This is a genomic window from Kitasatospora sp. NPDC088548 (assembly GCF_044753005.1).
In the GTDB taxonomy this organism is placed as follows: domain Bacteria; phylum Actinomycetota; class Actinomycetes; order Streptomycetales; family Streptomycetaceae; genus Kitasatospora.
This window is the reverse complement of record NZ_JBIVMI010000028.1, coordinates 1-56,636: the sequence shown is the minus strand read 5'-3', so window position 1 is coordinate 56,636 and position 56,636 is coordinate 1. Positions and strand designations below refer to the sequence as shown.

General features: G+C 71.0%; 59 protein-coding genes (1 of these 59 running past the window's edge). 44 read left to right on the top strand and 15 right to left on the bottom strand.

The features are described 5' to 3' along the window. Window positions 1–208 carry the final stretch of a hypothetical protein gene (locus tag ACIP82_RS29545; RefSeq protein WP_400657759.1) on the top strand. 392 nt of this gene lie to the left of the window's left edge, so the window shows 208 of its 600 coding nt (coding positions 393–600); its start codon lies off the left edge, out of view; the stop codon is at window positions 206–208. A gap of 209 nt (window positions 209–417) precedes the next feature. Here ACIP82_RS29545 and ACIP82_RS29540 read toward each other — a convergent pair whose 3' ends face one another. Then, entirely contained in the window at window positions 418–819 is a 402-nt protein-coding gene (locus ACIP82_RS29540; RefSeq protein ID WP_400657756.1) for a DUF3307 domain-containing protein, read from the bottom strand. Between the two features lie 226 nt (window positions 820–1,045). Here ACIP82_RS29540 and ACIP82_RS29535 point away from each other — a divergent pair, with 226 nt between their 5' ends. From ACIP82_RS29535 to ACIP82_RS29470, 14 genes are all read left to right on the top strand, one after another. After that, complete coding sequence (locus ACIP82_RS29535; protein WP_400657754.1) at window positions 1,046–2,839, top strand: hypothetical protein; 1,794 nt, start codon at window positions 1,046–1,048, stop codon at window positions 2,837–2,839. A 174-nt stretch (window positions 2,840–3,013) separates the two neighbouring features. Continuing rightward, window positions 3,014–4,195: a helix-turn-helix domain-containing protein gene (locus ACIP82_RS29530; protein WP_400657752.1), complete on the top strand. Its 1,182-nt coding sequence runs from the start codon at window positions 3,014–3,016 to the stop codon at window positions 4,193–4,195. Window positions 4,196–4,311: 116 nt separating this feature from the next. Further along, on the top strand, window positions 4,312–4,476 hold the full coding sequence (locus ACIP82_RS29525; RefSeq protein WP_400657750.1) for a hypothetical protein: 165 nt from the start codon (window positions 4,312–4,314) through the stop codon (window positions 4,474–4,476). 69 nt (window positions 4,477–4,545) lie between these two features. Beyond that, window positions 4,546–5,178 carry an ATP-binding protein gene (locus ACIP82_RS29520; RefSeq protein WP_400657747.1) on the top strand — a complete coding sequence of 211 codons (633 nt, stop codon included), beginning with the start codon at window positions 4,546–4,548 and terminating at the stop codon, window positions 5,176–5,178. A 233-nt stretch (window positions 5,179–5,411) separates the two neighbouring features. Further along, the gene (locus ACIP82_RS29515; protein WP_400657745.1) at window positions 5,412–6,401 is read left to right on the top strand and encodes a phosphotransferase; all 990 of its coding nucleotides are present in this window, start codon (window positions 5,412–5,414) and stop codon (window positions 6,399–6,401) included. Continuing rightward, window positions 6,398–6,844: a hypothetical protein gene (locus ACIP82_RS29510; RefSeq protein WP_400657743.1), complete on the top strand. Its 447-nt coding sequence runs from the start codon at window positions 6,398–6,400 to the stop codon at window positions 6,842–6,844. Before ACIP82_RS29515 ends, ACIP82_RS29510 begins: the two co-directional genes overlap by 4 nt. Next, entirely contained in the window at window positions 6,841–7,491 is a 651-nt protein-coding gene (locus tag ACIP82_RS29505) for a hypothetical protein (protein WP_400657741.1), read from the top strand. The genes ACIP82_RS29510 and ACIP82_RS29505 overlap by 4 nt, the downstream gene beginning before the upstream one ends. An 18-nt stretch (window positions 7,492–7,509) precedes the next feature. Then, window positions 7,510–8,073 carry a hypothetical protein gene (locus ACIP82_RS29500; RefSeq protein WP_400657739.1) on the top strand — a complete coding sequence of 188 codons (564 nt, stop codon included), beginning with the start codon at window positions 7,510–7,512 and terminating at the stop codon, window positions 8,071–8,073. A 35-nt stretch (window positions 8,074–8,108) separates the two neighbouring features. Next, entirely contained in the window at window positions 8,109–8,735 is a 627-nt protein-coding gene (locus ACIP82_RS29495) for a hypothetical protein (protein ID WP_400657736.1), read from the top strand. 135 nt (window positions 8,736–8,870) lie between these two features. After that, window positions 8,871–9,710 (top strand): hypothetical protein, encoded by an 840-nt coding sequence (locus tag ACIP82_RS29490; RefSeq protein WP_400657734.1) that lies wholly within the window; start codon window positions 8,871–8,873, stop codon window positions 9,708–9,710. Then, a complete protein-coding gene (locus ACIP82_RS29485) occupies window positions 9,667–11,160 on the top strand; it encodes a B12-binding domain-containing radical SAM protein (RefSeq protein ID WP_400657732.1) in 1,494 nt (497 codons plus the stop codon). The genes ACIP82_RS29490 and ACIP82_RS29485 overlap by 44 nt, the downstream gene beginning before the upstream one ends. After that, a complete protein-coding gene (locus ACIP82_RS29480; protein WP_400657730.1) occupies window positions 11,157–11,798 on the top strand; it encodes a dTMP kinase in 642 nt (213 codons plus the stop codon). The genes ACIP82_RS29485 and ACIP82_RS29480 overlap by 4 nt, the downstream gene beginning before the upstream one ends. Window positions 11,799–11,806: 8 nt before the next feature. Further along, complete coding sequence (locus tag ACIP82_RS29475) at window positions 11,807–12,268, top strand: NUDIX domain-containing protein (protein ID WP_400657727.1); 462 nt, start codon at window positions 11,807–11,809, stop codon at window positions 12,266–12,268. 43 nt (window positions 12,269–12,311) lie between these two features. After that, complete coding sequence (locus ACIP82_RS29470) at window positions 12,312–13,292, top strand: endonuclease/exonuclease/phosphatase family protein (RefSeq protein ID WP_400657724.1); 981 nt, start codon at window positions 12,312–12,314, stop codon at window positions 13,290–13,292. A 46-nt stretch (window positions 13,293–13,338) separates the two neighbouring features. Here the strand turns inward: ACIP82_RS29470 and ACIP82_RS29465 are convergent, their stop codons facing one another. Then, window positions 13,339–14,106 carry a hypothetical protein gene (locus tag ACIP82_RS29465; protein WP_400657722.1) on the bottom strand — a complete coding sequence of 256 codons (768 nt, stop codon included), beginning with the start codon at window positions 14,104–14,106 and terminating at the stop codon, window positions 13,339–13,341. A 233-nt stretch (window positions 14,107–14,339) separates the two neighbouring features. Between ACIP82_RS29465 and ACIP82_RS29460 the strand changes: the two genes are divergently transcribed. Further along, a complete protein-coding gene (locus tag ACIP82_RS29460; protein WP_400657721.1) occupies window positions 14,340–14,951 on the top strand; it encodes a hypothetical protein in 612 nt (203 codons plus the stop codon). A gap of 485 nt (window positions 14,952–15,436) precedes the next feature. Here ACIP82_RS29460 and ACIP82_RS29455 read toward each other — a convergent pair whose 3' ends face one another. From ACIP82_RS29455 to ACIP82_RS29435, 5 genes are all read right to left on the bottom strand, one after another. Beyond that, window positions 15,437–15,946: a hypothetical protein gene (locus ACIP82_RS29455; protein WP_400657719.1), complete on the bottom strand. Its 510-nt coding sequence runs from the start codon at window positions 15,944–15,946 to the stop codon at window positions 15,437–15,439. Further along, window positions 15,943–16,551, bottom strand: a complete 609-nt coding sequence (locus ACIP82_RS29450) for a hypothetical protein (RefSeq protein WP_400657718.1) — start codon at window positions 16,549–16,551, stop codon at window positions 15,943–15,945. The genes ACIP82_RS29455 and ACIP82_RS29450 overlap by 4 nt, the downstream gene beginning before the upstream one ends. Before the next feature lie 57 nt (window positions 16,552–16,608). Further along, window positions 16,609–17,385, bottom strand: a complete 777-nt coding sequence (locus tag ACIP82_RS29445) for a hypothetical protein (protein ID WP_400657716.1) — start codon at window positions 17,383–17,385, stop codon at window positions 16,609–16,611. A 324-nt stretch (window positions 17,386–17,709) separates the two neighbouring features. Then, window positions 17,710–18,060, bottom strand: a complete 351-nt coding sequence (locus tag ACIP82_RS29440; protein ID WP_400657715.1) for a hypothetical protein — start codon at window positions 18,058–18,060, stop codon at window positions 17,710–17,712. Window positions 18,061–18,107: 47 nt separating this feature from the next. Continuing rightward, window positions 18,108–18,350, bottom strand: coding sequence for a hypothetical protein (locus ACIP82_RS29435; RefSeq protein WP_400657714.1), 243 nt, complete (start codon window positions 18,348–18,350; stop codon window positions 18,108–18,110). A gap of 210 nt (window positions 18,351–18,560) precedes the next feature. On the opposite strand from ACIP82_RS29435, the gene ACIP82_RS29430 reads away from it, so the two are divergent. From ACIP82_RS29430 to ACIP82_RS29410, 5 genes are all read left to right on the top strand, one after another. Further along, window positions 18,561–19,634, top strand: a complete 1,074-nt coding sequence (locus tag ACIP82_RS29430; protein WP_400657712.1) for a hypothetical protein — start codon at window positions 18,561–18,563, stop codon at window positions 19,632–19,634. After that, on the top strand, window positions 19,631–19,804 hold the full coding sequence (locus ACIP82_RS29425; protein ID WP_400657711.1) for a hypothetical protein: 174 nt from the start codon (window positions 19,631–19,633) through the stop codon (window positions 19,802–19,804). The genes ACIP82_RS29430 and ACIP82_RS29425 overlap by 4 nt, the downstream gene beginning before the upstream one ends. 511 nt (window positions 19,805–20,315) lie before the next feature. Beyond that, window positions 20,316–21,008 (top strand): hypothetical protein, encoded by a 693-nt coding sequence (locus ACIP82_RS29420; RefSeq protein WP_400657710.1) that lies wholly within the window; start codon window positions 20,316–20,318, stop codon window positions 21,006–21,008. A 1-nt stretch (window position 21,009) separates the two neighbouring features. Beyond that, window positions 21,010–22,029: a hypothetical protein gene (locus ACIP82_RS29415; protein WP_400657709.1), complete on the top strand. Its 1,020-nt coding sequence runs from the start codon at window positions 21,010–21,012 to the stop codon at window positions 22,027–22,029. A 195-nt stretch (window positions 22,030–22,224) separates the two neighbouring features. Beyond that, the gene (locus ACIP82_RS29410; RefSeq protein WP_400657707.1) at window positions 22,225–22,464 is read left to right on the top strand and encodes a hypothetical protein; all 240 of its coding nucleotides are present in this window, start codon (window positions 22,225–22,227) and stop codon (window positions 22,462–22,464) included. A gap of 40 nt (window positions 22,465–22,504) precedes the next feature. On the opposite strand, the gene ACIP82_RS29405 is transcribed toward ACIP82_RS29410, so the two are convergent. Together ACIP82_RS29405 and ACIP82_RS29400 are read right to left on the bottom strand one after the other, a co-directional pair. After that, a complete protein-coding gene (locus ACIP82_RS29405; protein ID WP_400657706.1) occupies window positions 22,505–23,029 on the bottom strand; it encodes a hypothetical protein in 525 nt (174 codons plus the stop codon). Between the two features lie 251 nt (window positions 23,030–23,280). Then, entirely contained in the window at window positions 23,281–23,757 is a 477-nt protein-coding gene (locus ACIP82_RS29400) for a hypothetical protein (RefSeq protein WP_400657705.1), read from the bottom strand. 243 nt (window positions 23,758–24,000) lie between these two features. On the opposite strand from ACIP82_RS29400, the gene ACIP82_RS29395 reads away from it, so the two are divergent. The 7 genes from ACIP82_RS29395 (at window position 24,001) to ACIP82_RS29365 (ending at window position 30,854) form a co-directional block, all read left to right on the top strand. Next, on the top strand, window positions 24,001–24,828 hold the full coding sequence (locus ACIP82_RS29395) for a hypothetical protein (RefSeq protein WP_400657704.1): 828 nt from the start codon (window positions 24,001–24,003) through the stop codon (window positions 24,826–24,828). Window positions 24,829–25,205: 377 nt separating this feature from the next. Further along, a complete protein-coding gene (locus ACIP82_RS29390; RefSeq protein ID WP_400657703.1) occupies window positions 25,206–26,291 on the top strand; it encodes a hypothetical protein in 1,086 nt (361 codons plus the stop codon). Beyond that, entirely contained in the window at window positions 26,281–27,030 is a 750-nt protein-coding gene (locus ACIP82_RS29385; RefSeq protein WP_400657701.1) for a hypothetical protein, read from the top strand. Before ACIP82_RS29390 ends, ACIP82_RS29385 begins: the two co-directional genes overlap by 11 nt. Continuing rightward, window positions 27,023–27,553 carry a hypothetical protein gene (locus ACIP82_RS29380; RefSeq protein ID WP_400657698.1) on the top strand — a complete coding sequence of 177 codons (531 nt, stop codon included), beginning with the start codon at window positions 27,023–27,025 and terminating at the stop codon, window positions 27,551–27,553. The genes ACIP82_RS29385 and ACIP82_RS29380 overlap by 8 nt, the downstream gene beginning before the upstream one ends. Window positions 27,554–27,852: 299 nt before the next feature. Next, a complete protein-coding gene (locus ACIP82_RS29375) occupies window positions 27,853–28,632 on the top strand; it encodes a hypothetical protein (RefSeq protein ID WP_400657695.1) in 780 nt (259 codons plus the stop codon). 258 nt (window positions 28,633–28,890) lie between these two features. After that, window positions 28,891–30,270, top strand: a complete 1,380-nt coding sequence (locus ACIP82_RS29370) for a hypothetical protein (protein ID WP_400657693.1) — start codon at window positions 28,891–28,893, stop codon at window positions 30,268–30,270. Between the two features lie 32 nt (window positions 30,271–30,302). After that, window positions 30,303–30,854, top strand: a complete 552-nt coding sequence (locus tag ACIP82_RS29365; protein ID WP_400657691.1) for a hypothetical protein — start codon at window positions 30,303–30,305, stop codon at window positions 30,852–30,854. A gap of 18 nt (window positions 30,855–30,872) precedes the next feature. Here the strand turns inward: ACIP82_RS29365 and ACIP82_RS29360 are convergent, their stop codons facing one another. Further along, window positions 30,873–32,180 (bottom strand): helix-turn-helix domain-containing protein, encoded by a 1,308-nt coding sequence (locus ACIP82_RS29360; RefSeq protein WP_400657689.1) that lies wholly within the window; start codon window positions 32,178–32,180, stop codon window positions 30,873–30,875. A 176-nt stretch (window positions 32,181–32,356) separates the two neighbouring features. Here ACIP82_RS29360 and ACIP82_RS29355 point away from each other — a divergent pair, with 176 nt between their 5' ends. From ACIP82_RS29355 to ACIP82_RS29345, 3 genes are all read left to right on the top strand, one after another. After that, window positions 32,357–32,554 carry a hypothetical protein gene (locus ACIP82_RS29355; protein WP_400657686.1) on the top strand — a complete coding sequence of 66 codons (198 nt, stop codon included), beginning with the start codon at window positions 32,357–32,359 and terminating at the stop codon, window positions 32,552–32,554. A gap of 169 nt (window positions 32,555–32,723) precedes the next feature. Then, window positions 32,724–33,650 (top strand): hypothetical protein, encoded by a 927-nt coding sequence (locus ACIP82_RS29350; RefSeq protein ID WP_400657684.1) that lies wholly within the window; start codon window positions 32,724–32,726, stop codon window positions 33,648–33,650. 9 nt (window positions 33,651–33,659) lie between these two features. Then, on the top strand, window positions 33,660–34,910 hold the full coding sequence (locus tag ACIP82_RS29345) for a tetratricopeptide repeat protein (RefSeq protein WP_400657682.1): 1,251 nt from the start codon (window positions 33,660–33,662) through the stop codon (window positions 34,908–34,910). Window positions 34,911–34,940: 30 nt separating this feature from the next. On the opposite strand, the gene ACIP82_RS29340 is transcribed toward ACIP82_RS29345, so the two are convergent. The 4 genes from ACIP82_RS29340 to ACIP82_RS29325 form a co-directional block, all read right to left on the bottom strand. Continuing rightward, on the bottom strand, window positions 34,941–35,522 hold the full coding sequence (locus ACIP82_RS29340) for a hypothetical protein (protein WP_400657680.1): 582 nt from the start codon (window positions 35,520–35,522) through the stop codon (window positions 34,941–34,943). A 185-nt stretch (window positions 35,523–35,707) separates the two neighbouring features. After that, window positions 35,708–36,079, bottom strand: a complete 372-nt coding sequence (locus tag ACIP82_RS29335) for a hypothetical protein (protein ID WP_400657677.1) — start codon at window positions 36,077–36,079, stop codon at window positions 35,708–35,710. Window positions 36,080–36,136: 57 nt separating this feature from the next. Next, complete coding sequence (locus tag ACIP82_RS29330) at window positions 36,137–36,610, bottom strand: XF1762 family protein (RefSeq protein WP_400657675.1); 474 nt, start codon at window positions 36,608–36,610, stop codon at window positions 36,137–36,139. A 131-nt stretch (window positions 36,611–36,741) separates the two neighbouring features. Then, entirely contained in the window at window positions 36,742–37,368 is a 627-nt protein-coding gene (locus ACIP82_RS29325) for a hypothetical protein (protein WP_400657673.1), read from the bottom strand. Between the two features lie 330 nt (window positions 37,369–37,698). On the opposite strand from ACIP82_RS29325, the gene ACIP82_RS29320 reads away from it, so the two are divergent. After that, entirely contained in the window at window positions 37,699–37,830 is a 132-nt protein-coding gene (locus ACIP82_RS29320; RefSeq protein WP_400657671.1) for a hypothetical protein, read from the top strand. A gap of 429 nt (window positions 37,831–38,259) precedes the next feature. Here ACIP82_RS29320 and ACIP82_RS29315 read toward each other — a convergent pair whose 3' ends face one another. Further along, window positions 38,260–38,718, bottom strand: coding sequence for a hypothetical protein (locus tag ACIP82_RS29315; RefSeq protein ID WP_400657668.1), 459 nt, complete (start codon window positions 38,716–38,718; stop codon window positions 38,260–38,262). Window positions 38,719–39,074: 356 nt separating this feature from the next. Here ACIP82_RS29315 and ACIP82_RS29310 point away from each other — a divergent pair, with 356 nt between their 5' ends. The 12 genes from ACIP82_RS29310 to ACIP82_RS29255 all read left to right on the top strand — a co-directional run. After that, window positions 39,075–39,431 carry a hypothetical protein gene (locus ACIP82_RS29310; protein ID WP_400657666.1) on the top strand — a complete coding sequence of 119 codons (357 nt, stop codon included), beginning with the start codon at window positions 39,075–39,077 and terminating at the stop codon, window positions 39,429–39,431. Window positions 39,432–39,485: 54 nt separating this feature from the next. Further along, window positions 39,486–40,379, top strand: coding sequence for a hypothetical protein (locus ACIP82_RS29305; protein ID WP_400657663.1), 894 nt, complete (start codon window positions 39,486–39,488; stop codon window positions 40,377–40,379). A 38-nt stretch (window positions 40,380–40,417) separates the two neighbouring features. Beyond that, window positions 40,418–40,774 carry a hypothetical protein gene (locus ACIP82_RS29300; RefSeq protein ID WP_400657660.1) on the top strand — a complete coding sequence of 119 codons (357 nt, stop codon included), beginning with the start codon at window positions 40,418–40,420 and terminating at the stop codon, window positions 40,772–40,774. Continuing rightward, window positions 40,771–41,403, top strand: coding sequence for a hypothetical protein (locus ACIP82_RS29295; RefSeq protein WP_400657658.1), 633 nt, complete (start codon window positions 40,771–40,773; stop codon window positions 41,401–41,403). The genes ACIP82_RS29300 and ACIP82_RS29295 overlap by 4 nt, the downstream gene beginning before the upstream one ends. Then, complete coding sequence (locus ACIP82_RS29290; protein ID WP_400657655.1) at window positions 41,396–42,745, top strand: hypothetical protein; 1,350 nt, start codon at window positions 41,396–41,398, stop codon at window positions 42,743–42,745. Before ACIP82_RS29295 ends, ACIP82_RS29290 begins: the two co-directional genes overlap by 8 nt. Before the next feature lie 123 nt (window positions 42,746–42,868). Beyond that, entirely contained in the window at window positions 42,869–43,348 is a 480-nt protein-coding gene (locus ACIP82_RS29285) for a hypothetical protein (protein ID WP_400657653.1), read from the top strand. Beyond that, window positions 43,348–43,881: a hypothetical protein gene (locus ACIP82_RS29280; protein ID WP_400657651.1), complete on the top strand. Its 534-nt coding sequence runs from the start codon at window positions 43,348–43,350 to the stop codon at window positions 43,879–43,881. Before ACIP82_RS29285 ends, ACIP82_RS29280 begins: the two co-directional genes overlap by 1 nt. A gap of 116 nt (window positions 43,882–43,997) precedes the next feature. Next, on the top strand, window positions 43,998–44,384 hold the full coding sequence (locus tag ACIP82_RS29275) for a hypothetical protein (RefSeq protein ID WP_400657649.1): 387 nt from the start codon (window positions 43,998–44,000) through the stop codon (window positions 44,382–44,384). 44 nt (window positions 44,385–44,428) lie between these two features. Further along, complete coding sequence (locus ACIP82_RS29270; RefSeq protein WP_400657647.1) at window positions 44,429–44,635, top strand: hypothetical protein; 207 nt, start codon at window positions 44,429–44,431, stop codon at window positions 44,633–44,635. Next, a complete protein-coding gene (locus tag ACIP82_RS29265) occupies window positions 44,635–47,106 on the top strand; it encodes a phage portal protein (protein WP_400657645.1) in 2,472 nt (823 codons plus the stop codon). Before ACIP82_RS29270 ends, ACIP82_RS29265 begins: the two co-directional genes overlap by 1 nt. Beyond that, entirely contained in the window at window positions 47,106–47,318 is a 213-nt protein-coding gene (locus ACIP82_RS29260) for a hypothetical protein (protein WP_400657642.1), read from the top strand. The genes ACIP82_RS29265 and ACIP82_RS29260 overlap by 1 nt, the downstream gene beginning before the upstream one ends. Before the next feature lie 62 nt (window positions 47,319–47,380). After that, the coding region (locus ACIP82_RS29255) for an AAA family ATPase (protein ID WP_400657640.1) at window positions 47,381–56,636 on the top strand (9,256 nt) is incomplete at its 3' end.

Here is a 56,636-nt window from a genome sequence, read left to right as displayed (position 1 = left end):
GCAGCACGGCATGCAGGTTGAGCAGGCCCGCGCTCGCCGGGCCGTCGCCGTGGACTTCCGCAACACCGCGATCATGGCGCTGATCGAGGAGCCGTACAGCATGGACTACCCCGACATCGCCGCCCTGGCCAGCATCGACAGTGTCATCACGGTCGGCACCATCGTGAAGCGGATCCGCGACGCCGCCGCCAAGCAGCAGCAGGTGTAACGCTTCCGCCGCCCTCGGAGTACAAGGGGGTGTGAGCAGCCTCCACAGCCGCTCACACCCCCTCCGCTGCTCCCGGGCACCCCCACCCGCCCGGGAGCAGCACCCGGCCACCCCAGGGCCGGACTCCACCAGCGGGGCCGGGGCGACGTAGGTGCCGCCCGGCCCCGCTCCCACGTCCGGAGCGCACCGCGCCGTGGCTCGCTCCATGCCTACAGGCACGAGATCAGGACCGCCGCCGGCAGCAGCCCGAGCAGGACGTGCACAGCCTGATCGACGTGCGCCGCGCCGCCCGCCTGGAGGAAGTCGCGCTGCCCGGTGTGCTCCATCCACCACCGGATCATCCACCTGCGGTCGATCAGGCTGTGGCTGGCGCCCACCCACGCCAGGCCGAACGCGGCGGCCGCCGGCGCCGGGTGCACCTCGGGCAACACCTGCCCGACGATCAGCAGCACCGAGGCGGTGATCACCACGTGGGTGAAGGCGTGGGTCAGGTTGGCGATCCAGCCGCGCACCGTCCGGTCAGCCTTGTGCAGGGCCTGATGGTCGGTCTGGCCGGGGTAGTCCGCTGCCCAATGACAGGTCAGCAGGATGACGAAGATGTCCGCGAACATGCGGTTGCTCCTTGGTGATCAAGACGAACCGGCCGTTGCCCGGCCAGGCCGGGCGGGCGCCCAGGGCATGAAGAAGGCCGCCCCCGGGACGGGGACGGCCTAGTGATGCAGTACGAGGTGCTCGGAGAGCACGCGATGGTGAAGGAGTGCACAACCCGGTGCTGACGTGCACCGGAGCGGCCGGACCGCGCGACGCAAGGCGGCCGCGCCGGTCACAGTGCCCGGCATGTCGACCACCGCCGCGCCGCTGCGCACCGCCACCGCCGATGTCCTGGCGGAAGCAGGGCGCAGCACCGGCCAGGGCGTGAGGTCGAAGGACGCCGCCAACGTCGCCGACCTGCTGCTGCGCGCACCTGTGGCGGCCCGCCGGGCCACGGTGAAGACCCTGGGGGCCAGGGAGCTCGGCTACGTCGTCCGGGAAGTTCGCCGCGAGCAGGGCACCCTCTACGGCCTGTGGGCCGACACCCCGTCAGGGTTCACCGAGGACGTCCTCGGAGAGACGATCTGGTCGAAGCAGCGGGACGTCCTGGACGCGGTGGTCAACCACAAGCGGGTTGCCGTCCCGGCCGGGTTCGGCGTCGGCAAGACGTGGTTGGCCGGCCGCCTGGTCGCGTGGATGGGCTGCGTCAACCCGCCCGGCACCGCGGTCATCGTGACCACGGCGACGCGGTTTCGGCAGGTCCGCAACCAGTTGTGGCCGCACATCAGGAAGGTGATCGCCCGCGGCAACCTTCCCGGCTGGTGCGACACCGTGCAGTGGAAGATCCCGGACGTCTGGGGCAACGCCGTGGTGGTCGCCTACGGCTTCACGGCGCCCGAGACCGACGAAGCCGCGATGCAGGGCATCCACGGCACGCCGAAATTGCTCATCGTGGTGGACGAGGCCGGCGGTATCGCTCGCACCATCGGCAACGGCACCAACAACCTGCTGACGGGCGACGCCCGGATGTTGGCCATCGGCAACCCGCCGGCTGACGACCCCCGCTCGTGGTTCGAGCTGCTGTGCAACGAGGGCGACGACCCCGAGGAGCCGACCACCACAACGATACCGATCCGGGTCCTCGACTCGCCGGCGATCACCCTGGAGCGCGTCCCGTACTGCCGGGACTGCCCGCCCGGCGGCGTCAAGCACTCCCTTGCTGAGCACCTGCCGAACATGGACTGGGTGAACCGCACCGTCCGCGAGTACGGCGAGGATCACCCGTACGTCCAGGCCAAGGTCCACGCCCGCTTCCCGAAGGGCGGCAGCTCCAAGGCGATCCCGCTGGCCTGGATCGAAGCCGCCCAGGACTCCGATGATCCGGAAGGACGGGAGTGGGTCCGGCTCGATCAGCTCGGCCTGGTCGGCGAGACCGCGACCCACACGGTGCGCCGCGGCTCCTGGGTCCGCCTCGGAATCGACGTCGCGGCCGACGGCGGCGACGAGGTCACCATCTACCGGGTCGTCGGCGACGCCCTGGAGCAGCGTCACGCCTCCAGCGGCCAGATCAACATCAACCAGGTCGACGTCGCCGAACGGGCCCTGGAGGAGATCCTTCGGGCGCAGCGCCTGGCGGCCGCGCTCGGCAGTCGTGCCCCGGTCCGGGTCAAGGTCGACCGCAACGGCCTGGGCCACGGCGTCACCAGCATGCTGGAACGGTGGGGCGAGGAAGGCCGGCACGACGCCGAGATCGTCGGCGTGATGGTCAGCGAGAATATTGACGCGGACCGCGAGGACCCGGCGCAGCTGATGCGTCCGTACCGCAAGCGCGACGAGATGTGGCTGGCCGGCCGTGCGCTGCTCCAGCCCGACCCGGCCACCGGCCAGGGCAAGCTACGCCTTCGGGTCGACCACAACTGCGCTGTGCAGCTCTCCTCCCCGAACATGTCCACCAACAGCACCGGCGCCTCGGTGGTCGAGTCGAAGAAGTCGATGAGGGCTCGCGGCGTCTCCAGCCCGGACCGGGCCGACGGTGCGCTGATGGCGCTGTACGAGCCCGAAGACCTCTTCGGTCACCGCCGGGTGGGTCTGCTCAACTAGAGAGCCGCTGGTCGCAGGTCTCTGTTTGCCGGGTTCGAGCAGTGGAGAGCCGTCTAGGACAGCGTTGCGAGATGGTGACGGCCGCCGGGGCGAGCTCGGCAGGTCGTTGGTTGCCGGAGTGACCGGACGTCAACTGCGGTACCTTCGCAACGTATGCGAGAAACGGAGTCCAGCATGCCCCAACACGTGGAGCAGACGGGCGAGCGGATCGCCCGATTCCGCAAACTGCGCCAGATCACACAGCAAGGTCTCGCCACCGAAGCGGCCATCTCCTACAGCACCCTGACCAAGGTCGAACAGGGCGTGATTCCTGCGAGCCCCACGGTCCTCGGCGCCGTGGCGCGAGCGCTGCGGGTCCAGGTCGTGGAGCTGACCGGCCAGCCATATCTGACGGAGCTCCAGCAAGACGAGCTCGACGTTCTGATCCAGCCCATCCGGGAGGCCATGGACGTCTACGACCTCGGGGCGGATCCCGACGTGCGCCCCCGCTCGATCGCTGAACTGCACGCAGAAGCAGAGGAGTTGTGCGAGAGAGTCCGTGCCACCGATCTCAAGTGGGCCGCTGCGGGGCTCCCGGCCCTGATGCTGGAGGCCACTGCCGCGGCCTACCTGGACCCGAGCGACGCCGCCTGGCGGGTTCTGGCGTCGACGTACCGGACCGCCTACGACGTCACCAGCAAGCTCGGCTACCCCGACCTGTGCATGATCGCTCTCGATCGGCTGGAGTGGGCGGCGCAGCGCGCCAGCGACCCGATCCTGGCCGGAGCGAGGCAGTACTTCCGCACGCTCGCCTACACCAGGACAGGTCAGGTCGCGACAGGCCGGCGGCTCATCGCCAGCGGCCTGGACTACCTGATGCAGGCGCCGGCCGGCCGAGTGCGCGACGCTGTCACCGGGCAGCTTCACCTGGGGGCCGCGGTGATCGCCGCGAGGTCTGGTGACGGCAGCGCTGCGGGCCAGCACATCGCGGAGGCTCGCCGCTTCGCTGCCCTCACCGGCCCGGCGGAGACGGTGCACTGGCTGTCCTTCGGGCCGACGAACGTCGAGGTGCACAACGTCGGGATCCTCGCGGACCAGGAACGGCACGACGAAGCCGTCGAAGCTGCTCGAGCAGTCGTAGTCCCGGACGGCTGGGCACGGTCACGAGCATCCGCGCACCTTGCGGAGGTCGCCAGGTCCCAGCTCCTTACCGGCAAGGCCGACAAGGCGTTGCAGGGGTTGATGCGCGCCCGGGAGATGGCACCGCAGCAGATGCGCTACCACCCGATGGTGCGTGACACGATCGCTGGCCTGCTCTCCGCGCGGCGCTCCTCTCCGCGCAGCCTCAACAACCTGGCTGCGTGGGCCGGAATCTAACGACTAATCAGTGATCTGGATACGGTCGGGACTATCAAGAATGATTGATAGTTCCGACCGTTTCCGTTGGACACACTCGTAACTGTCCGCAGTTCGGCAATTACGAGGGGATGATCATGAAGTCCAGCGCCAACGCGCCGCAGCCAGCTCGACCGCCGCTCCGGCGAACCGCTGGCGACATCCAGCGCCGCCGCCACCTGCACGACGCCGCCGCCGGCCTTCTCGGGTGGACCCTCCCCGTCACCGGCCCCGCCGTGGAGCGTCGAGCGCAGCAGCGCTGACGTCCTCCTAGCCCTGCTCGTCCTCAATGAGGCCCGCACGGGCCGATGTCATGCCCATGTGGAGGGCTCATGAGTGCACTGAACGCCCCTGAGCAGCCGCCCGCGGACGGTGACTACCGACTCACGCCGGTACCGCTGGCCACCTGGGAGGTGAAGCTCGGCGACCAGGCCGTGCCGGCCACCCGCCGGCAGCTGACCGAACTGATCGCGAATCGCGCCCTGCCGCTCGACCGGACCGCGTGCTACGACGCCAAGGTCTGCCTCAGCGAGTTGCTGACCAACGCCAACCGGCACGCCGGCGGTGCGCTCGAGGTCAGGGTCCACTGGACCGGGACCGGCGGGCTGCTGGTAGAGGTCGTGGACGGCAGCCTGGTGCTCCCCGAGGTCAGCAAGGCCAGCCAGACCAGCACCACCGGCCGCGGCCTGTTCCTGGTCGAGGAGCTGGCCACGGCCTGGGGCTGGGAACCGACCGGGGCGGGCAAGAAGGTGTGGTTCGAGATCGGGTCGAAGCCGACCATCTCCGAGGACCGCCGATTCGGTGTGCTGGTCGCACGGAACCGGCAGCTGGTCCACGCCGCACCGGCGACCGCGCCGAGCAGCGGAGGCAGTGCGGAGGCGCCAATACACGCCCCCGTACGGGCACTGCCCCGGCGCGTGCCCGGCCAGTCCCTGAACAGCTGGCCCGAGCTCGCCAGCGCCTGAACCAGGAGCTGCCCACCCGAACGCTGGGCAGCTCCCCACCAACCCCCGGCGGCCGGCCGCGGCTCGGCCCGGCCGCCGGGCCCTGCACCGCCGCTCGCACGGGCGGGCCGACAGCGGCGGTGCACCCCTCGGTGAGCAGCAGATGCGGCTCCCGAGGCGTGTCGGTCTCCCGCATCCCCCGGTGGGAGACCGACACCCATCAACAGCACGGTGACAACGGAGAGTTGGAGAAGGTGAACGTCACAGCGACCAGCCCGGCCGCGGACCTGACCGTGGTCGAACAGGCACTTCGTAAGGCGGCCAGCGCCGAAGGGTTCGACCCTGCCGGCGCGGTGCTGCTCTCGGCCGGCCGCACACACGTCTTCCGCCTTCCTCGAGCCGTCTGGAAGGGCAGCACCGGGGTGGTGGTCAAGGTCCACCGCAAGGGGAGCAGCCGGGCAGCTGCGCAGCACTGTGCCATCGCCTACTGGGCCCGCTCCGAAGGCGTGCTGACGCCCAGGCCGCTGCGCCGGCAGCCGGTCCCAGCTCACGGCCACCCCGTGTCGTTCTGGGAAGACCTCGGCGACGGCCAACCGGCATCGCCCGAGCAGCTCGCTGACGTGCTGAACGACCTGCACTCCCTCCCGGTGCCACCGCCCTTCCTGGGCGTCCCCGTCTACCAGCCGCTCACCGATCTGCACGTCCGGGTCCGGACCCTCCCGCGAACCCTGGTGAAGCCCGCCATCCAGTCCCACCTGCTTCACGAGCTCGGCATCCTCGGGCACTGGTGGAACGAGGTGCGCTGGCCGACCAGGCCGGGCGTCATCCACGCGGGCCTGAGCCCCCGAGAGATCCGGGCTGGCACGAGCGGGCCCGCCGTTCTGGACCTGGCCGACCTGGCCGTCGGTCAGCCGATGGTGGACCTGACCGCCGTGGCTGTGCAGCACGAGCTCTACACGGAGGACGACCCGTTCTCGGATGTCCAGGACGAGGCGGAGGCCGCCTACCAGGCGTTCTGTCGGGCCTACGGAGTCGACGTCACCTCTTATGCCGGAGGCCGGCCCCACCGGATGCTCCGCTGGCTACACGTACTCGACGGCTGCATCGCCGCCTTCGAACGAGCCGCTACCGCCGAGACGTGGAAGGTCGAGGCCGACTACCGGCTGAGCTGCGTTCAGGGCCAGGAAGGCAGCTTCCCGTGGCATTGGAGGACTCTGACGGAGATGGTGGGGGCCGCACGGTGACCACCACCGTTCACCACGGCGTGAGCTGGCTCGCCTCCGCCTGCGCCCGGCCCAGCGTGGCGCTGTCAGGGTGGGCCAGCGGCGGACTCGCTGAGGTCCCCATCGGCCCCCTGTTCGATGTCGTGCGCGTCATCGAGAGCGTCGCTCAACCCGTGTTGGAACGCTTGCGGGCGGCTGGCGCGCCGGTTGGCCCGGTACTGATGTGCGAACCGCGCAGCACCTGGGAGTTCTTGGTCGAACCCCAGTCACTGGACCAGGTCGGGCCCCTGCTCGGCGCCATCGCCGTCACTGCCGGACCGCGGGCCCTGCTGCGTTGTCCCCGCCCCGGCGCCGTCCGCCCGATCAACGGCCGGTCCTGGCTGGTCTGGCCCGCTGCTACCGGCGCTTTGACCCACGGCGCCGACTTGGTGGCCGAACTGCGCCCCCAGGGGGACCGCCCGTGACCACCCTGAGCAAGCCCACCGTCGTCCCCTACGTCAGCTCGTGGCGCACCGAGCGTGAACACAACCCGACGCTGGTGTTCACCGCCGCCGGCATCCGGTACGAGGATGAGGGCCCCGGCGACCGGGACAACCGCGGCGTGCTGTGGGTCCGGCAGGAGCAGCGGCGAGGACAGGGCACTCCGGACTACGGCGGGATCAACGCGGCCCGTCAGCGCCGCTGCATGAGCCGCTTCCTCTGCCAGGTCTGCGCCGGTTCGCCGTCCATCACCGCCGACGGCATGCTCTTCGTGATCTTCAACCAGCGCGAACCGGGCTGGGATGACTGGCCGGAACGAATGGGCACCACTCACCCGCCGCTGTGCACGGGCTGCGCGCGTAAGGCCGCCCAGCAGTGCCACGCCTTCGCGAAGGGGTTCACCGCCGTCCGGTCGCGGAGCCCGGCCGTCGCCGGGGTGATGGGCGTGGTCTTCGACCCCGCCCGGCTGGTCTCGTCCCCGGAGCGCGTCGTCCAGTACGACCAGCCGGACGTCCTGCGGTGGACGGTGGCGAACCAGCTTGTGGCGATCCTCCTTGACTGCACCGCCATCGAGGACCTGGACGCCGACTTGGACAAGGCCGACCGGAACGCTGCCCCGATCCGCGACTGACGAAAGGTCTGGACCCTCGTGAGCTTTCCCCTCCCGCAGCTGGCCTCCGCGCTCCTTGGGCAGAGCAACGACGTACGCGACATCCCAGACGTTCCCGACTTCGCCGTGAGCGGGTGGCTGGCGACAGTCACCGAGCAGGTGCTCGCCCTGCTCGCTACCGCCAGCCCCGTCACAGGCGCGCCCGGCTCGTTCACCACCCAGGGCTACACCCACCTGTTGCTGCACGACGCCTTGCCCGGCGGCGCCACGGCCTACCTACGGCTGCCGGCCGGGAACCTCACCACCCCCCGGCCTCTCACCGACACCACCGTCGTCGTCACCCTCGCCGGCAACGTGATCCTCGAGTCCTACCGCCACCAGCAGGACGTGGACGACAACGCCCCGCAGTACCGCCACCACTTCGGCCCGGAGAACGTCTTCGCCTGCCACGCCGGAGGGATCTGCACCACCGAGAGCACCGGGGACTCCGTGCAACTGCTCCTGGCCCGCAGCAGGCTGACGCCGGCCGGGATGGCGCTGACCCCCGGCCAGTACGCCGACGCGGTTGCCGATGCCCGCGCCCTGCTCGGCGGTGCGGCGTGAGGTTCCCCGCGAACTGGCTCGACCAGGTTCCCGCCATGAACGCCAGCGCCGGCCTACGCGACTTCGGCCAGGCCGCCGCCGCAGTCCTGGACCGGCTCGCCAGCGACCGCCGACTGCTCGGCCGGCTCGTCGCCGAGATCGAGCACGACCCCGAGCGGCTCGAGGCCAGCCGGGTCACCCTGCTGCTCAACCGCCTCTCGCTCTACCGGGCCAACGAACGAGGGTTCGAGATCCGGGTGAACATGAACCCGCGGCACGCCAACCAGCTCGTCCCGCACGACCACGCCTACAACTTCGCCGTCCACGTCCTGGCCGGCGGTTACGTCCACGTGATGCGTCGCCGGACCGATTCCTGGACCGGCGAGTTCACCAGCGCGGACCTGGTGCCCAGCGTCGTCACCGTAGAACGGCCCGGCTCCACCTACACGCTCGGGCACCCGATGGTGCACCAGGCCGTGATGCTGCCCGGCACCGTCAGCCTCTTCCTTCGCGGCCCGCGCCTCAAGACCCGCTCGCACGCCGCCACCGACCTTCTCCCCGGTCGCGACACCTGGCCGGCCCCGGCCGAGTCGGGCGCCGTCCCCGTGCACTCCCGCCCGGCGAGCCGGGACGAGTACATGGCGATGCGCAGCCAGCTCGTCCGCCAGGGTCTCATCGGCTGACCAGGAAGGACACCGCCGTGCCCAGAGCACCGCCGCTACCCGGCCGGGGCACCATCAGCCGATCCGGTCACCCAGCACGCCCGCGACCCGGCAAGCTAGGGGCCAACCAGAGCCCCGAAGCAAGGAGCGCGCACCATGAGCACCGTTCTGACGGTCGATCACCCCGCCTGGCAAGCAGCCAGCCCCGAAGCGCCGCCGGCGCGCCTGGTGCGCAGCGGCGACGGCTTGTGGCTGACCGGCTGGGGGCTGGACGGGCTCACGCTGGCGTGCGTCGAGGGGGCGGAGGACAGCAAGCCGAACGTGGTCGCCACCCACGCCAGCGGCTGGGCAGAGACGGTTCCGGCCGACCTCGCCGCGGGCCTGTCCGGTCTCGGGACGACGCTGCGTCTGGCGAATCCGTGGCTGTGGGACGCGGTGACCACCGCGATCCTGCGGCAGGTGATCCATGCCAGCGCTGCCCGGGAGCGCTACCGCACCTGGTGCCGGACCTACGGCACCGGCGTGGACACCGAGCACGGGCCCCGGTTCGTCGCCCCGGACCCGCGCCGGGTGCTCGAACTGACCGACGGCGACTTCGCGGCCGTCAAGGCGACGTTCAACCAGACCGCGTTGCGGGCGGCCGCCACCGCCTACCTCCAGCACGGCGACGCCTGGAGCAGCCTGTCGGCCGGACCGTTGGCGCAGGAGCTGATGAGCGTGCCGAAGATCGGCCCGTGGACTGCGGCGGCCGCCGCCGCGGACTTCACCGGCGACTTCGCGTTCTACCCGCACAACGACCTCGCGGTCCGCACCTGGGCCGTCCGGATCGCCCCGGGCCACGACTGGCCGCCGCTCAAGAAGGGCGCGTTCGAGTCGTACTGGCGGAGCCTGGCCGGCTGCGCCGACGGGGCGCTGCACACCCTGACCCTGACCACACTCACCTGGGGGGCACATGCCCGTACAGACCAGCACGGAGGCACCACGGCACGACCTTGACCTGATCGCGGGGGCCGATCGGGGCCGCATCCTGGACGCGCTGTTCGTCAACGCGCCGCTGCGCGACTACGACAAGCGTCCTCGGGTCAACGACTACACGCTGCCGGTCCTGGGGATGGCGTACATCGCCACCTACGCCAAGCAGCAGGGCTTCAACGTCGGCGTGCTGGACGCCGAGGCGCACGGGCTCGGCATCCAGCGCACCGCGGAGATCATCAACACGCTCCGGCCCCGGTGGGCCGCGTTCAACCTGCTCGCCCCGACCTACAGCATCTCCGCCCGGATCGCCGACCTTCTCGACCCGCACATCATGCTGATGGCCGGCGGCCACCACGCCAAGGCCGCCCCCGTCGATGTCCTCAACGACCCGCGGTTCCGCAACCTCGCGGCCCTGGTCATCGGCGAGGGCGAGACCCGGGTCGCGCAGTTACTGGCCGACCACCGCCGCCGCGCCGACCTGCCGAAGGTGATGTGGCGGGACCGGATGCTCGACCGGATCGTCACCGGTATCCACCGCGGCAACCCCGACCAGTGGCTGTCGCCGGACATCGATGCGCTGCCGTTCGTCGGGCGTGAGTTCCTGCCCCAGGACCCCTACTTGGCCGGCGATGGCCGCAGGGAAGCCAATCTGGTGTGCTCGCGGGGGTGCCCGTACGAGTGCACGTTCTGTGGCGCCGCCGCCAGCAAGAACCCCGAGGTGCGGATCCGGGCCCGCGATCCGTTCAACATCATCGCCGAGATGGAGCAGCTGCGCGCCGACCACGGGGTGACCGCGTTCCGGGCCGTCGATGACCTCTTCCTCGGGGCCCGCAGGGTGATCCACCCGATGACGAAGGCGTTCACCAGCGCGGGGATCGGGGACTGGGCGGTGTGGGACGCCACCGGTCGGATCAACGTCCTCGATCGGGAAGACGAGGCCATGCTGGGCACCCTGGTGAGCTGCGGCCTGCGGGAGGTTGCGCTCGGCATCGAGTCCGGTTCCGACCGGATCCTGGAGGCGATGGACAAGCGGATCACCGCCGCCATGACCGAGCGGGTGACCCGCCGGCTCCTGGCTCAGGGCGTCAACGTGAAGGGCTACTTCATCCTCGGGTTCCCGGGTGAGTCCCGGGCCGACGCCGAGGCGACGATCCGGCACATCCGTGACCTGTGGGACCTGTCCGACCGCCACCCGGGTACCTTCCGCGCCTCGGTGTTCACCTTCCGTCCCTACCCGGGCTCCCCGGTGTGGGACCAGCTGGTGAAGGACGGCTTCGACCCGGTCCGGATGCAGACCTACAGCGACGTAGACCTCACCGACCAGGGCGCGGACGAGGCGATGCGCGGCCGCGACGAGTTCAACTTCACCACGGGCCTCCAGTTCGGCGAACTGTCGCAGGACGAGCTGAACCAGCACCTGGCCGACCTGTCCCGGCAGCAGTTCGAGCGCAGCCAGGCGGTGGCAGCATGACGGCGAAGCCCGGCGTGTTCATCACGGTCGACGGGCCCGGCGGTTCCGGCAAGTCCACCGCCATCCCCCACATCGTCACGGCGCTGGAGGCGGCCGGCCACACCGTCCACGCCGCCACCCAGCCCTCCAGGAACACCTTCGGCACGGTCGTGCGCCAGGTGGCCAACGAGATGACGGGGACGGCGCTCGCCCTGGCGGTGGCCGCCGACCGCCACCATGCCTTGGCCACCGAGATCCGGCCCAAGCGCGAGGTCGGCCACACCGTGCTCCTCGACCGCTACCTGCCCTCCACCCTGGTCCTCCAGCGCGTCGACGGCGTCGCTCTCGACCTCCTGCTGGCCATCAACCAGGGCATCGACGTCCCGGACCTGTCGGTCATCCTCACCGCCACCGAGGACACCATCCTGCGCCGCCTGGCCCACCGCGGCACCCGGCACCGCTTCGAGCTGGACGCGGCCAGCACCCGCCGAGAGCTCGAGCTGTACCGGGAGGCGATCCCGGTCCTGGAGCAGCTCGGCTTCCCCGTGCTGCTGATCGACACCACCGACCTCACCCCGGAGGGTGTAGCCGAGCGGATCGCCAGCGCCGCCCCCGAACCCGCCCCTACCTTCAACAGCACTGTTGTCCAGCCGAGTTAGAGAGAACCATGAACCAGACCACCGACACCCCTGCCCGCCCGATCGTGGACGTGCACGTCCTCGTCCGCGACGGCGAGAAGCTCCTCCTGACCCAGCGCGCCGTGTACGGGCGCGGCCAATGGCACGCACCGTCCGGCAAGGCCGACAAGCCCGGCGAAACCCTGGCCGAGGCCGCCGCCCGCGAGCTCCAGGAGGAGGTCGGCCTCAGCGTCGACCCGGCCGACCTGGTGCTCCTGCACACGGTGATCCACCACCAGGGCGACGGCACCCCCGACCGCTACGGGCTCTTCTACGAGGCCCACGGTTGGACCGGCGAGCCGGAGAACCGCGAGCCCGAGAAGTGCATGGACGTGCGCTGGTTCGCCGAGCACGAACTCCCCGAGGACCTGATCCCGTACCCGGGCGCCGGCATCCACGGCGCCCTGACCAACCCGGGCGGCCACACCTTCCACGGCTGGCCCGAGCAGTAGCACCTAGCACCGTGGGCGGGCCCGGCCGGGCCCGCCCACACCCATGCAACCGGAGGCGATCATCAGCACCATCACCCTGGCCGTCATGAACGGTGAGCACGACTTCGGCGGTCACGGCACCCCGGCGTGGAACCGCGTCTACACCTGGCTGAACGACGAGATCCGCCCGGACATCCTGCTGCTCCAGGAAGCCACCCACGCCCGCAAGGACGGGCGCCGCGGCTTCTACGCCGCGAAGAACAAGCTCGGGATGAACGGCTTCCTCGCCGAGGCATCCACCCTGGAGAGCCCGAACCCACCGGCCGTCCTGGTCCGGCCGTCCAAGCTCACGATCGTGGCCGAGTACCCGCAGCTCACCAACTGGTGGCACCCCGCCGCCCAAGGCCGAGTGACCCGCGCCGGCCACAGCGGCGGCCCGGAACTGTCGTTGGCCTCGGTCCACCTCTGCTGCCACTCGCCGACCTACCGGCTCGGCGAAGCCGAACTGGCGATCCGCTGGGGCAAGACGGGCCAGCAGCTCGAGGACCCCAACGACCCGAACAGCCGGCGACTGCTGACGACGGACCCGTGCATCATCGGAGGCGACTTCAACAGCTACAGCTCCTCGCCCCACGAACTCGCTCCGCTCCCCGACCTGGTGAACATCGCGGACAAGCACCACACCGTTCACCGGACGCTCCCGGACCGGACCACCCCCGACACGCGACCGTGGGACACCCTCACCACCGCCGGCTACACCGACCTCGCCCTCCACGCCTACCTCGCACTCAAGCAGGCCGGCGCCATGAGCGGCACCTCCCACCGGCGAACCGACCAGGGAGCCGACCCCGCGCTCGGGCAGCAGTCGTCCCGCATCGACTTCGGCTTCGCCAACGGCGCCATCCCGAAGTCGCTCATCTCTGCCGACGTGATCACGGACCCCATGCGCGACACCGACCACAAGCTGCTGCTGTACGTCTTCGATGAGGAGAGTTTCTGGGACTCGGTCGAGGAGACCGTCCGGCCCCGTCCTGCGGCCGCCTGACTCCGGGCCGGGTGGCCGGGCACAATCAGCCGCCCGGCCACCCGGGTCACCGCCCGGAAAGCAGCTCCGACAACGTAGGGCGAGTCAGACCGAGCCTCTTCGCCGCCCGGCTGTGCGCCCCCCGGTCCGGCCCTTCGTGCTCCACCACTCGCTGCGCCGCGATGCCCCGCTGGGTCCTGACGTCGGTGGACACGGCGCCGTGGAGCAGCTTGATGACGGTCTTGCCCGTCTCCACGAGCGCGGCCGCCGACTCCACCGAGGCGTCCGCGGGGAGGCCGAGGGCTGCGACCAGCGCGCGGGCGTGGCGGGCGGCCAGCAGGGCAGGGGGAAGCCGGTCATCGAAGGTGGCTCGGGCACGGTAGGCGGCCTGAGCGGCTTCCAACTCGGTCAACTCGGTCAGCGCTCCCTGCGGGTCGCTCCAGAGGTACCGACCCATCTGGGTGAGGAGCAGCGAGCCGTCTGTGCTCAAGACGGTGGCCAGGGCGAGATCGACGGCCCAGGCCTCCGCCCACTCGTACGCTGGCCCGGTGACCACCCGTACGGTGCTCCGGCTTCCGGTGGCTCCGGGGACCTGCCAGTCCGCAGGTGCGCCCGGCTGCGGCGGGGTGAGGAGGCTGGACAGGGGGTCACCGGCGGCCAGCCGGTCGTGCACAGCTTCCGCGTCGAACGCGACCAGACCGTCGCGGGACCTGTCCGTCGGCCGGGGCTGGATCCTCCAGCCGTCCGGGCCCAACAGCAGACAGGTGGTGGCCGCGCGCTCGGCCGGCGCGGCAGCGAGTTCGCGGATCAGGTTCTCCGTGAGAGCTAGGTGCACAACCATCTCCATAATGTTCGGGGCGCCCCGAACATTAGCAAACAGGCCCCAGAACCCCAACCACCCGGTATCGTCCAAGGCGGGGTAGCACGCGGCTGCCTGTCATCCATGCCGGACTCGTGCCCACGCCTCCGGCCAGCGATCAAGGCCAACGCCGACCGCGGATTGCTCACCGCCGTCCCGCTCACCCGGCCGGCGCGGGCGTGGGACGCGCGGCCAGGAAGACGCCGACGATGACTGACCCCCGCAAGCCCCAGATCAAGGCCCGAATGAAGGCGCGGCCCGGCGAGACCTACATGCAGGCCCGCCGCCGCCTCACCGCCGCCGCAGACTCGAGCACCTGGACCGTGCAGACCGCCGGGTTCCACTTCTCCACCAGCCTGCCGACCGAACCGGACCCCGCCTTCTCGGCGGCACCGGAGCTGCTCCTCGCCGCAGTCGTCGCCAACAGCGCCCAGGTCCTCACCCGGGAAGCCACCGGCGAGGAGTACCCGGCCTGGGCCGACGTCGTCGTGCTGCGCCCGCAGCGCCCGGCCCGCCCCGACGAGGCCCCGCCCGGCTGGTACCCAGCGGAAGCGTTCGTCGCGGTCCGCGCCCGCCGGCCCTGGGACGAGCTGGACGAGGACGAGCAGGTCATCACGGACGCCTACCGGGCTGCTCGTGAGGCGGTCGCTCGACTGTGGCCGGATCTCCCCGACGAGTGGACGCCGGCAGCGATGAACCTCACCACCGTGGCTGGCCTCCGCGGGTGGACGGATGCCGACCTCCAGCGCCTCGCCCTGAACCCGCTCGGTCGGTCCTCCACCGTGGGCGCCGAACCGTCCCTGCTTCCGGAAGTGGCCTGACCGTTGGGGCGGATCGGGGGTGCTCCCCCGATCCGCCCCCGCCGTTGAGGAGCATCCGACCGGAAACCGGCGGCTGTACTCTCCGTAACCAGGTGCTACAGGTTGTCGGTCCGCAGGACTACCGTCCTGACCATGGAGACCTCGTTGCCAACCGTCCCGGCGGTACGGGTCTGTCCCGACACCGCCGGCCACCCCGGACTCAACGGCGCTGCGGTCCAGTGGGTGACCACCGGCCTGTGGGACGCCCTGACCGCCCTCGCCATCGGACTTGACCCGAACCTGACCCGTGACGAGGACCAGGCCGTCGCCACAGCCCTGCGCCTGGTCCTCTCGCCCGCCTACGACACTGCGGAGGCGGGCGAGCCGTCCGGCCTGCTCTACGTCACCCCGCCGGTGGCTGAGCTTCGGCACCGGCCTGTCTGGGTGGTGCGCGATCAGTTCGGCGGTCCGCTCACCGCCCGGTTCCCCACCGACCCCTGGCCGATTCAGGTGCGCGCCGACCAACCGGCCGAGTCGAGTCGAACGTCGGCCGACTCCAGGCCCGGCCCCCGAACGAGCAGCCGGCCCCCCTCCGGCAGCGCCGGCGGACGGTCACGGGGCACGCTGCGCACGGGAACGCCGAGCGCGATGGACCAGACCGACCAGGCGTAGACCGCGGCCGCCGCCGGGCCGACCGCGCCCGAGGTGGTGAAGTTGAGCTCCAACCGGGGCTTGCCGTCGACCTGGTGAGGGATGAGCAGTCCCGATCCTGGCCCGGTCGTCACCGCGTGCCATTGGTGCGGGTCCTGATCGTGGCCGGGGCCTGGGTGCACGACCAGGTCGGCGATCCGCCGCTGGACCTCATCCACGTCGGCGTCGGCGATCTGTACGTCGATGGTCCCGGCCGAGAGGACATCGCTCTCCAGGGCCTCGGGCCCGGCCACCTGGTCGAGGAGAACGGTCGGCGGCAGCTCGGAGCCGGCGTCGACCACGATGGCGGTGAGGTAGCTGGTCACGATGACTCCGTGGGCTGGTCGGGGGCCGTCCACCGGCCCAGGTCGTTCGAACCGTCAGTTCGGTATACCCGCACGCTGCGGTGCGTCAGTTCGAGGATCGACGGTTCCGGTGCGACGGTCAGGGCCCGGCGGCGGCTGGAGCTGCTCTTGCGCGGCGGCGGAGCTGGCTGGCGTGGCTGGAGCGCTGGCAGGCGTTCGACCAGGACGGTCAGGTAGCCGAGCGACTCCAGGAACTCGGCGAGCTCCCGAGCGCCGGCCATCCAGGCCACCGCGGGATCCTGCTGCGGCTCGACGTCGTCCTCGCCAGCCCACCGGTGCCGGCGTGGTGGGTTGGGGTAGAACCGCAGGTCGACGCAGAGCGTCGCCCCCGGCGGCCACTCGTCGGGGTGAACAGAGTCGACGCACGAGAACGGGGATTCGTGCGGGCGCTGCCAGGGCGGGGACGGCGGATGCAGCCGGTGGTCTTTCAGGTCCCCGGCGACGGTGGCCACGCAGGCGTACAGGTTGTAGCCGCGCGGGTAGGGCGTGCGGGGTGGGTCCGGTAATCCGGTGTAGTGCTGGCGGTCGATCGTGTGGGGCCAGACGCTGGCCAGGTGCCGCTTCACGGGCTCAGTGTGGCGCAGCGGGACCTGTTCGGGGGCGGGTTCTGGTGGGTTGTCGGCCTAGGTGACGAAGGGGCTGGGGGAGGCGGCCAACCCGTCGGTGGTGAGGGTGGTGGCGAGGTGGTCGAGGAGGGGGTCGGTGGCGGCGACGGCTCGCAGGATGTCCCGGGGGGTGTTGTGGCTGTCGAGCCGGCGGCCGCGGCCGCTGGTGATCAGCGGCCCGGCCTCCTCGGTGCTGTACGGGGGCGCGTAGATCCGGTGCGGCAGGTACTCCCGGATCGCGCGGGCGACCGGTGGCGGGACCTCGCGCAGCTCGGTGCCGCCACCTTTCAGGCTGACCTTGGCGGTGACGCGGTGCTGCTCGCGGATCAGCTCGGGAAGGTCGAGGTCGACGGCCTGGTGGGCGCGCAGCTTCATCCCGAGGACCAGGTACCCAAGGGCGCGGGCCCGTTCCGGCAAGATGCCGTCGTAGCGGTCCAGTGCGGAGATGTAGATGGTGACCTCTGCCGGCGTGAGCGGGGCCCGGCCGGGGGGCAGGCCGTCCACAGCAGGGCGCAGTCCGACCGGCACCGGGTTGACGAGGGTGGGGTCGAACTCGTCCCGGGCGTGGCCATAGAAGCCGCGCAGCACGGAGATTCGCCAGGCTTCGGTCCGGAGGGCATCGGGGGCGGACGCCCAGGCGCGGGCCTTCGCGGTGGTCGGCTTCCAGACTGCGGGGCCGATGTGGCTGATCCAGTCGAGGATGGCGCGCTCGTAGTCCCCGCGGGTTCGCTCGCCGTAGGGCTTGTTGTCGAGCCAGTGGGCGAGGACTTCGTGGGGGTCGAGGGCGATGGCCATGGGCCACAGGGTGCCACAGTCCGAGACGAGAGATCAGGGTCCTGCGAATCGGGGTGAGAACACCAGAAATCCACTTGGGATAACAGCCCTACCCCGCTCTCAACCTTCCTGGCGCCTTCCGTATCACCGTTCGGAAGGTGACGCGAGGGGCGCGCGCCCGGCCGCCCGGAGAATGGCTGATGTCAGCGGCTGTTATCCCAAGTGATCAGAGGGCCCGGAGCCGGAGCCCACACCGCGCCGGGCCCTCTACATCGAGTACTCCGAAGCGCCTTCCGGTGTTACACCCACTGCATCGGCACCCGAGGCGGCCGGGATGAGCGCGGGCTACTCCTCCTCGGCGAGAGCTCGGACGAACAGTTGGCGGCAGCCCGGCCGCCGGCAGCGCGCGTTGGAGTGGACCTCGGCGGCGGCCTCGTTGAGCGAAGTGTCGATCGCGATCCGGCGCGGGTCGCACGCGGCCGCAGCCAGGCGCTCGCCGCCGGCGACGTTGTACTCGTGGGACATGACGACGATGTGCCGGGCCTTGATCGAGTACACGTCCGGGCATGAGACGAACGTGGCATCGCGGTAGCCGCCCACGAGCTTGCCGCCACTGAGCAGCGGGGCACCATGCGGAATCGTGGCCGGCGGGTCATCGAAGTCTTCGCACTCGACCGGGTCGGGGCGCTTCCCCATGATCGAACTCCTTGGGCAGGAAATAGTGAGCCGGGGCGGAAGGCGCCTTAGCCAGGACTGCCGGCGGCGGGCTTGGCCGGGCCGCGGCCGCGGCGCTTGGTCCGGTTGGTGAAGTACTCGAGCACCAGCTCGTAGGGGACCGTTCGCGCGTTGCCCACCGCCCCGTAGTCCTGCTCCGTGAGCGTCCACTCCGGATCGGTCCGGGCCAGTTTGCGAAGGCCTTCGGCCGTCATGCTGCGCACCACTCCTTCCTTCGCGAGGCGTTCGGCGGCTTGGGCGAATGAGAGCATCGTCCGCTCTCCCCCCTCCGTCGACCTGCCTGTAGGCATGCCTCCATCCTCTCTGAATAGTTGCGTGTCTCGCAACTATTCCTTACGCTCGTGCCGGAAACGGAACAACCCCGGTCGGTGGTAGCGACACCACCGACCGGGGACCTTGCCCAACGGGGCCGGACCGCGAGGCAACGCGGGTCGGCCCCCACCACCGGAGAGCGACCTCCCATGGCCATGAGCCCCGGCCGGCGACGCCGGACCGAGACCCACACCCGCATCATCCCGCACACCATCAGCGGCAAGACCCACCACGTCCCGGACGAGTACGAGGTCGAGGTACTTCCCGTGCCCCGGGACTGGGACCAGATCGTCCTAACGATCGCTACCGCCACGGCGGTGGCGGTCGGGATCGGCTGCATCCTCTGGTCCACCAACTCGATCGGCACGCTGCTGAGCGCAGCCGCGAGCGCGGCGGTCGCCTACCCCGTCGCGGGCAGCTTCGACCTGCTGTGGATCACCTGCCACGCAGTGGAGTGGCTGGCCCGGTTCGAGCCGGAGAAGGCCCGCAGGGCCCGCCGCGGCGGGCGGCTCAGCCTGCTCGTGGCGATGAGTGCGCTCGTGGCCGAGGGCGTCGTCAACGGGCACCCGGTTGCCGGCATCGTCGGCGCGTTCATCTCCGCCAGCGTCAAGGGTGTCTGGTCCCTCGTGCTGTCCCTGCACGCCTACCCGCTGGACAACCTCACCTTGGGCTGGGTCCGCCGCGAGAAATCGGAGGTCGGCGGCCTGCTCGCGCTGGCGGCAGCCCGACGCCGACTCGCCCGCTCGCATGCGCAGCTCGCCGCGTACGACAACGTCCTCTCCGTCGGCCAGGACAACGGCGGGCCCGGTCCGGACCAGCCGTCCGGACAACCGTCTCCCCTGTCCGGACCGGCGGACATGCTGTCCGCTGACGTCCGTTCCGCAGTGGAGAAGGCCCTGGCGCTCCTGCCCGGGTCCACCGCGGAGGAGGTCGTTCAGCAACTCGCCCTGGCAGGCCTGCCGGTCTCGGCGGACAGTGTCCGCGCGGTCGCCGAGCAGCTGGAGGACGAGCAGGACAACGTCCTGTCCTTCCCGCGCGAGCGGCCGACGGTGACCGCAGCCGTCCGCGGCTTCGTGAAGGAGTCCGGACAGACCGACCTCGACGTCGTGTTCGCGGCCGTGCGCCTGGTCCACCCCAGCGCGAAGCGGGACACGGTCCGCAAGGCGCTGGAGCGCGCGCCGGGCGCCTCCAGCGCCCCGGCGACTACCGGGGCCACCCCGTGAAGGCCGTTGCCCTGTCGGGCGCGGTTATCGCCTTCGCGGGCCCGAGCGTGCTCGCCTTCGCTGGCCTGTACCGGCTGAGCGACCCGGCCCGCCGGTCCACCCTCCGGTGGGCCGGCGGAAGCGTCCTGGCCTTCTACTTCCTGTCCCTCGTCTTCCTCGCCTGGAGGTGACCCTGTGACCGATCTGATAGCCAAGCGAACCGACCAGCGGGTCATCACCCCGACGCAGGTCATCCCGGGGCCCCGCAGTGAGCCGGACATCCCGATCGCCGTCGACCGGACGCCCGAGCCGGAACCGGAGGTTGAGCAGCCGGACCTTTTCCGGACGGTTCGCCGGAGCATGCTCTTCTTCTGGTCGGAGGACGGGCCGCAGCCGCGGACCGACACCCCGCCTGCCACGGAGCAGCCGGAGCCGGAAGAGCAGCAGACCGAGCCCGCCCCGGGCCCCGCCGACTCGGAGCCGGAAGAGACCGTCCCCGCTGAGTCCGAGGAGCCATCGCTCCGGGGCCCTGCTCCCGACCGCCAGAAGCCGGCGTCCCCGGGCGCGAACCCTGCGCCGGAGCAGCCGGCCGAGCCGACGCTCACGGGTCTTCCCGAGGCCCTGCGGCCGACACCGCCGGGGACGCCGCGCGGGTGGCACCCGGCCCGGGTCCGCTGGGCCGCGAAGTGGGTGCTGCCGGGCATGGTCGGCGCCTACGCCGGCTGGACCGGCCACACCCGGGCCGCGCTCGACTGGTTCGCCGGAGACGGCATCCACTCGGCGATCGACCTGGTGCCGGTCGGCGTCGCGGCCCTGATCGCCTGGAAGACCCGCAAGTGGCGCCCGGCCGTCGCCTGGATCCTGCGGATCCCGCTCGGCACTGCGGTGTTCGCCGCCCTCCTCCCCTCAACGCCCCTCTCACCGGAGACCCAGATGATCACCCTCGCTGACCCGCCCACCACCGATCTCGGCGGGACCGGATGGGGTGCCATCACCGTTGGTGGCCTCGCCGCACTGGCCACCTGGATCATGTGGCTGCTGCTTAAGGGCAAGAAGGGCAAAGGCGGCGGCCTGAACCCGGAGGTGGACAAGAAGCTGTCGTGGGAGTTCCTGGCCGCCGGCGGCTTCATCACCGGGAACCTGTACGCCGCGGCGGGGTGGAATGCGGTGGCGCTGCTGATCAACGGCCTGACCAAGCAGGCGGCCGCCGCTTGGGGCTCCGGGATCGTGGCTTTGGGCATTACGGCCTGGATCATCCTGCGGCAGCACAGCCGGTGGGGAGCGGCGATCCTCGGGTTGAGCGCGGCGGTCCTCTACAACACGGCCGGCGACTGGTTCTCGTTCGGCTCGATCGGTGTCGTGTGGCTGGTCGAGGCGATCCAGGGGATGGCCTGAGATGGCGGTGTCGACCGGCGCGGTGTCGCGCGGTCGTGCGGGAGAGCGAGCGGCCAGGATCGGGCGCTCGCTCTCCCGGGCGTTCCGGGCGGCGCGGCCGTACGTAATCGGCCTTCACGGCATCAGGTCCCTGCTCGCCGGCTCGTGGGTCCTGATGTGTCGGATCGCGCGGTGGGTCCGGGTCGGGGGCTTCATCGAGGTCTTCGCCCCGGCCCGCGCGAAGCGGAGGAAGGAGGCGCAGCAGCTGGAGAAGAAGCAGGCGGCGGCCCCGGCCCCCGGCGCGCGCCGGGGCAAGAAGGCGAGGAGGGACGCTGAGCGGCCGGCCGCTGCCCGGCGGCAGGATCAGGCTCAGGAAGGCGACGACTGGGAGCCGCCCGGGTGGCTGCTGAGGTCTGGCGGCCTCCTCTTCATGGCCTACCTGGTGGTGTACCTGACCTGGTCCGTGCTGGTCTGGTCGATGTCGGCGGTCGGGGTGTGCTGGTGCGTTCTGGCGTGGATGTGCAGCCCGCCGATGGCCGTCTCGCCCAGGGGAGCGCCCTCCAACACTGTCCCGCCGGAAGCGGAATCGGTCGTCAACGAATCATCGGGGGAGCAGCTCCCGCTGACGGCCGAGCAGATCGCGGACCGGTTCCGGCTCTGCGTTGAGCACGCCGTCGCTGCCCGCTGGGCGGAGAACATCCGGGGGAGGCGCCAAGGTGTCCACGTCGAGGACCTGTTGGCGGAGCTCCGGGCGAGCGGGCAGATCAGCAGCCCCCGCTGGGACACCGAGGCCCTGGCCGGGTACCTGCGCGCGCTCGGCATCCCCGTCCGCGACCCGCTGTCACTGACAGTGAACGGCAAGAAGTTCAACCGCGTGGGTATCCACCATGACGACCTGGCCAAGCACCTGGGCCGCTTCCCTCGCCTTCCCCCGCACTCGGTCCCCGACCTCACCCCGACCGATGAAGAGTTCGAGCGTCCCGCCGGCCCACCCCCAGCCCCTGGCCCGCACGACCGGGAAGAGGTGCTCCAGACCACCTGACAGGCCACCTCCAGGAGCGGCAGAATCACGGGCAGAGAGGCCTTCACCAGGAGGCCTCTCCCCCACTCTCCTTGGGCCGGTCAACCAGCCTGCCCAACTGCCCTACCGTTCCCCTGACCTGCACTTTTGGAGGGCTCCCTACCGCGCCCTACCGCCCTGGTAGGGGTGGCCTACCGAGACGGAGAGGACTGTTCCGTGCGATACGTCTACCGCTGCGACACCTGCCGCGAGTCCTCCACGCCGACCTCCGGCCGGCTCATCGAGGCTGTTCGCGACCAGCACCGGAGCGTCGCGCACCCCGGCATGGTGCCCGACGGGGAGTCCATCACCCCTGTCTCGGGCGGAACGGTACCCGTCACCCGCGGGCAGGTGCTCGCCGTCGGCCTGGTGCTCGCCCTGCTGCTGTTCTCGGCGTGCGAGCGGATCGGATTCTGATCGCCAGCCGCTACCCTCTGTAACGTCGCACGGGGGCCGGTCAGCCGAGCGAGGCCGCGAACAGGCCCGCCTCCGCCTCCGCCTTCGTCAGGTTGATCTTCCCGCGGTGGCTGATCTCGACCTGGTAGAACTCCGGCCCCTTCGGCACGCCAGAGACACTCACCGGGAAGTCGCACCCGTCCAGGCCCTTGGGGGCGCCGGCGCCCAGGTTGCCGGTGGCCAAGACCTTGCCGGCCGCGTCGTACACGGTCACCGAGGCACCCTTGGCGATGTCGCTGTACCCGCTTCCGCCGGCGCAGCCGCCGCTCGCGCTCCCAGGCACGGAGCCGTTCTTGAGGGACAGGGAGCCAGTGAGCGAGAAGGCCTCGGGGGTGGCCGGGCTGGTGCTCGACAGGCTCCATGCCAAGCCGACCACTCCCGCACCGGCCAGGAAGCCGAGTCCGCTGGCGGCGAGCCAGATCGGTATCCGTACGGCAGGCACACGCTTGGGTGCCCGGTCCGTGGTGTCGGTCGGCGGGTCGGTTGGAGCAGCGGGCGGTGGGGTGGTGTCGGTCTGTTCAGCCATGATCACGAGGATTTCAGCCTGCGCGCCCCGGCGGGGCCGAAGGCGTCGAATCGTGATCTTGTCCGGCTTCGGCCCTCCTGTCCGGACAACCATGTGCTGGCGTCCTGGGGCCTTGGCCCGGCTGTCCCCATCACCGCTGTGGCGGTTCGGACAGGTGTCCAGCGGGGCCCGGACCGCGTGCGGACAGCCTCGGACAGGCGGACCGCCTGTCCGGACCAGTGCGGCAGTGTCCGAGGGCTAGAACAGCTGGTTCAGTCCTCGACAGGGACACCGTTGATTCGGGCCCACCTGACAGCCTCGATCCGGTGCACCAGGATTCGGCCGCCGTTGGGTCCGGTCCGGACCGGGTTCGGTCCGGTCGGGGTGCCCACCGCGGCGTACACGCGGGACGTGGACATCTCGGAGAGCTCGGCGAGCTGCTGGACGTTGAACCACTCCTTGCCGTCGGCCTGGGGGTCGATCATCTGCTGCGGCGCCGGCCGGCCGGTACGAATCTGCTCGATGGCTTCGGCTATGACCGCGCTGGCGGTGGTCCCGCGCTCGAGCGCGGTGCGCAGCAGCCACTCCGCCTTCGCGGTGGGCAGCTCCACGGTGAGCTCCATCTTGGCGTCGGTCCGGTCCTTGGCGGCGAGCAGTCCGAGGAGCTGCTGGACCTGGCCCTGGAGCTGGTCCAGCTGCGCGTCGGTGATGTTGCTGGCGTTGAGGCGGGCAGCGGTACCGAGAGTCATGATCGTGATCCTGTCGCCGTCGTGGTGCTGTACCCAGGTGTACGGCGGGTGATCCAGGAGCGTTACACCTGTCCAGGGTTGTCCTGTCAGCGGCGGCAGGTAGGGTGCGTGGCGGTCCCGAGAAAGACCAGGTCGGCGGTCCCGGTGTGAGCAGTACGCCGGGGCCGTCGGTGTTCCCGGTCCGTGCTGGCCGGCCTGCGGAGCCGGTTCACCTGCGGGCCCGGCAGGCCTACGCTGGAGAGCGTGACCACCACCACGGCCGGTACCGGCTCCACCGTCGCGCGCAAGGCCTGCCTGGCCGCGCTCACGGAGCGCGCCGCCGGGGCCGAGTTCGACGCCGAGCAGCGGTGCGACCTGGTGGCCGCCGCCTGGTGGTCCGGCGAACACGACCTTGGGGTCCTCGCGGCCGCCGCCGGCCTGGGCACCGACCACGCGCGGGTGCGCGCCGACCTGGCCGCCCGGGGAATCGGCCCCGAGGGCGCCACCTACGGGCCGCCGCCGCGCCCCCGCTACGCGCCGCTGAACGCGGACGAGGTCCGCGCCCTGGGCGACGTCGCCGACCGGGTGGTGGGGCCAGCGATGCTCACCGCCGAGCCGGAGCCGCTCGCCGAGGTGGCGTGGCACCTGCGCATCGCCCTCGCTCGGCTGGCCACCGGGATCGATCCGGCCGAACCGACCGAGCGGATCACCGAGATGACCCGCGACCTGGTCGACCACCTGCGCGAGGCTCTTGAGCGCGCGCAGACCGCACGGGCCGATCTGCACGGCCGGGCGCAGCTCGCCGCCGAGGCGGACCGGGAGGATGTCGCTCTGGGCGGGGAGCGGGCGGTGGCCACCGGGGCGACGGTGACGTTGACCCTGCCGGTCGGGCACTCGGTGACCGTCACCGTCGCCCAGGTCCCGTACGGGCGGCCGGACGCCGGGTACAGCACCCTGGCCTCCTTCAGCACGCTCGTGAACACCACCGCAGTGCTGGACGGCGTCGAGCACCTGCAACTGCGCGCCGCACTCGACACGATCGCCCAGGTGGTCACCGGCCGGCTCGATCCGCGGGCCGTCGAGGTCCGCTGACGGCCGCATCCCCTGACCGGGTGCGGGCGTGGGACCTGGTATGCAGATGTGAGAAGGTCAGGGCGCCGCCTTCCGGCGAGGGGAGGCGGCACCACGTCTCGTATGCACGCGTGGACTTGAGTGGTAATCCGTGTTAGCCAGTTGCGTGGAGTGACGCTATGCTGTCATCCGTACCTGTAGAGGTATGGGCTAGCGCGCCGAGCCCGAGTCCCGCCGATCCTGCCCGCGACGGGCGGCACAGCGGTCAAGGTGGTAGGAGCCGTCAGTGCTCCCGCACCGCGCGATATTGAACGTCCGTCAGGTCCACCCACCGCCTTGCGCTGATGCTGCGCGCGGGCCCGGGTCGCGGGACCGAGCACCGCGCCGAGAGGCATCACGTGCCCAAGAACAACCGCTCCAAGAAGAAGACCGCCCGCGCGAAGCAGCGGGCCACCGGAGCCCCGTACACCGCCGCCGCCGGCGGATCCGGACACCAGCACCCTGCGCCGGACTTCGGCGTGCTCGACTCCCGCCTGTACGGGGTCACCCGGCAGGTGAGCCTGGCGCCGTCGGCCGCGCTGGTCGGTGCCGCCCGTGCCGGGTGCCGGCCGTGCCAGGACTCCGCGATCCCGGCGCTGGTGGCCGGCGACCGGCTCGTGGTGGCGAACCTGGCCGGGCTGCCGTTCAGCCTGCTGCCCACCCCCGGCCTGATGTCTCCCGCTTCGGTGCAGGTGTGGACGGTCGCTCGCCGAATGCTGGAGGAGGGCCTGGAGGGCCCGGCTCCGGCCGCACCGATGCTCGCCGTGCTGGAGGAGCTGAGCCTGACCGAGGTGCGCGACGTGGTGGAGGACGCTCTCGACCTGTGGGCCGCGCTCGGCGCCACCCCCGGAGAGTTCGCCGCCGCGGCCGCCCCGCCCCCCGAGGACGACCCGCAGCAGGGCCCGCAGGATCCGGAGGACGACCTGCCGGAGGCCACCGATCCCCCCGAGAACCCGTTCACCGGCGAGGGCCTGGTGTTCCTGACCGGCGAGCAGCTGGCCGCGGGGATCCCGCTGCCGATGCTGGTGCAGTCCGCGCTGGGCGGCACCGTGGACGACGAGAGCACCGAGCACGCCCACGACCTTTTCCAGGTCCTGGTCGAGCGCGGGCCAGCCGCCGGCCGGGAGGCCGCTCTCCTCCTGGCCCAGTACGTGCTCTCCACCGGCTACTACGGCACCGGCATGGAGGCGGCCGTGCGCTACTACCGCCAGCAGCCGCCCCCGATGATGACTCAGGCCCCGGCGCTGACGACCCTGCACCTGCTGCTGTCCGCGTTCATCGCCACCGGCCGGCCCGGCGCCGAGAGGATCCTGAGCGACGACCTGACCGGCGCGGAGTTGGACGGCCTGGTGCGCTACCTGTTCTGCATCGCCGCCGGCATGTCCGGCTTCCCCCGCGCCCGCCAGGCCGAGCTGACCGAGGAGCTGTGCGCCGATGCCCGCTGATCCCACCACCGCCGCCGCAGCACAGACCAGCACCGACCCGGCGGACACCGCCCACCTGCGTGCCGGCCGCCGCGTCACCCTGGAGGAGATCGCCGGACACATGTCGAGCGCCGCCGTCCTGCTGCGCCAGCTCGGCCGCGCCGCCGAGACCCCGGCCGTCCCCGTCGAACTCGCCGACCTCATCGACACCCTCAACCGGAGCGCCGACGAGATCGCCCGGGAAGCCGGGACCGTCCAGCGGCTGGCGGCCGCCGCCGACGGCGACCTCCCGCTGGCCGCCGCCTTCGACGACGGCCGGCGCTGGGGAGCCGCCGCCCGCGAAGAGGTCCGCGACACCACCGGCCGCCAGGCCTACCCGCCCGCGGTCGTGCCCACCTACAAGCAGCTGATCATGCTGGCTCAACGCGGGCGCACCGTCCCCGCCGACCACCCCATGCACCGATGGTCGCAGGTCGAGACGACCACGTTCCCCGAGGCCATGGATGGCGTGCACTTCGTAGAGTCCAAGGTCGCCGCCACCCGACGCGCCGCCGAGCGGGAGAAGGCGATCCGCGTCGAGGTGCTGGCGATCGAGTGTGGCAACGACACGTGCGGCCAGGACGCGGGCTCGCCATGTCGCACCAGCACCGGCCGGCTCACCGAGCAGCCTCACAAGGCCCGCCTGGCCGAGGCGACCCGGCGGGTGGACGAGCGCCTGGATACCCTGGGCCCCACCATCACGGTGACCCGCCATGTCTGAACCGCTGCTCCTCGCCCAGATCGCCCGCCGCGCCCACGTCGGCCGGGCCGCCGTCGTCAACTGGCGCCAGCTGCACCACGACTTCCCCGCACCGGTCGGCGGCGACGACGTGCACCCGACGTTCGACGCCGACGCCGTCGACCACTGGCTGCGCGCACACGGCATGGCCGACACCTTCACCCTGCGACCGCCAGGGCCGCCGGCGCTCCTCACGCTGCCCGACGGCACGACCGTGACCCTCCACGCCCCCTGGTTCCGCCGCGACCCCGACCACGGGTTGGCGGAACTCGGCGGAGGAACCCACCGCGACGCCTGGATCCCCCTGGAGAACGCCATCCTCACCCAGGTCCAGGTCGAGGGCGAACCCCCCTTCGCGGTGCGCCGGGCCGGCGCCGACATCACCGACTACCCCGCCCGCTACATCCGCCTGCTCTGGCGGGTCGAGGACGAACACCCGTCGTTCGAACCGCCGTCGTTCTGGCACGCCTCCCGCTGCCGCCCGGTCCCCACCGACGACGTGTGAACGCCTGCTGCCCGGCCGGGCACGCCGGCCGGGCAGCACGTGAACGTTCCCCGGCCCCGGGCGCGCACCGTTGGTCGGGTGGCCCTCGGCCGAAGACCTCCCAAGCAGCGGCGCCGGCGTTGTAGTCTGCCCCTTGGCTGGACACGCACTGCCGCTCGTCGCTGCCCGATCCCCGCCCACGCCGGGGGTGTCCGGGCGTCGTTCGACCAAGGGACTCCAGGGTTCCCGTGCCGCAGGACTCTTCACACCGTGCCGACCGGCGGAAGAGCGTGGGCACCCCGCCGAGGAACCCGAGCACCGTGCCGAAGAAGAACCTGAGCACCTCCGCCAAGCGCGTCCGAGCGGCGCAGCAGGCCCACCCCGACAAGTCGTTCACCGAGCTGCTGCGCGCCGATCTCGCCGCGGCCGCCGGCCACGCCGTTGAGCCCGCCGAGGCTCCGGCCATCCCCGCCACCACCGGAGGTACCCGCATGCCCCTCACCTGGTCCCCCACCACCCTCGTCCGGATCGACTACGACTACGACCGTGCGAACGCCGACCACGCCGGGGACTCCCGGTACGCCGCCTACGTCCGGATGAAGGGCGAGGCCTTCAACTACTGGGGCGACGAGAGCGACCTTGACCCGGCGCGGTTCGCCGGGGAGGCCTGGCGCATCGCCACCGGCCCGGTGATGTCCCCCGGGTTCGTCCGGATCCGCCCCGACCTGACCTCCGTGCGGGTGTACCGGGACGACTACGAGGGTGCCTTGGCGGTCGCGGTGTCGATGCCGCTGTCGCACGGGCATCTCGTGGGTGCGGACCGGTGGCCGTACGACTGGCAGGACTGGGAGCGGGAGCGCTTCTCCTCTGACGACGAGTTCCGGGGCCGGGAAACGCCCGACCTCGTCCAGGACAAGGTGGCGGTGCTGACCAACACCACGGTGCGGCTCACCCTCCCGAAGGCCCATCTCCACGTCCCGACGACGCTGTCCGGACCCGGACTGGTGATGGACGCCACCACCGCGGTGGAGACGTTGGTGGAGCTGGTCAACCAGCACGCCGGCTCGGCGGTCGCCCGCGTCCTGGGCCAGACGGGCTGACCGGCCCCCGTCGGCGGGGCCAGGTGTTCGCCCAGCCCCGCCGACGGCAGTTGAACCAGGTGGATCGGGCCCCGGGCCGGAGCCCGATCCACTACGCTGACCCAGCGGCTGGACACGCACTGCCGCTCGTCGCTGCCCACCCCGCCCACGCCGGGAAGGGCGCCGTACGACCAAGGGGTCCACACCGACGCCCGTGTCGCTTCGCCGTGCCCATCGGGCGGGGAGCGCGTGGGCAGGCCCGCCAGATGCGAGAGCACCGTGACGAAGAAGAACACCTCCCGGGCCGCAGCCCGCGCCCGCCAGGCGCAGCAGGCCGGCTCCACCGCCCCGTACACCGCGCTGCTGCGCGGCACCGCCCAGTCCGGCGGCGGCACGCCGTCGCTTCGGACCCTGCCCGTCGCACTCGGGGTGAGCGCGCCCTGCCGGACCGCAGCGGAACGCCGCGAGTGCGCCCAGGTCGTCGCGGACGCGCTGACGGAGCTCACCGACTTGAACGGGGCCCAGTACCCGGCCACCGCACACGTTCTCGTGCTCACCACCCAGGACGTGCCGGACTTCGTCGTCCTGATGGCCTCGGTGAACGCCCTGCGGGACTGGAGCGGTCCGCACGCCACCGACGAAGCCGTGGACGACATGAAGCGGGCGCTGCTCACCGCGCTGGCTGAGCGCTGGCCGGATGAGGAGCAGTACGCCGTCGGCATCGAGGCGATCGGCAACCACCGGTTCAACGCCGCCAAGCTGACCTTGACGGAGGACCAGGTGCACAGCACCGCCCCTGGGTTCGTGCTCGACCAAGCCGCCGCGCAGCCCACCCGCTCGGCCGTGCAGCTGGCGCCGGTCGTTCGCGGAGGTGAGGGCAAGACCATCGCCATCTCCGACCAGAGCGCGGCCGCGGACGGGCACGGGCGCCACCCGGTCGTAGTCGACGTGGACTCGCAGCCCGACCTGACCGCCTGGTCCGACGCCCAGGAGGAGCCGCCCGGGGGCTGGCCGTATCGGCTGGTCGATGCGCAGTGGCAGGGCTGGCTCACCGCCGGGAACGGCCTCTACCGGGCCTCGTACAGCTTCAAGCGGGAGGGGCTGGAGCAGCCGTGGCCGTATGCGCGGATCGTGGCCGAGCGCGGCCCGGTGCGCCCGGTCAACCACGAGATCGAGGGTGACGACTCCGCCGAGCGTCTGGCCGCGCTGTGGGAGCAGGCCGGCCGCAAGGCGGTCGCGTCCACCCTGGTCGCCCTGTACCGGGCCGAGCAGCGCCTGCCCCGGCTCGTGTTCGGCGGGCCGCACCCGCTGACGTCCGGCCGCGAAGGCAGTTGGGAGTCCGAACGGCTGCTCTCCCTGGCGTGGGAGATCGGCGAGGAGCTGAGCGAGAAGCCCCGGCGCTACGACGAGGCGGTGGCCGAGGGCATCGCCGACATCGTGGAGGGCTGGGTGCGACACCCCGAGTCGTACACCGAAGTCGCCGACCACCTCTCCGTCCTGTTCGGCCGGCACGCCGACCGCGCAGGCGGCTGGAAGGCGGTCGCGGACCAGCAGTTCCAGCCCGGTGCCCGCGTCGGCCAGGGCTCGGACACCGTCTTCGCCGTCGCCACCTGGCTGATGAAGAGCAGCACCGGCTTCGACGCCGACCAGTACCGCTGACCGCGCAGACGATGACCAAGGAGCACGAGAGCATGAGCACCGTCCCCTCGCCGGCGTCCACCGGCGCCGTCGCCCGCGCCTACGAGCGGTTGACCGGGCTGTACGGGCCCAGCGTCCACCGTGAGGCCGCGGCGCTGCTGGACGACCTCTACGAGGCGGCCGCCAAGCACGGCCACGAGCGCACCAGCGCGGACCTGGGCTGGCTGGTCACGGCCGCCACCGAGGCCACCAGCAACAAGTACCGCCACCGCGGGCCCGACCGGTCGCTGGCCGAGCTCCAGCAGCTCACGAAGGCACTCACCGCGGCGTTCACCGACGTCGGTCTGACCCTGGCGCCGTCGGCCGGCCGTACCGGCGCGGCGGTAGAGCCGCTGCCAGGCGGGCCAGTCTGGGGCTGGGACGGGCGCACCGGCCTGGCGGTGGGCATCTACCTCAACGGCGGATGGGACGTGATGGTCAACCAGCCACAGAGCAGGGTGTTCTCCATGTACGCCCCGGCCACCGAGGCTGGCGCACGGGAGGTCGCGGAGATCGTCCGCGGCATCCTCAGCGGGGATCGTCCGGATCCGTTCCGCGGCCGTTGACGGGGGCGGAGTCGCGCATCAGCCGGCCAACCTGGCCAGCACCTGGTCCACACCGCTGACCGTTCGGTGCTTGCTGAACTCGCTGGCGGTGGCCCGGACGAGGTCGACACAGCGTGGTGCGCCGATCCGGTCGGCGATCTCCAGGGCCCGCAGTGCGCAGTCGGCGGCCTGGTCGACCGCGTCGGTGCGCAGCAGGGCTTCGGTCTCGTAGGCGAGGAATACGGCACTGGTCTTCTCCCGGTGGCCGGTCATCGCGGCGACGCCGCGTTCGATCATCGGGAGGGCCTGGGTGTGGTCGCCGAGTTCGGAGAGGCAGCGGCCGGAGTCCACCAGGAGGTCGTCCTCGGTCATCCACCACGCCCAGTCTGGGGCCGGGTCGTCGCTGCGCCGGGCGAAGAACTTCTCGGCGGCGGTGAGATCGGCTCGGCAGGCGGTGGCGTCGCCGAGCGAGGAGAACGCACGGGCGCGGCGCAGGTGGAGCAGGGAGCGAGAGATGGGGTGGTCGGCCTTGGCGAGGGTGCGGGTGAGGGTGTCGCGGGCGGTGGCCGGGTCGCCGAGCCAGGTGGCCTGGTAGGCGAGATCAGAAAGAATCCCGGCGCCGAGTTCGCGGTCGTCGCTCTGGTGTGCGGACTGGGCTGCGGCGTGCCAGAGGCGGGCGGCGGCGGCGTGCTGGCCGTGGTCGAAGCGGAACCAGGCGCAGGTCTTGGCGACGGTGGCGGCCTGGGCGTGCAGACGCATCCCGGTGGCCTCGGTGTAGGTGCCGTGCTCGATCAGGTTGGCGATGGTGGTGAGGTGGGCATCCAGCAGGGTGCCCATGTGCTGGCGCTGCATCGTGGGGAGCATGGTGAGCTGGCGGGTGGTGGTCTCCACCCAGGTGACCAGTTCGGTGTCGACGGCCTGGCCGGCGGGCGGGGTGTGGGCGTGGGCCGGGCTGGTGGCGGCCCACTCGGTGGCGAGGGAGACGATGCCCGCCCCGCCGATCGTGACGAAGCTGCGTCGGTCCATGGCGTGGCTGGCTGCCTCTCTGAGGGCGTGGATCGCGTTGCCGGGGGTGAGCGGGAGGACCGTGTCGAGTCCGGGCAGCCACGCGGGCCAGGTGTCCGGAACGACCACGGCAGCGTCGAAGTCGAACGCCAGGGCGATGAACAGCTGGGCATCCGGATCGGGCCTGACGCCGTGCTCCCACTTCCGGATCCGCTGCCGGTCCGCGCGGCTGGCCATCCCGACTCTGACCGCAGCCGCCTTCACGTGCCGGGCCATGTCGTCCAGCGACCATCCCCGGGCCCTACGCAGGTACTCCAACTGGCTCACGACGAGATCGCCCACCGCTGCACCTCCGTCAGAAGCGTAGCGATACAGGTGAGTTGATCGTCGGCGAAGGCTACACGGGGGCTACAGCAATCGCCTTCCGGCCGATGGTTCGTACTGCTGTACTCGTCACCCCGCGAACCGTAGGGCGCCGTATCGGGCGGCCGGTTCGCCCTGTGACAAGGAGATTCACCATGCAGGTCAACACCCTGACGCGCCGGCTCGACCACTCGGTCCCGGACGTCGCCCCCACCACCGACGTCACGTCCCTGACGCGCCGGCTCGACCACTCGGTCCCGGACGTCGCCCCCACCACCGACGTCACGTCCCTGACGCGCCGCCTGGACCACTCGGTCCCGGACGTCGCCCCCACCACCGACGTCACGATCTGACGTCAGGGCTGAACACGCCCACTGCTTGACGGCATGCGGGTCGGCTCGGGATCAGCAGCTGAGTCGGCCCGCATGCGGCACTACCCCTTCGTCCAGCAAACCGGTGGCTGACGCCCCGTCTCCGCCACCCCATCCACCCCGCTGCACCATCAGCCAAGGAGAGTCCACCGTGCAGACCACCATCGCCACACGCGTAGAGCCTGGCTCGTTCTTCGACCTCGACCGGGCTGACCCGGCGCTGACCCGTCTGCGCGAGGAGGGCACCCACTGGGCGATGCCGTTCGCGCTGATGGAGAACCTGGTTCAGTCGGGGACGCCCTACGCCGAGCACGCCCGCACCCTGCGCAGCGAGGCCGTGAACGTGGCCGGCGCCGCCTTCGACTGGCTCGACGCCGCACTGCCGGTGGAGATCGCGGGCGAGATCAACCTGACGGACTACGAGATCGCCGAGCACACCGACGACCGCCGCACCGCCCTGTCCCAGGCTCTCCAGCGGCTGGCCGCGGTCCACCCCGACGGGTTCGCCCGGGTGCGGGAGTTCGTCCGCAGCCTCCTGTGGGTCGGCCTCAGGCCCGGCGTCCGCACCTCCTCGCTGACCAGTTCCAGCGACCCGGCGCTGCCGTACGTCGTCGTGTTCTCCGACAAGGCCCGGCACCACATCCCGCCGAACACCGTCAGCCCGGAGCCGTCCCCGCTCTTCCTGGCGGAGAACCTGCTGCACGAGGGCACCCACCAGTCAGTCAGCTTCCACGTCCTCCAGCACCAGGTGTTCGCCGACGGGTACTCCTCCCAGACCTCCCCCAAGATCGAGATCGCATGGCGGGCCGGACAGGGCGTCGCCCGTAACCAGTTCTGGGAGATTGACCGGACCTTTCACGCGACCTGCGTGTACAACCAGCTGCTCCGGTTCCGCCGGACCGAACTCGACCGCGACGACCTGAGTGCAGACGAGCGTGCGAGCTTCCAGGCCGCCTACGACGAGGGGCTGCCGGCCGTCCGCTACCTCATGCGCGAACTCGAACTGCTGGGCGAGTACTTCTCCCCGCACGGGGTGGAGCTGCTGGCCGACTTGCGCCGCCAGACCGACCAGCTGTAGGAGAGAGAAGTGCTACAGCACCTCATCACCCAGGACGCGGACCTGCGCATGGTACCCGTCGACCACGCCGAGCTGACCACCGCGGTCAACGATCTCCGTGAGGAACTGCGCAGTCTGCCCGACGGGGCTGATCCCGCCCGGACGCGGGTCCTGTCCAGGTGGATCGGCATCGGCCAGCTGAGCCTGGGCGACCCGCACGGCGCACTCGCGTTCTTGCGGCAGTCCCTCGACCTGGCCACCGCCGGCGGCGACAGCCGAGCGGTCGTCGCCACCGAGCTCAACCTCGGTGACGCGCACCGCTACGCCGGCGAGACGGAGAGCGCCGCCGCGTTCTACCGCCGGGCGCTGGACACCGCCCGGAGCGAGCAGCCGGAGCTCATCGACTTTGCGCTCCAGCACTACGGCAAGCACCTCATGGAACAGGGCGACCTCCCGCATGCCAGCGCCCATCTGCGGGAGGCGCTGCGGCTGCGGATCACCAAGGGCGACACCGGGCTGATCGAGTCCACGCAGGCTGCCCTCGACCGGGTTGAGCGGCTGCTCGCCGATGCTGCCGTGCCAGCGGCCGACCTCGGGGCGCCGGACCAGTGGAGCAGCCGGTGGACATCGTGGCTCCTGTCCCACACCTGCGCCGCCGCTTCAGCTCGGTGGAACGACGACTTCCCCGCCATCCGGGACGCCGTGCGCAGCCTCGTCACGCACCAGCGCGTACAGCCCTGCCACCTCCGCGACCAGCCGTTCGCCGCCGACCTGGTCGCCGCCCTGGCGCAGGAGGCCGAGAAGGCCCTGACGGCCGACGGGTACCTGCACAACGGCAAGCGCAACGCGCCCGTCGGCGACACCGCGAGCACCTTCGCCGCACAGGCCGATCTCGCCGCCGTCGTGGCACGGGCCACCGGCCTGGACGTGGAGCAGCCGCACACCGGCGTCTACATCGCCTATGGGGCGGGTCAGTTCCTCGACTTCCACGTGGACGATCCCGGCTTCGGCGAGGCCAACCTGATCCTGTGCCTGCGGCACGACCGGCCCGCCGCCACCACGGCGAGTTCTACCGTCTTCATCACCGCCGACGGCTACCTCGAATGTGACCTCGCCCCCGGGGACTGCGTCGTGTTCGACGGAGCGCGAACACCACACGGCCGGACGCCGCTGGGCAGCGGCGAGAGCGTCGTCCTCATCAGCTTCGGCTTCCGCGAACGCGCCGGCGCCAGGTCCAGCCGGTCACCGCTTGGTGAAGCACCGTCTGCTCCGCGCGAGTGAACTTCGGGCTGGGGCCAGCCGGGGCCGTGGTCAGGCGTACTCGCTCAGGTCCACGGACGGGACGGTGACCCGGGCCGCCCGGTTGTACAGCTCCCAGCCCGTCGTGGTGAGCCTGGCGACCTGGCGCGTGCCGAGCTCGACCAGGCCGTCGAGCACGTAGTCCCGGACCGGGGTGGTGTGGGCGAGCGGGCGGCCGGGGCGGTTGTCGTCGTGCCATCGGCCGCCGGCCAACCGCAGACGGCCGTGGGCTAGGGCGTCGAGGAGTCGATGGTCTTCTGCCTCGAGCAGCCGGGTGCCGGTGATCCGGACGCCGACGTTGGTGCAGGCCGGGGCGTCGATCTGCTCGGTCTCGTGGCCGGTGCGGTCCAGGATCCGGCGGATGCGGTCGTGGTAGCCGGCTTCGGTCAGCTCGTTGCCCTCGTAGTGGACGTAGCGGCAGCGCACGCTGAGCGGGTCGCCGGCGTTCCAGAGGACGAACCCGGATGTGCGCTTCTTGCACCCCTCGTCCCACCCGGGCGCCTGGTGGGGAAACACGGCGTACGAGGCGAGCAGCTTGGCCACCTTGGCCTGCTGCGGCCGGTAGCGGATCAGCGCGTGCTCGGCTTCGGCCACTTCCCGTGTCCTCTCTCGGCAGGCCCGTCCGCAGCGCCGGGCACGCCCGGCGCTGCGCAGCAGCGTAGGGCCGTGGCGGGGCCAGCCGGGCGGCAGGCCTGTCCGGTTCACCCGATCGGGTGAACCGCGCTAGGTCAGACAGCGCGCGCCGGGACACGGCCCGCTGTAGCAGCGCCGAGCTCCGCTCACGCCCCGCTCGCGTACTTCGCCTCGATCGCCCGGATGGTGTCAAGAGCCGCGCGACGCCGGGCCAGCCGCTCCGTGCGGCCCTCGTCCCGGGCGAGGTATGCGGAGATGACCGCCCCGCACTCCTCGTCGGTCACCGGCTCACCGGCCTCGATCGCGGCAACAGTGCGGGTGAGCAGCACGTGATCCTCGGTAGCCGCCCGCAGGTCCTCGTCCGCCTCCCGCTCGAGAGCTTCCTGGTCGATGTCGGCCGCCGCGATCTCGGCCTCGATCAGCCCGGCGTGCCGCAGTTGCTCTTCCACCACCACCAGGGCGGCGGCCGCCACGACGGCTACCGCGTTCACCGCGTCGAGCTGTGGATTGCGCTGCATGCCCTGCCCAACGACTGCCGCCGTCGCCCGGTCACTGCCCGTACTGAGGCTGCCCCGTCAGTCTCCGGCCGACGCTTCCCAGAGTGTGCGGGCGACGTGTTCAGTGCCGAGTTGGCGGCGGGGCCGGCTGGCGCAGTGCCAGCCGGGGCGGGACGGGCGGTGGGCAAGGATGGTCCAGCCGGCGGCGCGCAGGCTGGCGCCGGTCTCGCCGGCCTGAGTGTAGGTGATCAGCCTGGTGTAGCCAAGGGCCTTCGCCGCACGCCAACTCGCTCCATACAGGACGCTGTTCGCGTTCCTGGTGCCGTCGGTGGCGGTGCGGGTGACCTCGAGCGTCTGGCCGTTGTCGAGGCGGCGGGCGACGGGCCGGCCGACGATGGCAACGGCGCGCAGCACGCCGTGCTGGTCGGCGGCGCCGACGGCGAAGACCATGCCGGGCGGTGGCCGGTGGTGGCGGTGCCAGGTGGCGACGAAGTCGCGGGCGTCCTTGAAGCGGACCGGCACGAGGTGCAGGCGCAAGTCGGGGTCGGTCATCGTCTCCGTCCGGGGTCGGGATGGGGACGATGACCGGTGGCCGCGGCTTGTGTCGCGCCCCCGGGGTGGCGGACGGCAGCCCTCCAGGGGCTGTCTGGCGGCTCGTGGTGTGGCCTTTTCAGCTCGGCCCGTCAGGTGACGAGGTGTTCGCCGCAGGCGGTGTAGAGGTTGACGTGGGAGTAGAAGCGGACGTCGACGTAGTCCTGCATCAGGGTGTCGTCGCCGCGCCAGTTGTAGGCCCCGGCGATGGCGGCCACGGCGTCGACCAGGGCCGCGCAGGGTTCGGAGAGCCGTCGTCGCGTGCGGCCCGGCCCGATCTCCTCGAGGCCGTCGACGGCCCAGTCCAGCGGGACGCCGCGCACCGCGATGTCGATCGCGGAGTTGCCGGTGAACTGGCGGTGCCGCACGGTGATGCGGGTGCCCTTGGGGGCGTCGCGGATCGGGTGGCGGGCGGCCACGGTTCCGTCCTGCTGGCGGGCGCGGGGCAGCGGGGCGCGGGCGGCCCTGATCTCGTCCTTGATCAGGGCGGCGATCTCCCGGCTGGACAGGTCCAGGGTGGCCAGCGCGCTGGAGCCGTAGGTACGACGGTCGGTGGGCAGCAGCCGGGCGGCAGCCGGGGCGTCGAGTGGCCCGTGGCGGGCCTCCATCCGGTCCAACTGCGTCTGCGCGGAGGCGCGTTCACCCTCACTGGCGGCCGGGTCGTCGCGCAGGCGACGAACGGCGGCCGCGCGGGCGGCGACGGTGGGCAGAGAGGGCATCGGCGACCTCGGGCAGGGGATCGATCGGGCAACGGCGTACCGCCCTCATGATGACGGCCGGCTACGACAAGCCGGGCCCGGGACGGGCCCACCGGCGTGCCACGGGGTAGCAAAATGCGTCATCGCAGGTCAACGGATGGAACCTCAAGGAATGCATATCGAAACGATATGCGCATTCGGGCTGAATTTGTTATCGGCCGGATGGTGGCCATAGGATCAGCACCGGCACTGCAATTCAGGAGTACCTGCCCCTCCCCCGTGTACGCGTGAAGATGCGCGCCTCGGGCCACCCGGCCCAAGTGTTCGAAAACCGGAGGGGAGCAGCGTTCCATGGCGGTTCGAACGAAGCCGGGAGACGACGACGAGTCGGACTCCGGCCCGGATGACCAGGGACGCCGCTGGCAGTGGCACATCGCCATTGAGGTCTTGAAGGTGCTGGTGGAGCTGTTCCGCCTGCTCTGAGGCCGGGTGCGGCCGGGGGGTACCAGCCCCCGGCCACGCCCTTAGGTGATGTGGCCGCGTAGCGGTTGCCAGCCGTCCGGTGTTCGCTCTGAGGGGTGAGACCGGACGGCATCACCATGCTTCCCGACAGGTTGACGTCGGAAATATTCAGACCCAGAAGGAAACTATCTGATCGAAGTTAGTTAGGCTTCGGTTCAGATTACTTGCGATCCGGGTGATAATCGCAAGCAGTGCAGGGAGATAAGGTTCTTCATTACTGGTGGCGACAGCAATAAAGACCTTTCGATGACCTAAGTCTAGACCGGGAACTTCGTGAAAGACAAACCCGAGTAGAACAACCTGAAGACTCAGAAGTTCTGTACTTTTTGATGTCGGCGAGTGGCCTTCACGAGTCCTCGCGCCGAGTCCCGGGAACCGTCTGGCGTTCGGTCAGGGGCGCGGGTGGGCCTGGAGGTATTGCTGGACGGAGACGGAGGTGACGCCCCCGTCGGGGTGGCCGTCGAGCTGGCTGGTCCGGGTGAGCAGGTGGACGGCTTCGGCGTCGATGCCGAGCATGGCGCCGGCCACGCTATAGGTGACGGCCTCCGCGGTGGGGTGGCCGGTGCTGGCCGCGGTCGCCCGGCCAAGGGGGGTGGCCCACCAGTCGTCGGGGATGGGAGTGTCCCCGGGGTAGAGGTTGGTCACCAGGTCGAGTACGGCGTCGGCCACCGTCTCGTCGTCGTCCGAGCGCAGTTGAGCGGTGAAGCGCTTCGCGGCCTGGCTCAGGCTCGACCGGACCATGTCGGTGAGGCCCTGGTCGCCGGTCAGCAACTCCAGCCGCCAGGCGAGGAGTTCGAACTCCTGGTAGATCTGCTGATCCAGCGGGTCGATCTCGGCGGCGTCGCTCATCGGGCTCTCCTGGGGCAGGGACATCGGCCCGGCCAGCCTATCGACGGTCGCGGCCGACCGTGGGGCCCTTCGTCGTATCCGGCCGCTGCGGGCCCAGGCCGCGAGCAGTGCACCACGTGATTCACTGATCGCGGTCACGGTCGGTCGGACACCTGTGCGCGTGCGAGGAGGTGACGGACCGGCGGCCGGGCGGGCCGACCACCACCGGGACAGATGGCACGGTGGTCGTCCTCTACACCCGTCCGGGTGCTTATGTCGCTGGCTAAGGTCGTTAGCCTCGTATAATCCCCAATATCAGAAGCTCCTTCTGTGGGAAGCCCTCCCTCAGAACACCCCCGCGCGCGCAGGAGAGCACCGTGACCACGTCGACAGCTCCCGGGACGCCGCTCGGGCGCCTCCTCGACCAGCTCGCCGACTTCGTCCGGGCCCGGATCGCCGAGCGCATCGCCGATCCCGAGTGGCCGGCCGACGACCGCGAGCACTTCGCCCGGCTGCTGCCCAAGCTGGACCAGGTCCTCGCCCATGCCCACGCTACCGGGCCCGGCCAGCAGATCGAGGCTTGGAAGCTGCTGAACGAGATGTCGCTGCTCTGGTACGGCCACGACGACCACCCCGTCAACCCGTGGCTCGAACAGCTCGCGACCAAGGACCCCGACGCCGCGCTACGCCATCTCAGGGACGTCCAGCACCGGGTCGACCGCATGGCAGACTGACCTGCGAACACTCCCGTCCCGCACCGCACTTGGCACACCCGGCAGGAGAATCACGTGGCACCCGAGACCGACACAACTCCACCCCCGACCACCCGGCACTCCGCCCAGCTCGGCGTCGCCGCCGACCTGCTGGAGGTACGCGGCGGACTGGACGGCCTGTTCGCGGACGCGCTGCACGACCTGGTCAACTGCGCGCCCTGCGGCGGGACGGGCGGCGGGACGGTCACCTTCCGCTCCACCACCGAGCCCACGTTCGGATTCGTCACCGCCTTCGCCGAGCTGAGCTGCTCCGACCCGCGCTGTCTGGCGGCTGTGGCCGCCGACCGGCTGGCCGCGCGGGTGCGGAGCACCGCGCCGGGCCCGGAGCGGCTGCGCGCCCTGATCGACATGATCACCCCCCATACCACCCTGGTCGCCGGCCCAGAGCCCACCGAGGTCACCCACATCCACGAGAGCGGCATCCGCGCCGAACTCACTGACGGCGAAGCTGAGTTGGCCATGGAGGCCCGCGCGGAGATGGCCGACGAGTACCCCTGGCACGGCGGTGACGCCGAGCCGCCGGTCACCGTCACCGACGGCGGCCGCGGCTACCTCACCGTCCGCGCCGAGCTCCGGTGCTCCGATCCGCGCTGTCTGGTGCTGCTCCCCGCGATGGAGACCTTCAACGAGCTGGCCATGGTGATCGACCAGGCCCGGCAGTACCGGAAGGACTTGCCGGAGGCGGTCCGCGCCCACCTGGACGAGGCGTACCGGCTGCTGCTGCCACCCCGCTGGCTGTCCGAGGACGGGCCCCTCCCGCTGGAGCAGACACCGCAAGCGGGCCAGCTGCGCACCGTCTGGCGGGCCCGCGAACGGTCCGTCCGGGCCGAACTGCTCGCCTGTACGCAGGCCTTGGAGGTCGGCGCCGTCGCGGCCGAGCAGCCGACCGGGGACCGGCCCGAATCCTGAACCACCACCAACCGCAGCACTGGAAAAGGGAGTTCACCATGGACCGTCGCCGCGTCTGGGGTCGCTGGACGCCGACCGAGGCCACCACCGACGAGCCCGTCACCAACCCGCTGGAGTGGTGGTCCAGCCGGACCGCCGCCGAGCAGGCTCTCCTGGAGCGCCTGGCCCCCACCCCGGGGACCGACCCGGCCCCGCGCGTCGAGCACCTGGCCGACGGCCGCACCATCACCGACGCCCAGTTCTACGGCGGCCACGAGTCCCGGATCTACCTGTACGAGGTGACCGGCGAGCCCGGCGCCGAGCTCACCGTCACCGACGAACCGCACGCGGTAGTGGAGTTCGGCCCCCGCGGCGGCGTCCGCCACCGCGCCCTCACCCCGGGCTGCTCCCGGTGAACGGGCCGGCCACCGGGAGCAGCGACGAAGGGTTCCACGACCATGTGGCCTTCGTCCGCTCCCGCCTGCACGAAGCCCTGGCCCAGCCCGACCAGGACCCCACGGAACAGCAGACGCTCGAGCGCCTGCTCATCCAGGTCCGCGAGATCGCTGACCAGTTGGACGCTACCGTGCCCACCGCCAGCAGGGTTCAGGTGAGGAGCATCGTCACCCTCACCCGGCTTGCTCGACGCTGGGAAGGTCACCCCAACTACCCCGGCATCCGCCGACTGGGTTCGACCGTCACCCACACGGCATACGGAGAGCCCGAACTCACCTCGTTGAAGGAGGCCGTGAAACGGATCGGCTCCTTTGTCACCTCGCGGGCCCGCGAGGAGGAACGCGACACGAGCGCTGGGCTGTTCTCGGAGCTGGGCAATGTCGTGCGCATCGCCGCCGGCGCCGAGGAGGCGGTACTCACTGCGCTGGCTGCCGACCGCCCGGACCTGGCCCGGACCCAGGTGCAGTTCCTGGTCGGTGCAGCCGGGCGGTGGGCACAGCACCCGGAGTTCTCCTCCGAACTCGCCCAGGCCGTTCTCCGGGGGATCAACGAGCTCGCTCGCCACGCCCAGGGCCGCCCGCGTGGCTGAGGACACGGTGCTGGACGCCGAGGTGGTGACCACGGCCGCCGAACTCGAGCTAGCCGCCCGAACACGGCCGCTGGGCCTGGACGTCTCCGGCTTCACCCGGGACACCGTGCTGGTCGCCGGGCGGCCGCTGCCCGCCCCGTTCGTCGCGCCGCAGTACACCGCGGCTGACTACGTGGTGTCCGAGCGCACCGCCCGACTCCTCGAGGAGGCCCGGCCGGCCAACACCAGCCGCAACCGGGACAACCAGGTCAAGCTGTTCCAGCTCTGGTGCGAGGAGCGGGGCCGGGTCGCGCTGCCGTGCACCACCGCGACGCTCTTCGAGTACGTGGGCGACCTGATCCATCGCAAGCTCGACCCGGACACCATCACGGCGTACAAGAGCGCGGTCGTCACCTGGCAGGAGGAAGCGACCCCGGGCAACACCCGGCCCGGCACCCGGCAGGCCACCGCGATCCTCACGGCCTACCGGACGGAGTGGAACCGTACCCACACCGACAAGCAGAGCCCCGCGATCCGCGAGATCGACTTGGAGGAGATGGTCGCGGTCTGCGACGAGCGCGGCCGGCCGGCCGACCTGCGCGACGCCGCCATCTGCTGCCTGGGCTTCCACTTGCTGAGCCGACGGATCGAGCTCGCCAAGCTGATCGTCACCCACGTCACCCTGCACCGCGACGGCATCCACGTCCGCCTGGTCGACCGCAAGACGCATAAGGACGGCTCGGTGTTCGAGGCGTGGATCCCGGCCCGGGACGACGCCCCGCACATCTGCCCGGTCCGCCGGGTGCGGGCCTGGCTGGAGTACGGGCGCCTGATCCATCAGCCCGATGACCAGGCGCTGTTCCGCGCGCTCGACCTGGCCGGCCGATTGGGGGTCCGGCTCACCCCGCAGACCCGGCCCAAGCACCCGGACGGCACCGACAAGAAGGACGAGGAGCTCACCGCCGAGGACTGGACCGAGCTCTCCTTCCTGTCCGGCGAGTCGATCAACAAGTACGTCAAGGCCCTGGCCCGGAAGGCGTTCGCGCGGGTCGCCCACCTCACCGAGGCCCAGCGGGTGGAGCTGGGCTACAACGCGCTGCTCAACGCGAAGACCGCGGGCCGCGTGACCGCCCACGGCCTGCGGGCCGGCGGCGCGACCGAGCTGTACGAGTCCAAGGTGCCCGAGGACACCATCGCCGAGCTCGGCGACTGGGCGAAGGGGTCCGACGCGATGAAGCGGTACTTCCGCAAGATCAAGGTCGCGGGCGAGAACGCATGGGCGGCCGCCCGGCAGGCTCGCGAGGCGGCCCGTGCCGAGGGTGGTCGGCCCGGCGGTGGTGGGTCGCAGCCGGCTGCACGATGATCGGCGCCTTGATCAGCGACGGACACAAGGACGAGCAGCTGGCAGCGTGAGCCTCCTTCGCCTGCTGCTCGTCCTGCGACCTCACCCCGGCGGTCCCGGGCAGCAGACGGGACAGGAGTGCCCATGCAGCCACCCGTTACCGCGGCCCTGAACCGTTGGCATGCTGCCTGGTCGACGCACGAGAGCGCCGCTCAGACAGCCTTCACCGCGGCGTTCCCCGCGCTCAACCGTCCGGCTCCCAAGTGCCCGTGCTTCGGCCCGACCTTGTGCTGGGAAACTGCGGGTGAGGGCTCCGGGAAGGTCTGCCTGGATGATCACGGTCGCGCCACCATCGACTTCGCGGACGTGCCCAAGCAGGTGCTCGGGCATGCGATGACCACCTGCTACGGGGCCGATTGGTTCCAGGAGGGTGCCGGCGGGTTCGCTGCGGCAGAGCCTGGCGCCTACCAGTACGAGGACGAGTCGACGTACGCCGAGTACGCCATCGACGTCAACGCGGACGGCACGGCCGACTTCCGGATCTCCTACGAGCGGGTGGACAACGTCGTGGCCATCCTCGACCTGCTCGAAACCGCGCTCGCCGACCACCGGGGCGGTTCCTGATGGCCGGCGACACCCGGGCCCGGGTCGCGTGGCGGAACGCCCGGGAGCGGGCCGAGCGCCACCGCGAGCGGTGGATCGGCGCTGAGACGGTCGTTGCGCAGCTTCGCACCGGGCCACAGGTTCCCCTCGCCCTGCTGTGCGACGTCCAGGTGCTCGCGGATCGACACGAGGACACCCTGATGCGGGTGGCTAACCTGATCGAGGTGTGGGGCGAGACGGATGAGCCGATCTCGCGGCGCCAGGCCCGACAGGAGCTGATCTCTGCGGTCAACCGGCGCGACGGCCGCGACATCCGTGTGGCCCGGCTTCGCGGTCGCGTGCGGGAGCTCGAGCGGGGCCTGGCCGAAGTCGGCCGGCGTAGCGAGATCGACCGTGCGGAGCGCGGGACGGCGGAGGCTCAGCTCGCGCGGGTCACTGCCGTGCTGGGCCGGGTAGCGGATGCGCCGGTGGTTCGGCCAGAGGTGGACGGCGTCGAGTACGTTTCGGCGGCCGAGCTGCGCGCGCGCCTCAGCCGGGGTGCCGATCTGCGCTGAGACCGGGTACCGGGGCCAGGTGTAACTCTTTTGATCACTGCTCCGTCCTTTCTGGTGGGAGGGGGCCCCTGGTGTGGAGACGGGCGGCCCCGCCGCAGTCCAGCGAGAGGAAGTCCGTGAGCTCGTCTACCTCCACCACGTCCACCACGTCCACCAAGAAGCAGAAGAAGAAGCCGGCAGACCACGAGTGGGTCGTGGCCGCAGAGCTGCCCGTGTCCGCCGATCTCGCCAAGTACGCCGATTTCCGCGGCAGCTTCACCGCGAAGGTGTCGCAGCACGTCACCGCGCTCGAGGTGTACTGCAAGGGCTGCAAGCGTCCCTTCGAGGACGTAGCAGACGAGCCCTGCGCTGCCCACATCGACAACAAGCACCTGATCGGCGGTGACCAGCGCGTTCGGGCCAAGCGCCTGCCCCCGCCGCCGGCCCCGCCTGGCGCCCGGATGATCCCGGGGCACACCTACAGCCGTCGGGGTGTCGAGGCCTACGTCCAGCGTCTGGTCTGAGGAGCGCGCGACGTAAGTACGGCCTGGTGCCTACCTTCCGGCGGGTGACGACTCCTCTGCCCACCCACCCCGCTCCGCAGCAGCAGCAGCTCCCCTTGAGGGAACTGCTCGGGCTGCTCCTGGTCGTCGTCGGAACGGTGGGCCTGACCGTGGTGGCCTTCTGCTTCCACCCTCTGTGCGGTGCTGCGGTGGTCTCGGCGCTCACGGCCGTGACCGGGATGTGGCTTGCCAGTGAGGACGAGAACGCCTGATGGCCCGCCGCTTCGCACCCAATCTGCGGCGCCGCCCGGCGCAAGCCACCCCGCTGCCGGTGGAGACGAAGGCGGCGTCAGCCTGGAACGGCTCTTGGTCATCGCTGCCTGGGGTCACCAGCGTGTACGGCACCGAGGGCCGGGCCGACGGCTGGGATCTCGAGCGGGTTGTCACCGAGGGGTACGAGCAGGGCATCTGGGTCTTCAAGTCGGTGGAGACCATCGCCAACCACCAGGCCCGCCTGCCGTTCGTGATCGGCCGCGGCGAGAAGCCCGGCGAGCTGAGCGAGACCTTGCCCGATCACCCGCTCTACCGACTGCTCAACGGCCAGGCCAACCCGATGGAGACCGGTCGGGTGCTCCGGAAGCGGTTGAGCGCGCAGGTGCTGCTGTCCAAGCGTGGCGCCTTCATCGAGGTGACCCGCAGCCGCCTGGGGACACCGACACGGCTCGACCTGCTGCCACCCGACCGGGTACGGCCCGTGCCGGACCCCGACGGCGACTACATCTCGCACTTCGAGCTGACGACCCGGACCGGCCGGCTGCGGGAGCTGGGGCCCGAACGGGTGTGGTGGGTGCGGGATCCGCACCCCACGGATCCGTTCTCGGGCGTCACGCCGTTGGAGGCGGCGGGCATATCCGTGGATCTGGATCATCTCGCCCGCCTCTACAACGTGACCTTCTTGAAGCGGGACGGCCGGCCGGGCGGCATTGTCAGCGTCGACATGAAGGGCGCCACCGAGCGACAGCTCGACCGGGTCGAGGCCCGCTTCGCGCCGGGGGTCGACCATGCCGGTCAGATCGCGGTGATCGGCACCGGCCCGGGCGGAGCGCAGTTCATCGACACGTCCGCGAAGCCGCGGGATATGGCGTACCGGGACCTCAACCAGACCAGCAAGGAGGAGATCCTCGCGGCGTTCGGGGTCTCGGAGGCGATGTTCGGGAACTCAGCGGGCCGGACCTATGCCAACGCGGAGCAGGACGAATACAACTTCTGGTGCATCACCGAGGTCCCTCACCTGGACCTGATCTCGTCCGGCTTCCTGCCCGGGATCGATGTGGAAGAGGGGTGGAAGCCCTTCATCGACACCTCTTCGGTCGAGGTGCTGGAGCTGCCGCGCCGCGAACGGCTTCGGGTCCTGCGCGAGGAGTGGAGCGCCGGCCTGATCTCGGCCGACGAGTACCGGGAGGCGGCCGGCCGGGACCCGATCGGCAACGCTCAGACGCGCGCGCTCTGGTTCAGCCCACAGAAGGCCCCCGTTCCGGCTCGACCGGAGGACGCTGCCGTGCTCGGCCTGGGTGGTGGACCCGGCGAAGGCCCGCCGCTTCCGGGCGGCGGCCAGCCGCCCGGTGAGGGTCAGCCCGTCGGCGGCCCGGCTGCTGCCGCCGTGGAGGCCGCGCGCTCGACCGGCGCGCCGCTGGCTGGTGGCCAGGCCGCGGATGCGGTCGCGGCCGCCCGAACACAGGAGGCGGACACCGGAGCTACGGCGGCCGCGGCCGTGGCGTCGGCTCGCGCCGTCCAGCAGGACAGTGCCCCCGGGCCGGCCGCTGATGCCGTGAGCTCCGCCCGCGCTGCCTACGAACTCCCCCAGCCCGGCGCAGCGGCGGCAGCCGTCGCCGGGGCGCGCCAGGAAGTGAAGGCACTTCCGCACTCCGCCCGTGAAGAGGGGGGATGGCAGGTCTTCGAGCCGGACGCCGAGCGGCTCGAGGCGGCGGTCGCCGGCGCGGTGGATCTGACGCTGGCCCGTCACGCTGAGGTGGTCGCGGCTCGGCTGCGCTCCCCCAAGATCCGTAAGGGCACGCGGTTCTGGCAGCCCGGCGACTTCACCTCGGACACCCGGGCTGGCGGCGCCCCGATCGACATGCACCGGGTGGTGGCTTCGGACCGATGGGCGCAGGAGATCGTGGAGACGCTGACGCCGCTGGTGCATGACGCCGTGGCGGAGGTGTCGTCAGCCGCCGTGCGAGCGTTGGCCGGGCCTGCGGCTCCGGCGGCAGTCCGGGCGGCGGCGGTTGGTCGGCACACCGTGCTGCTCGATGCTCTCGCCATCGCTGAGGTCGCGGTGCGCCGGTTCCTCCAGGCCTTCGCTGATGAGCTCGATGGGATCCAGGGCCGGGCCGAGACCGTGGATGCCCTGGTGGCCGCCGCGCGTGAGCTGTCCGCAGCGCGGTCGCGCCGCGCTGCGGCCGCCGTCGCGCAGGCCGTGGTCAGTACCGCCCTCAACGGCGCTGCCGAGGTGTCGGCCGCGGCCGCCGGCCCGGGGGTGCTGCGGACTTGGGTGACCCGCCGCGACGACAAGGTGCGGCCCGAGCACCAGGCCGTCGACGGCACCGTTCTGCCGGTGCTGACCGCGTACGACGTCGGCGGATTCCCCATGCGCTACCCAGGCGATCCGATCGCGCCGCCCAGCCTGACCCACAACTGCCGATGCCGGCTGCTCTACAGCTCGGCGAGCCCCGAAGGAGACTGATGAATTCCAATCTGGTGTGGGGCATCTTGCTGTCCACCTGCGCCGCGTACGAGACCTGGGGCCTGCTGAACCGAGCCGAAGGGGACACCTTGTCCGAACGGACTCGGGCCTGGTTCCAGGTGCAGGACAAGCCCGGCCGCGCCCTGTTCACCGTGGGCTGGACCGGCTTCGCGGCCTGGTTCCTGCTGCACATCCTCACGCAGACCATGTAGCCGCCGGCCGCGGGCCGGTCAGCGCGCGACGTTAACCAGCCGCGCTGTGCATGGTCCGCGACATGCACCGCACTGTCACCTCCGCCACCCGCACCCTCGCCTCGCTCATGCAGGCCAAGATCGGCCGCCGGGCGTGGAACCCTGCTCTGCACCCGCGGGACTCCCGCGGCCGGTTCGTTGAGACCGGAGGCATTGCCCGGCTCTGGGGTGGCGGGTTGGCCCGGGTCCTGCGCGCGCTGACCAACGACCGCGTTCAGGTGCAGCGGCTCGACAACGGGCGCCGGGCGGTCCTGCCGGCGAACCGGCTGACGATGGTGGCCCGGCCGGACGGGACCGCGCCCACCCGCAGCAAGGAGAAGGTCGAGCTCGAGGACGAGCGGCGCCACGTCGACCCGAAGCGCGGTGACGGCCTGGAGCAGCACGACAACGGTGACCCGAGTACCCCGGACAAGCCCCATGCCGCCGACGACGACGGTGAGGAGATCCGGGAGCCCAACACCCCGGACTGGCACCCGGCCGAGGAGAAGCCGGACCGGCGATTCGAGTCCGTCTCGGAGGTACGCGACCACTGGGACGGCGACCCGGACCAGTTCACCGCCACCGAGAGCGAGGACGACCGGCTCGCCGAGGCGAGGCGGAACCTGCCGCAGCTGACCCGCACCGCCCAGCTGTCGGAGCACGGCAACTTCGTCGTCGCCGGCAGCGGGAAGAAGTGGGCGGTCTACCACGCCGCCAGCGGCCAGGCCGTGCAGCGCGGCGGCTCCAAGAAGGAGGCGCTGGCCAAGGCGAACGAGCTGGAGGAGCTCGCCGGTGACGACGGGCGACGCTTCAACTGGAACGCCCCGCACGCGGCTGACCGTTTCAAGTCCGACGACGGCCAGGCCGCCGCCATCGCCACCCACCGCCGTCTGCATGCCAGCGGCGACCGGGACGGCTCGGCGGCCGCCGACAAGCGCGAGTCCGCCGGGGGCGAGCAGGCCGGGCGCCAGGACGGACAGAGGGCTGAGGTAGCGTCCCCGGCACAGCCGATCACGAGCAGCGAAGGTGACGATGAATCAGTACGGGCGGATCGCGGAGGCGTACTACAGGACGTACCGGCCGACGGCGACGGCGGAGCTGGGCGCGGAGGCGGAGGAGCACTTCGCGGCGCTCGGCAAGGCGGTGGAGGAGCAGATCGGGGAGACCTGGGAGGACCTGGCCGACGAGACGGAGCCGGCCGAGGATCCGCAGGAGCGGATCGGGCAGATCAACATGGCGAAGCTTCGCGCCAGGGAGATGGCGATGCAGGAGCTGATCTACGACCTGCCGAAGGAGGACGGGACGGAGGATCTGGACATGCCGCGGGTGTCCCTGACCCCGATCACGCGCGGGTAGCTTTCGGGACCTCCGAGCAGGAGGAGAAGGCCCCGACCTGGCGGCCGCCGGCCGACGGTCAGAACCTGGTGCCCGTCACCGTCGTGGCCCGCGCGAAGGCGAACATCGCCGCCCTGCGCATGCTGCGCCGTCTCCAGGAGGAGCAGCGTCCGGCGACCGCCGATGAGCAGGCCGTCCTGGCGCGCTGGTCCGGGTGGGGTGCGACGCCGCAGCTGTTCGTGGACTCCCCCGCCCCGGAGTTCGCCCCGCTCGCGCGGGAGCTGCGCTCGCTGCTGTCCGGCCAGGAGTGGGAGAGCGCGGCAGACAACACGCTCAACGCCCACTACACGGACCCGCAGATCACGCAGGCGATCTGGGGTGCGCTGGAGGATCTGGGCTTCGACGGTGGTGAGGTGTTGGAGCCGGGTGCCGGCTCTGGCAACTTCATCGGCTACGCGCCGCCGGGTGCGCACATGACCGGCGTCGAGTTGGACCCGATCACCGCGGGCATCGCCAAGGCGCTGTACCCGCACGCGGACATCCGCGCGGAGGGCTTTGAGAAGACCCGGGTGCCGGACGGCTCGTTCGACGCGACCGTGGGCAACGTCCCGTTCGGTGCGTACGAAGTCGTGGATTTGCGGCACAACAAGGGCAACCATCGCATCCACAACCACTTCATCCTCAAGAGCTTGGACCTGACCCGGCCGGGCGGCATCGTCGCGGTCGTCACCTCCCGGTACACCATGGACGGCTCGACCGTGCGCGCCGAGGACGCCCGCATGGAGATGGCGCGCAAGGCGGATCTTCTCGGTGCGATCCGGCTGCCGTCGGGTGCGCACCGTCGGGCGGCCGGGACCGATGTCGTCACCGACCTGTTGATCTTTCGCCGGCGGGACGGGGAGAAGGAGTTCAGCAGCGGCCGTGACCGCAAGAAGGCGATCAAGCCGCTGGCGGAGCGCAGCCCCAGCGACCCGCCGATGTGGGTGCACTCCGCTCCGGCGGAGGGTCTGCCCGGCCAGGACCCGAAGGCGCCGGTTGACCCGAGTACCCGGGTGTTCGTCAACCCGTACTTCACCGACAACCCGGACCGGGTCCTCGGTCAGATGGCGGTGGGCCACGGCCTGAACCGCGCGAACGACCTGCGGGTAGACGGGGACGGCCACCTGGCGCCGGCGCTCAACCGGGCGCTCAAGGACGTCGCCGATCGGGCGAAGGCCGATGGACTGGCCTACCGCAAGGACGGCGGCGAGCGTCGGAAGCCGCAGCTGCTGGACGCCGACTCGGATCGCGTGGACGGGCACGTTCAGATCGAGCCGGACGGCACGTTCACTCAGGTCCGCGACGGCCAGGTCCACCAGTTCGACGTGCCGAAGACGCAGGCCGACGAGGCCAGGGCCCTGCTGGGGCTGCGCGACGTCTTCAAGCAGCTGGTGGCCGCCGAGAACGCGCCGGAGAACGACGAGGCGCTGATCGAGCGGCTGCGAGCCGACCTCAAGGCCCGGTATGACGAGTACCACCGCCAGCACGGGGCGATCAACCGGTTCAAGTGGAAGGTCCGCAAGGGCACCGACCCGGAGACCGGCGAGCCGATCGAGAAGGCGATCCGGGAGCGCCCGCAGCGCGGTGGCCTGTTCACCAAGGACCCGACGATGGCGATCGTCAAGGCCCTGGACAGCTACGACGCCGAGACCGACACGACCACCCCCGCGAGCATCTTCACGAAGCGGGCCGGCCGGCACCGGGCGCTCGCCGAGACTGCCGACTCCCCGCAGGACGCCGCCGCCCTGGTGCAGGAGCGCACGGGCTGGCTCGACCTTGACGAGCTCGCCACGGTGATGAAGACCTCCCCCGAGGAGGCGAAGCAGCGCCTGCTGGCCGCCCGCTCCGTGGACCCGGTGACCCAGGAGGAGACGCCGCTCGTCTTCGAGCTGCCGGAGGACGGTGCGCTCGAGATGGCGTCCGACTACCTGTCGGGCAACGTCCGCGCCAAGCTCAACGACGCCACCGCGCTCGCCGGGACCGACCCGCGGTTCCGGATCAACGTCGAGCAGCTCGAGCGGGTGTTGCCCCCGGACATCCCGGCCGGGGAGGTCGACGCACCGCTCGGTGCGTCCTGGCTCGGCGCCGGGCCGGTGCAGGCGTTCCTCAACTCGATCTTGGACGAGCCGGTCAAGGTCGAGTACCAGGGCGGTTCGCTGTGGAAGGTCGAGGCCAGCACCCGGGTCAAGAAGTCGACCGCCGCCACCCAGACGTGGGGGACCGCGGACTACCACACCCCCGCCCTGGTCGAGGCGATCCTCCGCAACCAGAAGATCCAGGTCCGGCGCTACAACAAGGACGGCAGCAGCTACGTCGACGTCGACGCGACCGACCTCGCGAAGACGAAGGCAGAGGAACTGGGCGAGCGGTTCCAGGAGTGGCTGTGGGAGGACCCCAAGCGCGCCGAGGCCATCAAGAAGGCGTACAACGACACCCACAACAACCTCGCGCTGCGGTCCTACGACGGCCAGCGACGCACCATGCCCGGCCTGGCCGAGCACTTCAAGCCGCACGACCACCAGCACGCCGCGGTGGCCCGGATGGTCAACGAGCCGGCGGTGCTGCTCGCGCACGAGGTCGGCGCCGGCAAGACGGCCGAGATGGCCATGGGCGTCATGGAGCTGCGCCGGCTCGGCCTGGTGAACAAGCCGGTCATCGTCGTCCCGGGCCACATGCTCCAGCAGTTCCACGACGAGTTCCTGGAGCTGTACCCGGACGCGAAGCTGCTGGCGGCCGGTTCGGACGACCTGGCGGGGCGCAAGCGCCGCGAGTTCATCGCCCGGGTGGCCGCCACCGACACGGACGCGGTGATCCTCACCCAGCGGGCCTTCGAGTCGATCGACATGCGACCCGAGGTGCAGCTCGCCTACATCAACCGCGAGAAGGAGTCCCTCCAGCGGGCACTCGCCCGCGCCAAGGGCGAGGCGAACGCCGCGAAGGCCGACGCCCCGGCATCGGGCCGTGAGACCCGGATGGTCAAGGAGATCCGCGCCAGGCTCAAGGCCCTCGAAGCGAAGATCACCAAGAAGACGTCCGCACTCAAGGACAAGGCCGGCCTGTCCTTCGAGGACACCGGCATCGACTACGTGGTCGTAGACGAAGCGCACCACTACAAGAACCTGTCCACCAACAGCTCCATCCCGGGTGCCGCAATCGAGGGCTCCAACCGAGCCTCCGACCTGGACATGAAGCTGGACTACCTGCGGGGCAAGACCAGCTCCGGCCGGGTGGTCACCTTCGCGACCGCCACCCCGATCTCGAACAGCGTGACCGAAGCGCACACCATGCTGCGCTACCTGCGGCCGGACCTGCTGGAGCGGGCCCGCATCCGGGACTTCGACGAGTTCGCGTCCACCTACGGCAAGATCATCAACGGGGTCGAGCTCGCTGCCGACGGGTCCGGCTTCAAGGAGGTCTCCCGCTTCGCGGCGTTCCGCAACATGCCGGAACTGCTGCGGATCTGGAAGACCGTCGCGGACGTCAAGACCGCCGAGGACCTGAACCTCGACGTCCCCGACCTGTCCACCGGCCGGGCCATCACCATCAAGGTCCAGCCGACCGAGGGTCAGCTCGACTACCAGGACTCCCTCGCCCGGCGCGCGGCCGCGGTCAAGTCCGGCATGGTCGAGCCGTCCGAAGACAACATGCTCAAGATCAGCTCGGACGGCAGAAAGGTCTCGCTCGACCCGCGCATGGTCGGCATTGACGAGCAGGGCCACAAGCTGGTCGCCGCCGCCGACAACATCCACCGGATCTACGAGTCCACCAAGGACACCGAGTACCCGACCAGCAAGGACGACCCGACCCCGCACCAGACCAAGGGCGGACTCCAGATCGTCTTCCTGGACATGGGCACCCCCAAGGACCCGAGCAAGAAGAAGGGGAAGGGGAAGAAGGGCCCGGCCAACCTGGAGGAGCTGGAGGGCGACAGCCCGTTCCCGGCGTACGCCGAGCTCAAGGCCCTGCTCGCGGAACGCGGCATACCCGAGGACAAGGTGCGCTTCGTCCACGAGGCGAAGAACGACGCCGAGAAGGCCCGCCTGTTCCACGACGCCCGCACCGGCAAGATCGCCGTGTTGATCGGCTCCACCACCAAGATGGGCGTCGGCACCAACGTCCAGCTGCGCGCGACCGCCCTGCACCACCTCGACTGCCCGTGGCGGCCGGCCGACCTCGAACAGCGCAACGGACGGATCATCCGGCAGGGCAACGCCAACCCGGAAGTCAGCATCTTCCAGTACGTCACCGAGCAGTCCTTCGACGGCTTCTCGTGGCAGACCGTGGCCCGCAAGGCCAAGTTCATTCGACAGCTGATGAAGGGCAACCTCACCGACCGTACGGTGGAGGACATCCCCGACGGCGTTTTCAACGCCGAGCAGGTCACCGCCCTGGCCACCGGCAACCCGTACCTGCTGGAGCAGGCGAACGTCCGGGCATCCCTGGCGATGCTCACCCGTCAGCACAAGGCGCACATGCGGGCGATCGACGGCGCACGCGCCACGATCCGGCAGACCGAGGAACTGCGGGACTACACCAGCGCCCTGGTCTCCAAGCTGCGTGCCGTCAACTCGCGAAAGCGCCCCACCCGCGGTGACGCCTTCAACGCGACCTTCGGCGGCAAGGAGCTCACCAACCGCAAGGACGCGGCGGAGGAGCTGGCCCGCCTGGCCCGGGACGTCATCGACGCAGGGAGCACCGCGCCCTGGGGCGCCCACCCGGAGGTGCGTCTCGGCGAGGTCGGCGGGATCGCGGTCGTTGCAAAGTTCCGGGTCCGGTACAACGACGGCGCCCGACAGTTCATCGCCGACATCTCCATGCCGGACGTGCCGGGCAGCAAGCGGTCCTACACCAAGGCCATGCTCGACGGGCAGTCGTCCCTGCCGGTCACCCGCCTGGAGGATGCCCTCGCCGACACCGAGGCGAACATCGAGGCCGCGGAGAGCTTCCTGCGGCGCGAGGAACGCAACGCGGCCATCGCCGTCGAGCGCCTGGACAAGCCGTTCGAGAAGGCCTCCGAGCTGGAAGCGGTCCGGGAGCGGTCGCGCCTGGTCAACGCCATCATCAGCGCGCAGTCCAAGGAGCCCTCCAGCGACGCGGACGAGCGCGCTGCTCGGGCGCAGCGCATCGAGATGCTGGAGCACGCGCTTCGGGAGGCACGGATCCGGGCCGGCGAGAGCCCGGAGGAAGTTGACGACCCCGCTGAGGTCCACGACCTGGACGTGATGCCGCGTACCCCGGCGCCGCCGGTCGTGTCGACCGATGCGGCCGGGCGGACCACGGTGACGTGGCCGGACCGGGAAGCACGGAAGGCCCGCAGGAAGAAGGACGAGCAGGAGCGGGCCCGGCAGGCTGCTGAGAAGCGCGACCGAGGCCGCACCCCCGAAGAGCAGGTCGACCTTGCCCCGGAGGACGTTCAGGCCGATCTCGAGTCGATCGGCGCTGACGACGACGAGCCGGCCGGCGACCAGGTCGCCATGGACCCGGAGCAGGTGACTGCCGACCTCGAATCGATCGCTCCGGAGGCGGAGGCCGAGCCGGTTCGCGAGGACGAGAACACGGCGGCCGCCGACGGTGCGGCCCTGGCGGACCCGGTGGGTCAGGAGCCGGAGGTTGTTCCCGCCGGGAACAACGAGCTGGCCGAGGCACGGCAGACGGCACCTAGCCGCGAGACCCCGGCCACTTCTCCGAAGCCGACGCGGCCGGCGCCGGCCGATCGCCCAGAGGCAGCGCGCCTCGACCGGGGTGAAACTCCCGAGCAGGTCACGCTCGATCCGGCGCAGGTCGACGCCGACCTCGCCGACCTCACCCAGGAGCAGGACCGCCCGGATGGCACGGTCGCCGATGTCCAGCAGGGCGACGAGCCGTACGAGCCGAGCGACTGGGCCAAGCGTGTCACCATTTCCCGCGAACCGGACACCGTCGTCGTCACCGACACCGGCTTCGGACCGCATCTCGCCGCCGGCGAGGAACTCCGGGCGTGGATGAAGGACGAGAACAACGGCGTCGGCCGGTTCCACTACCGCCCGGATGACAAGGAGTGGCGCTACAACCGGTACGGCCGACAGGCGGACGCCGACCCGGCGGCGGCAGAGGCCGCGCTGCGCCAGAAGATCGAGGAGATCGATCGCCAGCGGTCCGACGGCCCGGCCGCCGCGGCGACGCCTGCGGCCGCCAAGGGTATGACGCCGACCCCGCAGCAGGCGGCGATCCTTGAGGCCGGCACCGCCGGGGAGACGATCGCAGTCACCGCGCGCGCGGGCACCGGCAAGACGTCGACCCTCAAGATGCTCGCCCGGTCCCTGCCCGCCGACAAGAAGATCATGTATCTCGCGTTCGGCCGCAAGGTCGCGGCCGACGCCCGCCAGGCCATCGCCCGGGGCGAGTTCCCGTCGAACGTCCAGGCGCGGACGGCCAACTCTCTGGCCGCGACCAACATCGCACCGGAGCTGGCCAACAAGCTCGGCAAGACGCCGTTGCAGAGCAACGAGGTCCGCGCGCGGATCCTGGGGATCACCGATGACCTGCCGGACGGCCCGGACAAGGTACTCACCCCGGAGCAGCAGGCCGGCCTGGTGATGTCGACCATCAACCGGTGGGTACTCACCTCGGACCCCGAGATCACGATCGACTCGTTCCCGGGGCGCAACCGGGAGCTGTTCGACACCCTCAAGCCGTACATCGACAAGGCGTGGGCGGACATCAGCGACCCGGACGGGCGGCTGCGCTACGACTACGACTATTCGGTGAAGCACTGGGCGCTCAGCGACCCGAAGATCGAAGCCGACGTGATCTTCTGGGACGAGGCCCAGGACATCAACCCTGTGTTGGAGGGGGTGGTTCGCCGTCAGGACGCGCAGGTGGTTCTGGTCGGCGACCCGGGGCAGTCGATCTTCGAGTTCCGTGGCACCTCGAACGCGCTGAACTCCTACCCCGTCGATCGGCACCTGTCGCTGAACCAGTCGTGGCGCTTCGGCCCGAAGGTCGCCGACCTGGGGAACCGATTCCTCGCTCTGGCGGGAGAGGTGCCGGACCTTGAGGGCAACCCGAAGAAGGTGAGCGAGGAGCGGCACCTGGACAAGCCGGACGCGGTGCTGGTCCGAACGAACGTCGGCGCAGTCGAGGAGATCAGCGAGGCGGTGAAGGCCGGCCGGAAGCCAGCTGTCCTCGGTGGCACCAAGGAGCTCAAGGCGTTCCTCAACGCCGCCGAGCGTCTCCAGAAGGGCCGGGCCGCCGACCATCCCGACCTGGCGGGGTTCAGCTCATGGAAGGAGCTGGAGAAGTACGTCGAGGACCACGAAGAGGAGGCTGGCAGCCTCCGGGCGCTGGTGCGGCTCGTGAACGGCGACGACGACGCTCACGACCTCGACGGCACACCGCGGCTCAACCTGCGCGACCTGCTGACGCACGTGGTGGACGAGAACAAGCCGCACGACGTCATCATCGGCACCGTCCACAAGGCGAAGGGCGCCGAGTGGCCGACGGTCCGGATCGGTAACGACTTCCCTCAGCCACGCCGCAACAAGCACGGCGCGATCATCAGCTTCCCCTCGGACGAGGACATGCGACTCAACTACGTCGCGGTGACCCGCGCTGAGGAGGCGATCGACCTCGGGTCGCTGGACTGGGTGTACGAGGCGACGAACGACGGCCGGGGCAAGACGCTCGACCTGCACGCCATGGCCGCCCGGCACCGCGGTGAGGACCGGCGCGCTCCGGAGATGGAAGCCGCCGTCGTCCCGCCCCAGAAGGACGCCAAAGAGCGCGAGAGCTCCGCGCGTGACGCGACCCCAGAAGCAGTGCAGCAGGCCGAGGACTCCGGAACAGAGGTGAGCATCGCCCCGGATCAGGTCGCGGCAGACCTCGAGTCCATCACCCCGAACGACGAGCCGGCCACGGCCAACGACGTCGAGCCGGATCCCGACCCGC

Bases quoted from the DNA above. Each gene is read 5' to 3' on its own strand.
- ACIP82_RS29480 (WP_400657730.1), top strand. From the start codon at position 11,157: ATGACGGCGAAGCCCGGCGTGTTCATCACGGTCGACGGGCCCGGCGGT.
- ACIP82_RS29320 (WP_400657671.1), top strand. From the start codon at position 37,699: ATGGCGGTTCGAACGAAGCCGGGAGACGACGACGAGTCGGACTCCGGC.
- ACIP82_RS29380 (WP_400657698.1), top strand. From the start codon at position 27,023: ATGTCTGAACCGCTGCTCCTCGCCCAGATCGCCCGCCGCGCCCACGTC.
- ACIP82_RS29285 (WP_400657653.1), top strand. From the start codon at position 42,869: ATGCAGCCACCCGTTACCGCGGCCCTGAACCGTTGGCATGCTGCCTGG.
- ACIP82_RS29430 (WP_400657712.1), top strand. From the start codon at position 18,561: ATGGCCATGAGCCCCGGCCGGCGACGCCGGACCGAGACCCACACCCGC.
- ACIP82_RS29315 (WP_400657668.1), bottom strand. From the start codon at position 38,718: ATGAGCGACGCCGCCGAGATCGACCCGCTGGATCAGCAGATCTACCAG.
- ACIP82_RS29440 (WP_400657715.1), bottom strand. From the start codon at position 18,060: ATGGGGAAGCGCCCCGACCCGGTCGAGTGCGAAGACTTCGATGACCCG.
- ACIP82_RS29540 (WP_400657756.1), bottom strand. From the start codon at position 819: ATGTTCGCGGACATCTTCGTCATCCTGCTGACCTGTCATTGGGCAGCG.
- ACIP82_RS29445 (WP_400657716.1), bottom strand. From the start codon at position 17,385: ATGGCCATCGCCCTCGACCCCCACGAAGTCCTCGCCCACTGGCTCGAC.
- ACIP82_RS29335 (WP_400657677.1), bottom strand. From the start codon at position 36,079: ATGCAGCGCAATCCACAGCTCGACGCGGTGAACGCGGTAGCCGTCGTG.
- ACIP82_RS29265 (WP_400657645.1), top strand. From the start codon at position 44,635: ATGGCCCGCCGCTTCGCACCCAATCTGCGGCGCCGCCCGGCGCAAGCC.
- ACIP82_RS29365 (WP_400657691.1), top strand. From the start codon at position 30,303: ATGAGCACCGTCCCCTCGCCGGCGTCCACCGGCGCCGTCGCCCGCGCC.
- ACIP82_RS29260 (WP_400657642.1), top strand. From the start codon at position 47,106: ATGAATTCCAATCTGGTGTGGGGCATCTTGCTGTCCACCTGCGCCGCG.
- ACIP82_RS29330 (WP_400657675.1), bottom strand. From the start codon at position 36,610: ATGACCGACCCCGACTTGCGCCTGCACCTCGTGCCGGTCCGCTTCAAG.
- ACIP82_RS29280 (WP_400657651.1), top strand. From the start codon at position 43,348: ATGGCCGGCGACACCCGGGCCCGGGTCGCGTGGCGGAACGCCCGGGAG.
- ACIP82_RS29520 (WP_400657747.1), top strand. From the start codon at position 4,546: ATGAGTGCACTGAACGCCCCTGAGCAGCCGCCCGCGGACGGTGACTAC.
- ACIP82_RS29475 (WP_400657727.1), top strand. From the start codon at position 11,807: ATGAACCAGACCACCGACACCCCTGCCCGCCCGATCGTGGACGTGCAC.
- ACIP82_RS29460 (WP_400657721.1), top strand. From the start codon at position 14,340: ATGACTGACCCCCGCAAGCCCCAGATCAAGGCCCGAATGAAGGCGCGG.
- ACIP82_RS29415 (WP_400657709.1), top strand. From the start codon at position 21,010: ATGGCGGTGTCGACCGGCGCGGTGTCGCGCGGTCGTGCGGGAGAGCGA.
- ACIP82_RS29385 (WP_400657701.1), top strand. From the start codon at position 26,281: ATGCCCGCTGATCCCACCACCGCCGCCGCAGCACAGACCAGCACCGAC.
- ACIP82_RS29355 (WP_400657686.1), top strand. From the start codon at position 32,357: ATGCAGGTCAACACCCTGACGCGCCGGCTCGACCACTCGGTCCCGGAC.
- ACIP82_RS29470 (WP_400657724.1), top strand. From the start codon at position 12,312: ATGCAACCGGAGGCGATCATCAGCACCATCACCCTGGCCGTCATGAAC.
- ACIP82_RS29405 (WP_400657706.1), bottom strand. From the start codon at position 23,029: ATGGCTGAACAGACCGACACCACCCCACCGCCCGCTGCTCCAACCGAC.
- ACIP82_RS29435 (WP_400657714.1), bottom strand. From the start codon at position 18,350: ATGCTCTCATTCGCCCAAGCCGCCGAACGCCTCGCGAAGGAAGGAGTG.
- ACIP82_RS29525 (WP_400657750.1), top strand. From the start codon at position 4,312: ATGAAGTCCAGCGCCAACGCGCCGCAGCCAGCTCGACCGCCGCTCCGG.
- ACIP82_RS29325 (WP_400657673.1), bottom strand. From the start codon at position 37,368: ATGCCCTCTCTGCCCACCGTCGCCGCCCGCGCGGCCGCCGTTCGTCGC.
- ACIP82_RS29490 (WP_400657734.1), top strand. From the start codon at position 8,871: ATGAGCACCGTTCTGACGGTCGATCACCCCGCCTGGCAAGCAGCCAGC.
- ACIP82_RS29495 (WP_400657736.1), top strand. From the start codon at position 8,109: ATGAACGCCAGCGCCGGCCTACGCGACTTCGGCCAGGCCGCCGCCGCA.
- ACIP82_RS29420 (WP_400657710.1), top strand. From the start codon at position 20,316: ATGGTCGGCGCCTACGCCGGCTGGACCGGCCACACCCGGGCCGCGCTC.
- ACIP82_RS29300 (WP_400657660.1), top strand. From the start codon at position 40,418: ATGGACCGTCGCCGCGTCTGGGGTCGCTGGACGCCGACCGAGGCCACC.
- ACIP82_RS29535 (WP_400657754.1), top strand. From the start codon at position 1,046: ATGTCGACCACCGCCGCGCCGCTGCGCACCGCCACCGCCGATGTCCTG.
- ACIP82_RS29530 (WP_400657752.1), top strand. From the start codon at position 3,014: ATGCCCCAACACGTGGAGCAGACGGGCGAGCGGATCGCCCGATTCCGC.
- ACIP82_RS29400 (WP_400657705.1), bottom strand. From the start codon at position 23,757: ATGACTCTCGGTACCGCTGCCCGCCTCAACGCCAGCAACATCACCGAC.
- ACIP82_RS29485 (WP_400657732.1), top strand. From the start codon at position 9,667: ATGCCCGTACAGACCAGCACGGAGGCACCACGGCACGACCTTGACCTG.